Here is a 57,332-nt window from a genome sequence, read left to right as displayed (position 1 = left end):
CCGCACGCCCGGACACGGAACGTGCCGGTCGCGGCGGGCGGTCGCTCAACCGGCCCGCCGGTACCACCGGAGCGGCGGAAAAGCCCTCGGGCCGCGCGGCGGCGCGGCGTACCCTGGAGGCACCACATGTCGCAGCACAGAGAGGGACGAGCAGGCCCTGAGGCCGCCCATGACGCAGACAACCACCACCCAGGACACCGCCCGCTTCACCGTCCCGTCGAAGCATCCGATGGTGACGGTGCTGGGTTCCGGGGACTCCCTCCTCCGTGTGATCGAGAACGCCTTCCCGGAGACGGACATCCACGTCCGCGGGAACGAGATCACCGCCACCGGCCCGTCCGGGGAGGTCGCCCTGGTGCAGCGGCTCTTCGACGAGATGATGCTGGTCCTCCGGACCGGCCAGCCGATGACCGAGGACGCCGTGGAGCGCACGATCTCGATGCTCCGCAAGGCGGAGACCGGCGAGGGCGGCGGACACGAGGCCCCGGCCGAGGTGCTCACGCAGAACATCCTCTCCAACCGCGGCCGCACCATCCGCCCCAAGACGCTCAACCAGAAGCGCTATGTCGACGCGATCGACAAGCACACCGTCGTCTTCGGCATCGGGCCGGCCGGCACCGGCAAGACCTACCTGGCCATGGCCAAGGCCGTACAGGCCCTCCAGTCCAAGCAGGTCAACCGGATCATCCTGACCCGGCCCGCGGTGGAGGCCGGAGAGCGGCTCGGCTTCCTGCCGGGCACGCTCTACGAGAAGATCGATCCCTATCTGCGGCCGCTCTACGACGCGCTGCACGACATGCTCGACCCCGACTCCATCCCGCGGCTGATGGCCGCCGGGACGATCGAGGTCGCTCCGCTCGCCTACATGCGGGGCCGTACCCTCAATGACGCGTTCATCATCCTGGACGAGGCGCAGAACACGAACCCGGAGCAGATGAAGATGTTCCTGACCCGGCTCGGCTTCGACTCCAAGGTCGTGGTCACCGGTGACGTCACCCAGGTCGATCTGCCCGGCGGCACCAGGAGCGGGCTGCGCCAGGTGCAGGAGATCCTGGACGGCGTCGAGGACGTGCACTTCTCGTGGCTCACCAGCACCGACGTCGTACGGCACAAGCTGGTCGGCCGCATCGTCGACGCGTACGACCGCTACGACGACCAGAACGGCACCTCGAACGGCGTCCAGTCCGGTGGGTCCGGCGGAGGATCCTCCCGCCGGGGAAACGGAAAGCGCTGACCCAGGCATCATGTCCATCGACGTCAACAACGAGTCCGGGCGCCCCGTCGACGAGCAGGCGCTCCTCGACATCGCCCGCTACGCCCTCGGCCGGATGCGGATCCACCCGCTGGCCGAACTCTCCCTCATCGCGATCGACAGCGACGCCATGGAGCAGCTCCACCTCCAGTGGATGGACCTGCCCGGCCCCACGGACGTGATGTCCTTCCCCATGGACGAGCTGCGCCCGCCGCTCCGGGACGAGGAGGAGCCGCCCCAGGGGCTCCTGGGGGACATCGTCCTCTGCCCGGACGTGGCGGAGCGGCAGGGCGCCGAGGCGCCCACCCGGCACTCCATGGACGAGGAGCTGCAGCTGCTCACCGTGCACGGGGTGCTGCACCTGCTCGGATACGACCACGAGGAGCCGGGTGAACGGGCCGAGATGTTCGGTCTGCAGTCCGCGATCGTCGACGGCTGGCGCGCCGAGCGCGGCCTGACGGGGCCGTCCCCGGCCCCGACCACGACCTCGTGACCGCCCGGCTGATCGCCGCGGCGGTCGCGCTGGTGATCGTCGCGTGGCTGGCCGCCTGCGCGGAGGCGGGCCTGGCCCGTACCACCAGCTACCGGGCCGACGAGGCGGTGCGCTCGGGCCGGCGCGGTGCCGCCAAGCTGGCCGTCGTCGCGGCCGACCCGACCCGCTATCTGAACCTGGCCCTGCTGCTGCGGGTGACCAGCGAGATGGCCGCCGGGGTGCTGGTCACCTACGCCTCGCTGCGCTCCTTCGACGAGACCTGGCAGGCGCTGACCGTGGCGATGGGCGTGATGGTGCTGGTGTCGTACGTCGCCGTCGGCGTCTCGCCCCGCACCATCGGCCGCCAGCATCCGCTCAACACGGCCACCGCGGCGTCGTACGTGCTGCTGCCGCTCGCCCGGGTGCTCGGCCCGGTGCCGCAGCTCCTGATCCTCGTCGGCAACGCCATGACGCCCGGCCGGGGCTTCCGCAAGGGCCCGTTCGCCAGCGAGGCGGAGCTCCGGGCCATGGTGGACCTGGCCGAGCGGGAGTCGCTCATCGAGGCGGAGGAGCGGCGGATGGTGCACTCCGTCTTCCAGCTCGGCGACACCCTGGTGCGCGAGGTGATGGTGCCCCGCACCGACCTGATCACCATCGAGCGGTTCAAGAACCTGCGGCAGGCGCTGACGCTGGCGCTGCGCTCGGGCTTCTCCCGTATCCCGGTGGTCGGCGAGAACGAGGACGACGTGGTCGGGATCGTCTACCTCAAGGACCTGGCCCGCAAGGTGCACATCAGCCGGGAAGCGGAGACCGAGGCGGTCTCCACCGCGATGCGGCCCGCGGCCTTCGTGCCGGACACCAAGAACGCAGGCGACCTGCTGCGGGAGATGCAGCGGGACCGCATCCACGTGGCGGTGGTCATCGACGAGTACGGCGGCACCGCGGGCATCGTCACCATCGAGGACATCCTCGAGGAGATCGTCGGGGAGATCACCGACGAGTACGACCGCGAACTGCCGCCCGTGGAGGACCTGGGCGAGGGGCGCTACCGGGTCACCGCGCGGCTGGACCTGGGCGACCTGGGCGAGCTCTACGACCTGGTGGGCCTGGACGACGAGGACGTGGAGACCGTGGGCGGGCTGCTCGCCAAGTCGCTCGGCCGGGTGCCCATCGCCGGGGCCACCACCACCGTGGACGTCACGGAGGACCGTTCGGACCCGGCGCTCACCGCCCTGCGGCTGACCGCCGAGTCCCCGGTGGGCCGGCGGAACCGCATCACCACGGTGCTGGTGGAGCCCGTCCGTACGACCGCCCCGGTGGAGGGGGCGCCGGAGGGCGCCGCGAACCACGGCGAGGGCTGACCCGCCCACCGCACGGCCCGGCTGCGCGGATGCCGGGCGCCGCCGGTCCAGGCCGGCGCGCCCGGCGCCCGGGGCAGGCCTCAGGGGCGGCCCGCTGCGGCGGCCGGGGCCAGCGCCCGGGTCAGAGCCAGCAGGGCGTGGTCGCTGCCGGGCGGGCCGAGGACGGCCAGGCCCACGGGCAGGCCGTCGACGGTCAGGGAGGGGAGGACCGCACACGGGAGCCCGGCCAGCGAGGCACGGCAGGTCAGCCGGAAGGTCGCCTTCCGGTTCTCCGCCGTCGCCCCGCGCTCCGCGTTCCGCGGCGGTGCCGGGGAGCCGGTGGCGGGGAGCAGCAGCACGGTGCCGCCGGGCAGCGCCGCGCGCAGCGTGCGGGCCGCCTCGCGCAGCTCCTCCTCGGCCTCCGCGCGTTGCCGCGGGGTGACCGCGGAGGCCAGGCGGAAGCGTTCGGCGATGCCCGGCCCCAGCGCCCCGGGATGGGCCCGCACCCAGGCCCCGTTCTGCTGCCACGCCTGAGCGGCCTGGACGACGGTGAAGGCCTCGGCCCAGCCGCCGCCGGTCCCGCCGGCGAGCGTGTCGCCCACGGTCGGGACGCGTTCCCGCCGCAGCCCGGCCCGCGCGGCGGCCTCCGCCGCGGCGGTGCGGAACGCCGCGGCGACGGCCGGGCGGGCGAGCGCCACGAGGTCGTCCACGACGAGCGCGGTACGGAACGCCCCCGGGGACGCCGGACGCCCGGCTCCGGCGTGGCCCGGGGCCCCGGCCCCGGCCCCGGCGTGCCGGGGCCCGGACGCGCCCTCCGCGGGCCCGGTCTCCCCGGCCTCCCCCTCCGGGGTTCCGGGCTCTCCGGGGGGCGGCTGCGCGGAACCCGGGGCGGGGGGCGCGGGCTCCGGGGCGGCGAGCAGCACCTCGCCGGTGCGTGCGAGCGTCGCCGCGTCCCGGGCCAGCCAGCCGACGGTGTCGAACGCGGGCGCCAGCGGCAGCAACCCGCCGGCCGGTACCGCGCCGTGGGTGGGCCGGAAGCCGTACAGGCCGCAGTAGGAAGCGGGCACCCGGACCGACCCGGCGGTGTCGCTGCCCAGCCCGATGTCCGCCTCCCCCAGGGCGACGGCGGAGGCCGGGCCGCTGGACGAGCCGCCGGGGATCCGGCCGGGGGCCGCGGGGTTGGGCGGGGTGCCGTAGTGCGCGTTGGTGCCGTTCAGGCTGTAGGCGAACTCGTCGGTCTGTGCGATGCCCGCGATGTCGGCACCGGCGTCCAGCAGCGCCCGTACGGCCCAGGCGTGCCCGGGCTCCGGCGCGGCCCCGGCGAGCCGGGCCGGGTTGCCGGCGCCCAGCCGGTACCCCCGCACGGCGTACACGTCCTTGACCGCGCACCGCAGCCCGCGCAGCGGCCCCGTGCCGGCGCCGGCCACCAGGGGCGCGCCGCGCTCGCGCCACACCGGGCCCGGCGTCCCGGCCTCCTGGTGCCGTGTCATGGGTACTCCTCTCCGGTGCCCGGAACCCGACCCGGCTCATTGCACCAGACCCGTCCGCCGCGCGCCCGGGAGCGGGGCGGGTGATACTGCCGCAGAGGCGCCCGGTGCCCGGCACCGGCGCCGGACGGGTGGCCGACGGGGGCCGGAGGTCAGGCGATGGCGGACGGACGACAGCGGGGTGTGGCCCGGCTGGTCTGCGGCCGACGGACCAAGTGGCTCGTGCTGCTGCTGTGGCTGGTGCTGCTCGTGCTGCTGGCGCCGCTGTCGTCGAAGCTGATGGAGGCGCAGGACAACCAGGCCTCCTCCTGGCTGCCGGGCAGCGCCGAGTCCACCCGGGTGCTGGAGATCGCCGACGACTTCCGCCCGGAGACCATGCTGACCGTGGTGCTCTACGTCCGGGAGAGCGGCCTCACCCCCGCGGACCGGGAACGGATCGCGGCGGACGCCGCGGAGCTGCGGGACCTGGACGTGCACGGGATCGTCGGCGAGCGGACCCGGGGCCCGGAGTTCGACCGCCGGCAGGACCCGCGCGCCGCCCGGATCGCCGTGCCGGTGCTGATGGACGAGGAGGGCTTCGACCGGCTGGCCGACGCCGTCGGCGCCATCGAACGCGAGGTCGGGGACGGCGGCGGACTGCAGGTGTACGTCACCGGTCCGGGCGGCACCTCCGCGGACTTCTCGGAGGTCTTCGAGGGCATCGACTCCACGCTGCTGCTGGCGGCGCTGTCCGTGGTGGTGATCGCGCTGCTGATCACCTACCGCAGCCCGACGCTGCTGCTGGTGCCGGTCGCCTCGGCGATCTCCGCGCTGCTGGTCGGGCAGGCGATCGTCTACCTCCTCGCGGAGCATGCCGGGCTGACGGTCAACGGGCAGACCGCGGGCATCTTCCTGGTGCTGGTCTTCGGCGTGGGCACGGACTACGCGCTGCTCCTCGTGGCGCGCTACCGGGAGGAGCTGCGCCGTCACCACGACCGGCACGACGCGATGGCCCGCGCGCTGCACCGGGCCGGCCCGGCGGTGCTGGCCAGCGGCGCGACCGTGTGTGCGGCGATGCTGGTGCTGCTGGCCGCCGAGATGAACTCGACCAGCGGCCTCGGCCCGGTCGCCGCCATCGGCGTCGCGATCGCCGTGCTCGCCATGACCACGCTCTTCCCGGCGCTGCTGGTGATCGCCGGCCGGTGGATCTTCTGGCCGCTGATCCCGCACGAGGGATCGCCGGAGCCCACCGAACGCGGGGTGTGGGCCCGTATCGGCCGCGCCGTGGGCCGCCGGCCGCGGGCCGTCTGGGTCACCGCGGCCGTGGTGCTGGCGGCGCTCTCCTTCGGCATCCTCGGGTTGCGGGCCGAGGGCCTCAGCAACGAGGACGCGTTCACCGACACCCCGGCGTCGGTCACCGGCCAGCAGGTCTCCGCCCGCTACTTCCCGGCGGGTGCCGGCGACCCGCTGATCGTGGTCGCGGACGCGGACCGGGCCGAGCGGGTGCGTGCCGTGGTGGCCGGGACGCCGGGCGTGGTGCCGCAGTCGGTCGGCGTGCCGCCGGGCACCCCGCCGCAGGAGGACGGCCGGGTGCTGTTCGAGGCGACGCTGACCGCGCCCGCCGACAGCGAGGCGGCCAAGGACACCGTCGAGCGGGTACGTGACGCCGTGCACGCGGTGCCCGGGGCGGACGCCCTGGTGGGGGGCGGCACGGCGGCGCTGCTGGACACCCAGACCGCGTCGATGCGGGACAACCAGGTGGTGCTGCCGCTGGTTCTGCTGGTGGTGCTGCTCATCCTGGCGCTGCTGCTGCGGGCGGTGGTCGCGGCGCTGGTGCTGGTCGCCACCGTGGTGCTCTCCTTCGCCGCCGCACTGGGCATCAGCGCGCTCGCGTTCCGCCACCTGTTCGACTTCGCGGGTGAGGACGCCTCGTTCCCGCTGTTCGTCTTCGTCTTCCTGGTCTCGCTCGGGGTGGACTACAACATCTTCCTCTCCACCCGGGTGCGCGAGGAGGCCATGGTGCAGGGCACCCGGCCGGGCACGGTGACGGCGCTGGCGGCCACCGGCGCCGTGATCACCTCGGCGGGGCTGGTACTGGCGGGCACCTTCGCGGTCCTGGGCACCCTGCCCCTGGTGGCGTTCGCCGAGATCGGCTTCGCGGTCGCCCTGGGCGTGCTGCTGGACACCTTCGTCGTCCGCTCCGTGCTGGTCTCCGCGCTCTTCCTGGACGTCGGGAAGCCCATGTGGTGGCCCCGGCCGCTGCCCGGGGACCGCACCCCCGCCGAGCGGACGGGTGCCCCGTCCGGGCCTGCCGGCTGATCCGGCCGGGAGCCCGGGGCGTCGCCTCCGCACGCGGGGCGGGACGCATATGCTCGCCCGTATGAGTGACCAGGGACTGGACCCGGAAGACCGCAAGATCCTCACCCTCGCGCGCAGCACCCGCGCCCGCAACGGCGTGCCGGAGGGAGCGGCCGTCCGGGACGAGACGGGCCGCACCTATGTGGCCGGCTCCGTGGAGCTGCCGAGTCTGCGGCTGAGCGCCCTGCGCACGGCGGTGGCGATGGCGGTGGCCTCCGGCGCGACCTCCCTGGAGGCGGCCGCGGTGGTCGGCGAGGCGGAGACGGTCCCGGAGGAGGACCGGGCGGCCGTACGGGACCTGGGCGGGTCCGGGACGCCGGTGCTGCTGGCCGGCCCGGACGGCGTGCCGCACACCACGCTCACGGCCGGCTGACGGGCTCCGGTGCCGGGGCCTCCCGTCCGCACCCGGACGGGTCGCCCGGCGCCCGGGCGGGGCCACCGGGACGGGGCGACCGGGACGGGAGCGGCCGGAACCGGCCGCTCGGGCCGGCCCCGGCAGGAAGCCCTGCCTCCCCCGGGGGCCGCGGACCACCGGTCCGGGCCGCCTCCGCCATCGGGGACAATGGCCGTCATGAACGCTCCCTCGTCCCCGCCCCCGGACCCGGCCGCCCCGCACCGCTCGGGCTTCGCGTGCTTCGTCGGGCGCCCCAACGCGGGCAAGTCGACCCTGACCAACGCGCTGGTGGGCACGAAGGTGGCGATCACCTCCAACCGCCCGCAGACCACCCGGCACACGGTGCGTGGCGTGGTACACCGCCCGGACGCCCAGCTCGTGCTGGTGGACACTCCGGGCCTGCACAAGCCCCGGACGCTGCTGGGCGAACGGCTCAACGACGTGGTGCGCACCACCTGGGCGGAGGTCGACGTGATCGGCTTCTGTCTGCCCGCGGACCAGAAGTTCGGCCCCGGGGACCGCTTCATCGCCAAGGAGCTGGCCGGGCTCCGGCGCACCCCCAAGGTCGCCGTGGTCACCAAGACCGACCTGGCGGAGCCCGGCGCCCTGGCCGAGCAGCTGCTCGCCGTGGACCGGCTGGGGAAGGAGCTGGGCTTCGAGTGGGCGGAGATCGTCCCGGTCTCGGCCGTCTCCGGCACCCAGGTTTCCCTCCTCGCCGACCTGCTGGTCCCGCTGCTCCCCGAAGGGCCGCCGCTCTACCCGGACGGCGACCTCACCGACGAGCCGGAGCAGGTGATGGTGGCGGAGCTGATCCGGGAGGCCGCCCTGGAGGGCGTACGGGACGAGCTGCCGCACTCCATCGCGGTGGTCGTCGAGGAGATGGTGCCCCGGGAGGGCCGCCCCGCCGACCGGCCGCTGCTGGACGTGCACGCCAACGTCTACATCGAGCGGCCCAGCCAGAAGGGCATCGTCATCGGCCCCGGCGGAAAGCGGCTCAAGGAGGTCGGCACCCGGTCCCGCACGCACATCGAGGCGCTGCTGGGCACCCCGGTCTACCTGGACCTGCACGTCAAGGTCGCCAAGGACTGGCAGCGCGACCCCCGGCAGCTCCGCCGCCTCGGCTTCTGACGCCGGGCTCCCCCGGGCGCCGGCGGCCCGGAAGGAGTCACGGGCGGCGCTTCGGCACGGGGACGCGGGCGAGGTCCTCGGCGACGGTCAGCTCACCGGTGAAACCGGCCTCCCGGGCCTCCGCCGCGAACGGCGCGGGATCGGCGTAGCGCTGGCTGAAGTGGGTGAGCACCAGATGCCGTACGCCCGACTCGGCGGCGACACGCCCCGCCTGGCCCGCCGTCAGATGCCCGTACTCCTCCGCGAGCGCGGCCTCCGCGTCCAGGAAGGTGGACTCGGCGACCAGCAGGTCGCACCCCTCGGCCAGGGCGTACACGCCGTCGCAGAGCCGGGTGTCCATCACGAAGGCGAACCGCTGACCCGGCCGGGGCACGCTGACGTCCTCCAGGGTGACGCCGCGCAGCGCGCCCTGCCGCTGCAGCCGTCCGGCGTCGGGCCCGCGGATGCCGTGCTCGGCCAGCCGCTCGGGGAGCATCCGCCGGGCGTCCGGCTCGACCAGCCGGTAGCCGTAGGACTCCACGGGGTGCGAGAGCCGGTGGGCGGTGAGCGTGCCGGCCGGCCCCGTGTCGAGCACCACCGGCCCGTTCCCGGCGACCGGGGCGGTCCGGAGCGGCACGGTCTCGCGGTACGCGGTCGCGTACCGCAGCCGGTCGAAGAAGCGGCGGCCGCTCGCCGGGAAGTGCGCGGTGACCGGGTGCGGGACGCGGTCCAGATTGATCCGCTGGATCACCCCGGCCAGCCCGAGGGCGTGGTCGCCGTGGAAGTGGGTCACACAGAGCCGGGTGAGGTCGTGCGCGGCCACCCCGGCCCGCAGCATCTGCCGCTGGGTGCCCTCGCCGGGGTCGAAGAGGATGCCCTCGCCGTCCCAGCGCAGCAGGTAGCCGTTGTGGTTGCGGTGGCGTGTCGGCACCTGGCTGGCGGTGCCGAGGACGACCAGTTCACGGACGGACACGGGGCCGGCCCGCCCCGCTCAGCCGGGCGGCCAGTTGAGGCCGCGGCCGCCGAGCACGTGGGCGTGCGCGTGGAAGACGGTCTGGCCGGCGCCCGTGCCCGTGTTGAAGACGACGCGGTAGCCGGTGCCCGGCCCGCCGTCCCGCACGGCGATCTTCTCCTCGGCGGCCACCGTGCCCGCCTCGCGCAGCACGTCCGCGACGAGCTGCGGCGCCTCGGCGGCGAGCGTGGCGGCGTCGGCGTAGTGGCCCTTGGGGATCACCAGGATGTGGGTGGGGGCCTGCGGGTTGATGTCCCGGAAGGCGACGGTGGTCTCGGTCTCCCGGACGACGGTGGCGGGGACCTCACCCGCGACGATCTTGCAGAACAGGCAGTCGGCCTGCGGCTCTCCCGGCACGGTGGCGCCTCCGGCGTGACGTGATGGTCGGTACGCACGGATGCTACCGGCTGCGGGGCATCCGGGCGCTCCGCGCCCCGCTGCGGGCCGGGGCCGGTCCGGACAGGCCCTAGGACCAGCGGCCGGTGCGGGCCAGCAGCACGGCGGTGGCGGCGGTGCCGGCGGTGGAGGTGCGGAGCACCGTGGGGCCCAGCCGGTACGGCGCCGCACCGGCCTCCTCGAAGACGGCAAGCTCCTCCGGGGCGACGCCCCCCTCCGGCCCGACGACCAGCACGATCCCGCCCTCCGCCGGCAGCTCGGCGGTGGCCAGCGGTGCGCCGCCCGACTCGTGGAGCACGGCCGCGAACGCGGCGTCGCGGAGCAGCGGGACCAGCCCGCCGGTGGTCACCGGTTCGGCGATGTGCGGAAAGCGCAGCCGGCGCGCCTGCTTGCCCGCCTCGCGGGCCGCGGCCCGCCACTTGGCCAGCGCCTTGGCGCCGCGCTCCCCGCGCCACCGGGTGACGCACCGGGCGGCGGACCACGGCACCACGGCGTCCACGCCGGTCTCCGTCATGGTCTCCACGGCCAGCTCGCCGCGGTCCCCCTTGGGCAGCGCCTGCACCACGGTGATCCGCGGCCGCGGCTCCGGCTCGGTGTGCACCCGGGTGACGGCAACCTCCATGCGGTCCTTGCCCTCCACGGCGGCCACGGTGCCGTACGCGCCGGTGCCCCAGCCGTCCGTGAGGACGACCTCCTCGCCGGGGCGCATCCGGCGTACGGAGACGGCGTGCCGCCCCTCCGGGCCCGCCAGGACCACGGTGCCCGCGGCCGGCCGCAGGTCCTCGGCGAGGAAGACCGGAGCGGTCGTCACGAGGCTCCCCGCGGGCCGGCGCCCTCCCGGGCCACGGCCAGCTCCGCGGCCAGCACCTCCACCAGCTCCCCGGCGGGGAGCTGCCGGGCCAGCCGGTGCCCCTGCCCGGCCCAGAGCGCCATGGCCTGCGGGTCCCCGGCCTTCGCGGCGGCCTTGCGCAGCGGCGAGGTCAGATGGTGCACCTGGGGGTAGGCGGCGGGGGCATAGCGGCCGTGCTCCCGGATGAAGCGGTTGACCAGGCCCCGCGCCGGGCGGCCGGAGAAGGCGCGGGTCAGCTCGGTGCGGGTGAAGAGCGGGTGTGTCATCGACTGCTTGTGCAGCGCGTTGGCCCCGGACTCGGGGCAGACCAGGAAGGCCGTGCCGAGCTGGGCCGCGTCCGCGCCGGCCGCCAGCACGGCGGCGATCTGGGCGCCGCGCATCAGACCGCCGGAGGCGATCAGCGGCAGCCGGGTGGCCTCCCGGACCTGCGCGATCAGCGCGAGCAGGCCGAGCCCGGAGCGGGCGGCGTCGGTCTGCGGGTCGTCGTGGTGGGTGCCCTGGTGGCCGCCCGCCTCGATGCCCTGGACGCACAGGGCGTCCGCGCCGGCCTCCTGCGCGGCGAGGGCCTCCTCGGCGGCGGTGACGGTGACGACGGTGAACGTGCCCGCCTTGCGGAAGCGGTCGACCACCTGGCTCCGCGGGCAGCCGAAGGTGAAGGAGACCACCGGCACCGGGTCGTCCAGCAGGATGGCGGTCTTCGCCTCGAACGCGTCGTCGTTGCCCTGGTCCGGGTCGCCCAGCTCGGTCTCGTACCAGGCGGCCTCGTCGGCGAGCTGGCCGCGGTAGGTCTCCACGGCGGCCGGGTCGGCGACGGGCGGCTGCGGCAGGAAGAGATTCACCCCGAAGGGGCGGCCGGTCTGGCTCCGGAGCCGCTTGATCTCCTCGTACATCGCCTCCGGCGTCTTGTAGCCGGCGGCGAGGAAACCGAGGCCGCCGGCCTCGCAGACGGCGGCGGCCAGACCGGGACAGGACGCGCCGCCCGCCATGGGGGCCTGCACGATCGGGTACTCACTCAGGGCGGAGAGGGAGGTCGGCGCGGAGGACATGCCGTCATCCTGTCACGCGGCCCCGGGGCCCGCCGGGGCGGGCCCGCGCTGCCGCACGGCAGCAGGGGAACCGGAACCCGCCCCCGTACGGCGGCCGTGCCGCGCCCCGCCGGGCGGGCACAGGCTCCGGCCGCCCGGGTCAGCGGCCGTTGAACGCGTCCTTCAGGCGGGAGAAGAGCCCCTGCTGCCCCGGCTGGAACTGGCCCTGCGGCCGCTCCTCGCCGCGCAGCGTGGCGAGCCGGCGCAGCAGCTCCTCCTCCTCCGGCTCCAGCTTGGTCGGCGTCAACACCTCGACGTGCACGATGAGCTGGCCGCGGCCGCCGCCGCGCAGGTGGGTGACGCCGCGCTCGTGCAGCGGGATCGACTGGCCGGACTGGGTGCCGGGCCGGATGTCGACCTCCTCCATGCCGTCCAGCGTCTCCAGCGGCACCTTGGTGCCGAGGGCGGCCGCCGTCATCGGGATGGTGACCGTGCAGTGCAGGTCGTCCCCGCGGCGCTGGAAGACGGAGTGCGGGGTCTCGTGGATCTCGACGTAGAGGTCGCCGGCCGGGCCGCCGCCGGGGCCGACCTCGCCCTCGCCGGCGAGCTGGATGCGCGTGCCGTTGTCCACACCCGCCGGGATCTTCACGGTGAGGGTGCGCCGGGAGCGGATCCGCCCGTCGCCCGCGCACTCCGGGCAGGGCGTGGGCACGACGGTGCCGAAGCCCTGGCACTGCGGGCAGGGCCGGGAGGTCATGACCTGGCCGAGGAAGGAGCGGGTGACCTGGGAGACCTCACCGCGGCCGCGGCACATGTCGCAGGTCTGCGCGGAGGTGCCGGGGGCCGCACCCTCGCCGCTGCACGTGCCGCACACGATCGCGGTGTCGACCTGGATCTCCTTGGTGGTGCCGAAGGTGGCCTCCTCCAGGTCGATGTCCAGGCGGATCATGGCGTCCTGGCCCCGGCGGGTGCGGGACCGCGGCCCGCGCTGCGAGGCGGTGCCGAAGAAGGCGTCCATGATGTCGGAGAAGTTCCCGAAGCCGGCGCCGAAGCCGCCCGCGCCGCCGCCGGCCGCGCCGGCCGCCGGGTCCCCGCCGAGGTCGTAGACCTGCTTCTTCTGCGGGTCGGAGAGCACCTCGTAGGCGGTGTTGATCTCCTTGAAGCGCTCCTGCGTCTTCGGGTCCGGATTGACGTCCGGGTGCAGCTCCCGGGCCAGCCGCCGGAAGGCCTTCTTGATCTCGTCCTGCGAAGCGTCACGCTGCACGCCGAGGACCGCGTAGTAGTCCGTCGCCACTTACGACTCCGCGAGAATCTGTCCGACGTAACGTGCCACTGCGCGTACCGCTCCCATCGTTCCGGGGTAATCCATGCGGGTCGGTCCGACCACGCCGAGTTTGGCGACCGCCTCGTCGCCCGAACCGTAACCGACGGATACGACCGATGTGGAACTCAGGCCCTCGTGGGCGTTCTCATGCCCGATACGTACGGTCATGCCGGAGTCCGTGGCCTCGCCCAGCAGCTTGAGCAGCACGACCTGCTCCTCCAGCGCCTCCAGCACCGGCCGGATGGTGAGCGGGAAGTCGTGGCCGAAGCGGGTGAGATTGGCGGTGCCGCCGATCATCAGCCGTTCCTCGGTCTCCTCGACCAGCGTCTCCAGCAGCGTCGCCAGGACGGCGGAGATCGCACCGCGGTCCTCCGCGTCGAAGGCCTCCGGCAGGTCCTGGACCAGCCGCGGCACCGCGGTGAAGCGCTCGCCCGTCACCGCGCTGTTCAGCCGGGCGCGCAGATCCGCGACGGTGGCCTCGCCGAGCGGCGCGGGGGTGTCCACCATGCGCTGCTCGACCCGGCCGGTGTCGGTGATGAGCACCAGCATCAGCCGCGCGGGCGCCAGCGACAGCAGTTCGACGTGGCGCACCGTGGAACGGGTCAGCGAGGGGTACTGGACGACGGCGACCTGCCGGGTGAGCTGCGCCAGCAGCCGCACCGTCCGGCCGACCACGTCGTCCAGGTCCACGGCGCCCTCCAGGAAGTTCTGGATGGCGCGGCGCTCGGGCGAGGACAGCGGCTTGACGCCGGCCAGCTTGTCCACGAAGAGGCGGTATCCCTTGTCGGTGGGGATGCGGCCCGCGCTGGTGTGCGGCTGGGCGATGTAGCCCTCGTCCTCCAGCGCGGCCATGTCGTTGCGCACGGTCGCCGGCGAGACCTGCAGGTTGTGCCGCTCGGTGAGCGCCTTCGACCCGACGGGCTCCTCCGTGCCGACGTAGTCCTGCACGATGGCGCGGAGCACCTCGAGTCTGCGTTCGCTGAGCATGCCGCACCTCCCGTTACGGGCGTGATCTCCCGAAAGTACCGACCGCTTGGCACTCTCCGTAGGTGAGTGCCAGTATCCCCGGCGCCCAGTGTACGGCCGGGTGCCAGCCCCCGGGCAAGGGCGGACCCGCCGGGGTGACGCGCGACGCACACTCCGCGCCGGGGCGCGGGCGGGCCGGTGCCGCTAGCGTCGTCGTATGGACGCCGCTTGGGAAGAGCTCGCACCGGGGGTCCTGCGCCGCCGGCTGCCCGGCTGGGACGCCACCACCGGGGCCGTGGCCGGTCCGGACGGGGTGCTGGTGGTGGACACCGGCGCCACCCTCGCCGAAGGCGCGGCGGTACGGGCCGGGGCGCGCGAGCGCCTGGGGCACCCGGTGACGCATGTCGCTCTCACCCATCCGCACTTCGACCACGTGCTGGGAACCCCGGCCTTCACCGGCGCGGAGGTGTACGGCGCGGTGGGCCTCGGCACCGTGCTGACCGGCCGCGGCCGGGAGGAGCTGCGGCGGGACGCCGTACGGCACGGGGTGGACCCGGAGGAGGCGGCCCGGGCGGCGGAGGCGCTGGAGCCGCCGGGGCACCCGGTGAGCGGGGAACTCACCCTCTCGCTCGGCGGCACCCGGCAGGTGCTGCTGGCCAACGTGGGTCCCGGGCACACCTGCCACGACCTGGCCGTGCTGGTCCCGGGCGCGGGCCCCGGCGACCCCGAGGTGGTGTTCTGCGGCGACCTGGTGGAGGAGTCCGGGGAGCCGCAGGCGGGCCCGGACGCGCGCCCCGCCCGGTGGCCGGCGGCCCTGGACCGGCTGCTGGCGCTCGGCGGCGAGGACGCGGTGTACGTGCCGGGGCACGGCGCCGTGGTCGACGCCGCCTTCGTCCGCGCCCAGCGGGACGCGCTGGCCCGGCGCTTCGGCGCCGGCTGACCGGCGCGGGCGCCCGGCACGGGCACGCCGGTGCGGGAGGGCGGGGACAATACCCCCCATGCGAAGTCGCTCGTACGACCCCGATCTGACCCCGCCGTGGAAGCGCCGACGGCCCGTGCCCGAGGTGCCGGCGGACACCGGCCTGGTGGTGGAGGAGGTGACCACCGGGTTCTGCGGTGCGGTGATCCGCTGCGAGAAGACGGCCGGGGGCCCGGCGGTCACGCTGGAGGACCGCTTCGGCGCGCACCGGGTCTTCCCCCTGGAGCCGCGCGGCTTCCTGCTGGACGGCCGCACCGTCACGCTCGTCCGCCCCCGCTCGGCGGCCCCGGCGGCGCCCGCCCCGCCGCAGCGCACCGCCTCCGGCTCCGTGGCCGTTCCGGACGCCCCGCCCCGGGTGGCCCGCGCCGGCCGGATCTACGTGGAGGGCCGGCACGACGCCGAGCTGGTGGAGCAGGTGTGGGGCGACGACCTGCGCGTCGAGGGCGTCGTGGTGGAGTACCTGGAGGGCGTGGACGACCTCCCCGCGCTGGTGGAGGCCTTCGGCCCGGGCCCCGACGCCCGGCTCGGGGTGCTGGTGGACCACCTGGTGCCGGGCTCCAAGGAGTCCCGCATCGCGGCTGCGGTCACCGGACCGGACGTCCTGGTGGTGGGACACCCGTACGTGGACGTCTGGGAGGCGGTGAAGCCCTCCTCCCTGGGCATCGAGGCCTGGCCGCGGGTGCCGCGCGGGCAGGACTGGAAGACGGGCGTGTGCGAGGCGCTGGGCTGGCCGGCGCAGACCGGCACGGCGTGGCGGCGGATCCTGGGCGCCGTGCACTCGTTCCGGGATCTGGAGCCGGCGCTGCTGGGGCGGGTCGAGGAGCTGATCGACTTCGTCACCGCGCCGGGCACGGAGGAGCCGCGCCCCTGACGGCCGGCCGGTGCGGCAGCGCGCAGCGGGCAACGGCGCGCCGTACCGGCGGGCCGTACCTGCGGGCCGGTCACCGAGAGAGCCGGGAAGGGGCGGCACGCACCCGGCAACCGTGCCGCCGGGTGGGGCCCGCCCCGGCGCGCGGCGCCGGCCGGGCGGCTCCGGGCACGCGCCGTGGGCCGCCCGGAGCCGGAGCCCCAGCGCGGCCTGCACCGCGCCGTGCGAGGGGCAGCGTGGGCGGGGCCGTGCTCAGTCCACCAGGTCGCGGACCACCGCGTCGGCCAGCAGCCGCCCGCGCAGCGTGAGCACGGCGCTGCCGCGCTCGTACGGCTCGGGGTCCAGCAGCCCCTCGGCCAGGGCCCGCTCCGCGGCCCGGGCGCCGTCGGGGGCCAGCAGCGACAGCGGGCAGCCGCGGGAGAGCCGCAGCTCCAGCAGGATCCGCTCCACCCGGCGGTCCTCCTCCCCGAGCAGCTCCCGGCCCGCGCCGGGCGAGCGGCCCCCGGTCAGCGCCTGTGCGTACGCCCCGGGGTGCTTGACGTTCCACCAGCGCACACCGCCGACGTGGCTGTGCGCGCCGGGCCCGGCGCCCCACCAGTCGGCGCCGGTCCAGTACAGCTCGTTGTGCCGGCAGCGCCCGGCCGGGGTGCGCGCCCAGTTGGAGACCTCGTACCAGCGGAAGCCGGCGTCCGCGAGCATCTCCTCCGCGATCAGATAGCGGTCCGCCTGGACGTCGTCCTGCGTCGGCGGCACCTCGCCGCGGCGGATCCGGCGGGCCAGCCGGGTGCCCTCCTCCACGATCAGCGCGTACGCGGAGACGTGGTCGGGCCCCGCCCCGATCGCGGCCGCCAGCGAGTCCCGCCAGTCCTGGTCGGACTCGCCGGGGGTGCCGTAGATCAGGTCGAGGTTGACGTGCGAGAAGCCCGCCGCGCGCGCCTCGGCCACGCACTCCTCGGGGCGGCCGGGCGTGTGGGTGCGCTCCAGGACCTCCAGCACGTGCGGGCGGGCGCTCTGCATGCCGAACGAGATGCGGTTGAAGCCCGCCTCGCGCAGCGCGGCGAGCGAGCGGGGGCCGACCGAGTCGGGATTGGCCTCGGTGGTGATCTCGGCGTGCTCCGCCAGCCCGAACTCCTCCCGCACGGCCGCGAGCATCCGGCCCAGGTCGGCGGGGGGCAGCAGGGTGGGCGTGCCGCCGCCGACGAAGACCGTCTCCACCGGACGCGGGTCGTCGCCGAGCACCTTGCGGGCGAGGCGGATCTCCTCGGTCACCAGGGCCGCGTAGCCGTCGCGGGTGCTCGCCGCGCCGCCGGAACCGCGCAGTTCGTCCGCGGTGTAGGTGTTGAAGTCGCAGTAGCCGCAGCGGGTGGTGCAGTACGGGACGTGCAGGTAGAAGCCGAGCGGACGGCCGGCCGACCCGGCCGTCGCGGACGGGGGCAGGGAACCGTCCGGCGGCACGGGGTCGCCGTCGGGGAGTGCGGAGGGCATGGCCCCCATTGTCCCTCACGCGGGGCGGACGGCGCCCGGCACGGGGACGACCGCGGCGCCGGGCTCCCGGCCGCCCCGCCGCCGGGAGCCCGGCGGAGGCGGCCCGGGGCGGCGGGGACGGCGCCCGGCTCAGGCCTCGCGGGCCCCGTCGTACATCTCCTCGATCAGGTGACCGAACTCGCGCTCCACGACCGGCCGCTTCAGCTTGAGGCTGGGAGTCAGCTCGCCGTGCTCGACGTCCAGGTCCCGCGGCAGCACCCGGAACTTCTTGATCGTCTGCCAGCGCTGCAGGCCGCCGTTGAGCTCCTCGACATAGCCCTCGATCAGCCTCCGGACCTCCTCGGAGACGACGATCTCGGAGTACGGCAGGCCCTTCAGGTTCTCCTGGTCGTTCGCCCACTCGGTGAGGGTGGGCTCGTCGAGGGCGATCAGGGCGGTGCAGTAGTTCCGGTCGGCGCCGTGCACCAGGATGTTGGAGACGTACGGGCAGATCGCCTTGAACTGGCCCTCCACCTCCGCGGGGGCGATGTACTTGCCGCCGGAGGTCTTGATCAGGTCCTTCTTGCGGTCCGTGATCCGCAGGTAGCCGTCCGCGGAGAGCTCGCCGATGTCGCCGGTGTGGAACCAGCCGTCGTCCTCCAGCACCTCGGCGGTCTTCTCCGGCAGCCCGTGGTAGCCCTCCATGATCCCCGGACCGCGGAGCAGGATCTCGCCGTCGTCCGCGATGCGCACCTCGGTGCCGGGCAGCGGCTTGCCGACGGTGCCGGTGCGGTACGCCTCGCCGGGGTTGACGAAGCTGGCGGCGCTGGACTCGGTGAGGCCGTAGCCCTCCAGGATGTGGATGCCGGCGCCGGAGAAGAAGTACCCGATGTCCGGCGCCAGCGCCGCGGAGCCGGAGATGCAGGCCCGGAGGTTGCCGCCGAAGGCCTCCCGCAGCTTGGCGTAGACGAGCCGGTCGGCGATGGCGTGCCGGGCCTTGAGCCCGGCCGGGGCGCTCGCGGTACCCGTGCGGCGGAAGTTCTCCTGGGTGACCCGGCCGTACTCGCGGGCGACTCCGGCCGCCCACTGGAAGATCTTGTACTTGGCCGCACCACCCGCCTTCGCCTTGGCGGCGACGCCGTTGTAGACCTTCTCGAAGATCCGCGGGACGGCGGCCATGTAGGTCGGCCGGACCACGGGCAAATTCTCGATGATCTTGTCCACGCGGCCGTCCACGGCCGTCACATGGCCGACCTCGACCTGTGCCGCGGTCAGCACCTTGCCGAAGACGTGCGCCAGCGGCAGCCACAGGTACTGCACGTCCTCGCCGGTGACCAGGCCGGTCTGGGCGATCGCCTTGGCCATGTACGCCCAGCAGTCGTGCGGAAGCCGCACGCCCTTGGGGCGGCCGGTGGTGCCGGAGGTGTAGATCAGGGTGGCCAACTGGTCCGAGCGGAGCGCGGCCACCGCGTCCCGGACCGCGTCCGGGTGCTTCTCCAGGTGGGCGTTGCCGCGGCGGATGAGGTCGGCGAGAGAGAGCACCCAGTCCTCGGGGTCGCCGGGCTCGGCGAGAGCGTCCGCCTCCTCGATCACCACCACGTGGGAGAGGCGGGGCAGCTCGGCCCGCTTCTCCCGCGCCTTGGCGAGCTGGGCGGCGTCCTCGGCGATCAGCACCCGGCTCTCGGAGTCGGCCAGGATGTAGGCCGTCTCCTCGGCGTTGGTGCTCGGGTAGACCGTGGTGGTCGCCGCACCCGAGCAGAGCACACCGAAGTCGCAGAGGATCCAGTCGACCCGGGTGCCGGAGGCGAGGGCGACCCGCTCCTCCGGCTGCACTCCGAGGGCCATCAGCCCCGCCGCGACGGCGAAGACCCGCTCGGCCGCCTGCCCCCAGGTGTAGGACCGCCACTCGTCCGTGCCCTCCCCCGAGGCGGACGGGACCGGGTAGCGGTAGGCCTCCGTCTCCGGGGTGGCGGCCACCCGCTCCAGGAACAACGTCGCCACGGAGGGCGGCCGGTTTTCGATCAGGGACTGTGTGTCGCTCACGACATCCTCCGGGCCGGCGTCTGGTACGTGCGTGGGAGGCTCCTTGTGACTGACGAGTAACTAGGGAGCCGCGCTCAGAGTAGAGCGCCCGGGCCGCGTACGTAAGGGGTCTGCCCGGTGGTCGATACCCGAGCGTGACCAGGCCACCGGGGCCTGCGGCCGGTCGCCACCGGATCGCCACAGGGCTCACACGAGCGGGCGGCGGCCGTGAGACCGCCGCCCGCAATTCGCCCGGACGGGCGAGCGCACCCGCTCCGGGGGCACGCGCCGGGCGCCCGCCCGTGCCGCGTCACTTCTTGGCGGTCTTGCCGTCGCCCTCGCCGTCGGAGGAGAGCGCGGCGATGAAGGCCTCCTGCGGGACCTCCACCCGGCCCACCACCTTCATGCGCTTCTTGCCCTCCTTCTGCTTCTCCAGCAGCTTCCGCTTCCGGGAGATGTCACCGCCGTAGCACTTGGCGAGCACGTCCTTGCGGATCGCGCGCACCGTCTCCCGGGCGATCACCCGGGAGCCGACGGCGGCCTGGATGGGCACCTCGAACTGCTGCCGCGGGATGAGCTCCCGCAGCCGGCCGGCCATCCGCACGCCGTAGCTGTACGCCTTGTCCTTGTGGACGATCGCGGAGAAGGCGTCCACCTTGTCCCCCTGCAGCAGGATGTCGACCTTCACCAGGTCGGAGGCCTGCTCGCCGGAGGGCTCGTAGTCGAGCGAGGCGTAGCCCCGGGTCTTGGACTTCAGCGCGTCGAAGAAGTCGAAGACGATCTCCGCCAGCGGCAGGGTGTAGCGCAGCTCCACCCGGTCCTCCGAGAGGTAGTCCATCCCCTGGAGGTTGCCGCGGCGCGCCTGGCACAGCTCCATGATCGCGCCGACGAACTCGCTGGGCGCCAGCAGGGTGGCCCGCACCATCGGCTCGTGGACCTTGTCGATCTTCCCGGTGGGGAACTCGGTGGGGTTGGTGACGGTGTGCTGGGTGCCGTCCTCCATGTCCACGCGGTAGACGACGTTCGGCGCGGTGGCGATCAGGTCGAGGCCGAACTCACGCTCCAGCCGCTCCCGGATGACCTCCAGATGCAGCAGCCCGAGGAAGCCGACCCGGAAGCCGAAACCCAGCGCGGCCGAGGTCTCCGGCTCGTAGACCAGCGCGGCGTCGTTCAGCCGCAGCTTGTCCAGGGCGTCGCGCAGCAGCGGGTAGTCGGAGCCGTCCAGCGGGTAGAGCCCGGAGAACACCATGGGCTTGGGGTCCTTGTAGCCGCTGAGCGGCTCGGCGGCGCCCTTGTTCTGCTGGGTGACGGTGTCGCCCACCTTGGACTGGCGCACGTCCTTCACGCCCGTGATCAGATAGCCGACCTCCCCGACGCCGAGACCGTCCGCGGGCGTCATCTCGGGAGAGTTGGTGCCGATCTCCAGCAGCTCGTGCGTCGCGTCGGTCGACATCATGCGGATGCGCTCGCGCCTGCTGAGCTGCCCGTCGACTACCTTCACATAGGTGACGACCCCGCGGTAGGCGTCGTAGACGGAGTCGAAGATCATGGCCCGGGCGGGCGAGTCGGCCACGCCGACGGGCGCCGGCACCTGCCGCACGACCTCGTCCAGCAGTTCCCCGACACCCTCGCCGGTCTTCGCCGAGACCCGGTGCACGTCCTCCGGCTCACAGCCGATGAGGTGGGCGAGCTCGGCGGCGAACTTCTCCGGCTGAGCGGCGGGCAGGTCGATCTTGTTGAGCACCGGGATGATGACGAGGTCGTGCTCCATCGCCAGATAGAGGTTGGCGAGCGTCTGCGCCTCGATGCCCTGGGCGGCGTCGACCAGCAGGATGCAGCCCTCGCAGGCCGCGAGCGAGCGGGAGACCTCGTAGGTGAAGTCGACGTGGCCCGGCGTGTCGATCATGTTCAGGATGTGCGTGGTGCCGTCGCCCCCGCCGTCCGAGGGCGCCCAGGGCATCCGCACCGCCTGGGACTTGATCGTGATGCCGCGCTCGCGCTCGATGTCCATGCGGTCCAGGTACTGCGCACGCATCTGGCGCTCCTCGACGATGCCCGTGATCTGGAGCATGCGGTCGGCGAGCGTCGACTTGCCGTGGTCGATGTGCGCGATGATGCAGAAGTTACGGATCTGCGCCGGGTCGGTACGGCTCGGCTCCGGCACGTTCGATGGGGTCGCGGGCACGCAGAGGTCCTGTCGGGTGGTGAGTGCGGGTGAGTCTCTCGTCGGTTGTCTCCCCCATCGTCCCATGAGCGCCCGGCGACGCCCGTACGCACCCGGTCACGGGTCCGATTCGGGGGTCGCGGGCCCGGCTGGTAGCCTGGTCCACTGTGCCTCGTGCCCGGTGGAACGGGCTCCGGGGCGCTTCGTGTGAGGCACTTCACAGCGGGCTCCACGCGGGAGGACATCCCGGGCGGACGCGCGTGACGCCGGCACGGGACATCACCGAGACAGTACTGACCCGCAAAGGCTCATTCGTGGCGAACATCAAGTCCCAGATCAAGCGGATCAAGACCAACGAGAAGGCGCGCCAGCGCAACAAGGCGGTCAAGTCCGAGCTGAAGACCGCGATCCGTCGCACCCGTGAGGCCGTGGCCGCCGGCGACGCCGAGAAGGCGAACACCGCCGCCCGCGAGGCCGCGCGCAAGCTCGACAAGGCCGTCAGCAAGGGCGTCCTGCACAAGAACAACGCCGCCAACAAGAAGTCGGCGCTCGCCAAGACGGTCTCCTCCCTCAAGGGCTGACCGCCGGGCGGCCGCGGACGCTCCGCGTCCGCGCGCCCCGGCAGCCGGAACGGCCCCGGCGGGCCCTCTCACTCCGCCTCCGTCCCGGCATCCGTGCACGACACCGCGCCGCACGCGGCCTGCGTTCGCCACGCGGGTGCGGCGCACCACAGCTCTCCACGGTGGCCCCGCCTCCGGCCCTTCCCCAGGCCGGGCGGGGCCACCGGTGCGTTCCGTCCGTCCGGGACGCGCCCCGGAACGCTCAGCGGGAGCGGGCCGCCCGGGCGACGGCGAGCACCGCCTGCTCCAGGGCGTACTCCGGGTCGTCCCCGCCGCCCTTGACGCCCGCGTCCGCCGCGGCCACCGCGCGCAACGCGGAGGCCACCCCGTCCGCGGACCAGCCGCGCATCTGCTGGCGGACCCGGTCCACCTTCCAGGGCGGCATGCCCAGCTCCCTGGCGAGGTCCGCGGGCCGCAGGCCGCGCGGGGCCGAGGCGAGCTTGCCGATGGCCCGCACGCCCTGCGCCAGAGCGCTGGTGACCAGCACCGGGGCCACGCCCGTCGCCAGCGACCAGCGCAGCGCCTCCAGGGCCTCCGCCGCCCGCCCCTCGACCGCCCGGTCCGCGACCGTGAAGCTGGAGGCCTCCGCCCGGCCGGTGTAGTACCGGGAGACCACCGCGTCGTCGATGGTGCCCTCGACGTCGGCCGTGAGCTGGGAGCACGCCGAGGCCAGCTCCCGCAGATCGCTGCCTATGGCGTCCACCAGGGCCTGGCACGCCTCGGGTGTCGCCGAACGCCCCGCCGCGCGGAACTCGCCGCGCACGAAGGCGAGACGGTCGGCAGGCCGGGTGAGTTTCGCGCACGCCACCTCCCGGGCCCCGGCCTTCCGGGCGGCGTCCAGCAGCCCCTTTCCCCGGGCACCGCCGGCGTGCAGCAGCACCAAAGTGATCTCCTCGGCCGGCGCCCCCAGATACGCCTTCACGTCCTTCACGCTGTCCGCCGCGAGCTCGTGGGCGGTGCGCACCACGACCACCTTCCGCTCCGCGAAGAGCGACGGGCTGGTCAGCTCGGCAAGGGTGCCCGGCTGGAGATCGGCGGAGGCGAGCTCCCGCACGTCGGTGTCCGGGTCGGCCGCGCGCGCGGCGGCCACCACCTGCTGCACGGCGCGGTCGAGCAGCAGTTCCTCCTGCCCCACCGCCAGGGTGACGGGGGCCAGCGGGTCGTCCGGGGTCGTGTTCCTGCGCGTACCAGCCATCGGGGACAGCATCCCACGCCCCGCCGACAGTCCCGCCCGCCGGAGCCGGGACAATGCCCGGGTGACCGACGTACGACACATTCTGGTGCTGCCCGAGCGGGACGCGGCCGAGGAGGTCGCGGAGGAGCTGCGGGACCGCTGCGGGCTGGCGGAGGAGCCGCCGGTGGTCCGGGAGGCGCTGGCCGGGGAGGACGACGCCGAGGACGCGCAGTGGCTCGTCGTCCTGGAGGGCCCGGCGGCACACGGCCTGGACCCCGCGGAACTGGACGCGCTGACCGCTGTGCACGACGGCTGGCGGGAGCGGGACTGATCCCGCGCACCGCCGCGTCACAGGGCTGCGTGCGCCAGGAGGCCCCCGGACGCCCGGGGACCGCGCTGCGAGCGGTCCGGCTTTCGGCAGGTCCGGGCCGCCGTCGGCGCCACCGCGCACGCTGCGCCGCGGAGCGCCCGGCTCCGGGGGCCCGGCGTGCGCGGCGCCCGGCCCTGCCGGCCCGGCCCGCGGAGGTGCGCACCCGGCCTCCGGCGGTGACGGCCAGCGCCCCGTCGGTGTCGGTACGCAGCACCGTCGCGCCCCGGCCCCCCAGGGTGGCCAGGGTGCGGGGCGAGGGATGTCCGTAGGGGTTCTCCTCTCCGCAACTGATCAGGGCGATCCGGGGCCGCAGCCGGGCCAGCAGCGCCGGGTCCTGGAAGGCGGAGCCGTGGTGCGCCACCTTCAGCACGTCCACCGGCGGCAGGTCCGGATGGGCCGTCAGCAGGCGCCGCTGGGCCGGGGGTTCGAGGTCGCCGGGGAGCAGCGCCGTGAGCCGCCCGGTATGCACGAGCAGGGTCACGCTGGCGTCGTTCGCCTCGTCCTCGCCGCCGGGCGCGGCGGCCGCTCCGCCTGCCGGGAATCGGCCCGGCGGCCACAGCACCCGCCAGCGGAGCGGCCCGAGGCGGCGCCGTTCTCCGGGGACGGACCGCACCACCGGGACACCGGCCGCCCGTGCCGTCCGGCGCACGAACTCCGCCTGCTCGCGCGGTTCCTCGAGCCCGGTGACCTGGACGGCGCCGACCGCCCGGCCGCGCAGGGCGCCCGGCAGCCCGGCGACATGGTCCGCGTGGAAGTGGGTGAGGACCAGCAGCGGCAGCGCGGTGACGCCCAGCGTGCGCAGACACCGGTCGACGGCCTCCGGATCCGGGCCGGCGTCCACCAGCACGGCCGAACCGTCGCCCGCGTTCAGCACCAGCGCGTCTCCCTGGCCGACGTCGCAGGCGACCAGCCGCCAGCCGGCGGGCGGCCAGCCGGTGAGCACCCGGGTGAGCGGGGGCGGGCGGACCAGGGCGAGCAGCAGCAGGGCGGCGGCCGCGGCGCTGAGCCAGAGCCGGGCGCGCGGGCGGAGCCGGCGGGCGGCCGGCGGCAGCGCCGCGATCAGCCCAGCGAGCAGCGCCGCCAGCAGCAGCGCGCCGCCGGAGCCGTCCGGCCAGGCCAGGGTGGCGCCCGGGACCGCCGCGCCCGTCCTCGCGATCACCGCGATCGTGCCTGCCGGCCAGGCCGCGAGGCCGGCCAGCGCCTCGGCCACGGGGAGCGCGAGCGGCGCGGCGCCGAGCGCCGCGAAGCCCAGTACGGTGGCGGGCGCCACGGCGAACTCGGCCAGCAGGTTGCACGGCACCGCGACGAGGCTGACGTGCCCCGCGAGCAGCGCGACCACCGGGGCGCAGGCGGCCTGGGCCGCGGCCGCGGCGGCCAGCGCCTCGGCGAGCCGCCCCGGCACCCCGCGGCGGCGCAGCGCCCGGCTCCAGCGCGGGGCCAGGGTGAGGAGGGAACCGGTGGCGAGCACGGAGAGGAGGAAACCCGCGTCCCGGGCCAGCCAGGGGTCGTACAGCACCAGCAGCAGCACGGCGGCGGCCAGGGCGGGAAGCAGCGCCCGCCGGCGGCCGGTACCGATCGCCGCGATGGTGATCAGCCCGCAGGCGGCGGCGCGCAGGACGCTGGGCTCGGGGCGGCACACCAGGACGAAGCCGAGCACCAGCAGCGCCGCCAGCACGGCCGTGACCCGCAGGGACAGGCCCAGCCGGGGTGCCAGGCCGCGCCGCTCCGCCCGCGCGGCGGTGCCGGGCGGGCCGATGAGCAGCACCAGCAGCACCGTCAGATTGCCCCCGCTGACCGCGAGCAAGTGCAGCATGTCCGTGGTGCGGAAGGCGTCGTGCAGCCGGTCCGGGATGCGGGAGGTGTCACCGACCACCAGCCCGGGGAGCAGCGCGCGGGCGTCGGGCGGCAGCCCGTCGGTGGCCTGCCGCAGCCCGGCCCGGAGCCGTCCGGCCACCCGCTGGGCGGTGCTCGGGGGCCGCACGACCACCGGGTGGGCGGCCTCCCGCACCCGCAGCAGGGCGGCCGGGGGACGGCCGCCGCGGCGGCCCTCGCCGGGCGGGGCGAACCGCGCCTCGACCCGGAGCCCGGTGGACGGCAGCAGCCGCAGCCATGCCGCGGCGGGGTCCTCCGGCAGGCTGCCGCGGGCGGCGGGCGCTGCGGGGGAGCCCCCGCCTGCCGGCGCCCTGGCGGTCTCCGGCAGGCGCACCAGGAGCAGCACCGGGGTGCGTACGGACCGCGTGCCGGCGCCCGGCACCGTCACCCGGCGCGCCTCAGCCGGGACGACGATCAGTCCCGGGGTGCGGCGGGACCCGCGCACGCCGGGCCCGGTGCGGCGGGGGTCTCCGGTGACCGTGACCTCGGCGGTGGCTTCGCCGTAGCCGGCGGCGAGCCCGGGGACCGGGCCGCGGTGCAGGTCCGCCGCGTGCAGGGCGGCGGAGGCGGCGGCCGCGGCCGCGCACAGCACCGTGCAGGCGGCGGTGACGGCGGCCGTGCGTCGGGGCCGCGGCCGGCGCGGCGCCGGGGGCCGTGCGGGCTCCGGACTGGGTGCGGGCTCCCGTTTCCGGGCGGGCTGCAGGCTCCGTGCGGGCTGGTCGCCGGCCGGTGCGGGGGCGCGCGCGGCCGGGCGCGGACCGGACGAGCCGGCATCCGCACCTCCCGGCCGGGCAGCAGACGACGCCCCCGGACCGCGCGGCCCGGGGGTGCGCCCGGGACCCGGACGGCGGGCCCGGAGCAGCAGCACCGCGGCCAGTACGCAGCCCACCGCCACCCCGGTGGCCGCCGTGCGGCCGGAGACACCCAGGGCCAGCGCGGCCCCGCCCCAGGCTCCGAGAGCCGGGGGCAGCAGTCGCAGGTCCGCGGGGCCCGCCCGGCGGGGTGCCGCGGCACCGAGCGGATGTGTGGCCGCCGCGTGCACCGCGGCGCGGCCCTGCCGCTCCCCTTGCGGGGTCGGCTCCCCGGCGGGCAGGGCCCTCGGCCGTGCCACGGCAGTCCCGGCCCGGGGCGGCGTCATGGTCCGACCCGGGACCGGAGCTCGGCGAACCGGGCGTCACCGATCCCGTGGACGTCGCGGAGCTCCCCGATCGAGCGGAAGCCGCCGTGTGCGGTGCGGTAGTCGATGATGTGGCGGGCCAGCACGGGCCCCACCCCGGGCAGCGTCTCCAGCTCCGCGGCGGTGGCGGAGCTGAGGCTGATCCGGTCGCCGGGCTCCGCGGCGCCCGCGGAGGGAACACCTGCCGGGCCGGCAGCCGGCGGCGGGGTCGCGCCGACGACGATCTGTTCGCCGTCCACCAGCCGGCGGGCCCGGTTGAGCCGGGCGAGCGCCTCCGGGTCCGTCCCGGGACGCACTCCGCCCGCCGCCTCCAGGGCATCCCCGACCCGGGCCCCCGCGGGCAGCCGGTGCACGCCGGGCTCCCGGACGTCCCCGGCGATGTCCACCAGGAGCCGGGCCCCGGACCCGCCCTGCGAGGCGTCCGGACGGTGCACGCCCGGGTGGGGCAGCGCCTCCGCCGTCGCGGGGGCGCCGGCCTCCGGCACCGGCACGGAGTCCGGGCGTCCCGTCGCGTAGTGGTGCACCGCGAAGCCCACCGCGGCCAGCAGCACCAGGGCGAGCGCGGCGACCGTCCGGGGCTCGACACCGCAGCGCAGCCGCCACCACAGCGGGAGCCGCTCCCGGACGACCGTGCGGAACCGGGCCCACGGACGCCGCCCGGGGCCGTCGCCGGGCTCCGGGGCGGGCGCGGTCGCCGGGCCGGGGGCCCCAGCGGGCGGAGCCGGGGGCGTGGCGGGCGGAGCCGGGTGCGCCGCGGGGGCCACGGCGGCGGGTCCGGTGGGTCGTCCCGGCTCGTCGGGACGACCCACCGCTGCCGCGTGGTGTGCACCGGGCCGAGGGCGGTGGCGAGTCGCGGGCCGGGTGCGCGCGCCGCCCGTGCCTCCGGGGCGCCGGGCGGCGTCCTTCCGGACACCGTCCCCCTCGCCGTCCCCGGGTGTCCGCTGCCGGGCGGGCCGCACCACGCGGGCCGCGGGGGGCCACCGTCCCTCCGCCGTGCGGCTCTCCCGCACTGCGCGACGTGCGGCGGCCACGGCCACCGGCCGGGGCAGCGGCCCCCGGAGGAGGTCGCTGCGCCGCAGCACCCGGCACCCCCGCCCGGCGGGCACCGGTGTGGGGCGTGGTCCGGGACCGCCCGGGCGCGGGGGGCCCGCGCCCCGGCCCGGGGCCGCGACGGAACCGGGCTCCGTCCGGGCATGCGTCCCGGCCGGCGTCGGCCGGGTGCCCCGCCCCGTGGGCGAGGGCTCCCACCCGGCGTCCCGGGAAGGCACCGGGGACGCTGGTCCGGCGGCGGCGCCCGCAGGCGGCGGGGCGGCAGCCGGGAGACGCACCGGCGGGGCCGCCCCCGGGCGTCGGGGCGGTGGTGGCGCCGCGGCACGGGAGAGCCGCCCGGGAGACGACGGGCCGCCGCCGGCACCCCGCACCGGCGGCGGTGGCCCCGCGGCACGGAGGCGCGCCTCCGGGGACACGCCAGGAGCCCGGCCGACCGGGGCCTGCCCGGACAGCGGCCCGGCGCTCCCGGCGGGCGACTCCGGGGACACGCTGGGGGTCGTGCCCGCCGCCACCGGCCCGGCAGCGGGCGAAAACCGCCCCGGGGACGACAACCCCGCGCCAGCCCCCCGCACCGACGGTGGGAGAGCGCCACGGGCGGACGGCTCCGGGGACAAGCCCGGGGCGGGTTCCCCCGGGTCCGGCCCCGGGGCGCGGGAGGGCCGCCCGGTCGCCGGGTCCGTCGCCGGGGGAAGGAGCGTGACGGCGCGGGTGCGGGGGCCCGGAGGCGGAGGCGGGGCGCCCGGGGTGTGGCGGCCGCGAAGAGCACGTCGGCCCGGGCCCCGGGTGTCGTGGCGTGAGCGACTGGTCATGGCGCACGACCGTAGGCGCCCGGCGAGCGCCGCGGTGATCATGACCGGATTCGGTGGACAACTCGCCGGTTGTGGACAACTCGGTCCCCCGGCGGGGTGGTTCAGCGCGGTGAGACGACGACCCCGAGCAGCCCCGGTCCGGTGTGCGCCCCGATCACCGCGCCGACCTCGCTCACATGGAGCCCGGCCAGCCCCGGCACCCGCTCGCGGAGCCGCTCGGCGAGCTGGTCCGCGCGGTCCGCGGCGGCCAGATGGTGCACCGCGATGTCCACCCGCGCCTCCCCGGCGCGTTCCACGGCGATCTCCTCCAGCCGGGCCACGGCCCGGGAGGCCGTGCGGACCTTCTCGAGCATGCCGATCCGGCCCTCCGTCAGCTCCAGCAGCGGCTTCACCGCCAGCGCGGAGCCGAGCAGGGCCTGTGCGGCGCCGATGCGGCCGCCCCGGCGCAGATAGTCCAGGGTGTCGACGTAGAAGTAGGCCGAGGTGCCCTCCGCCCGCTTCTCGGCCGCCGCGACGACCTCGTCCAGGGTGCCGCCCGCGCCGGCCGTCTCCGCGGCCGCCAGCGCGCAGAAGCCGAGGGCCATGGCGACCATGCCGGTGTCCACCACCCGCACGGGCACCGGCGCGTCGCGGGCGGCCAGCAGGGCGGCGTCGTGGGTGCCGGAGAACTCCGCGGAAAGGTGAAGCGACACCACACCCTCCGCACCCGCCTCGGCGGCCGCCCGGTAGGTCTCGGCGAACATCTCCGGACCGGGCCGTGAGGTGGTGACCGGCCGCCGCTTCCGCAGCGCCTCGGCCAGGGAGCGGGCGGAGATCTCGGTCCCCTCCTCGAGCGCCGCGTCACCGAGCACCACGGTCAGCGGAACGCAGCGGATGCCGTGCTCCTCCCGGGCCGTCTGCGGCAGATAGGCCGTGGAATCAGTGACGATCGCGACATGGCGGGACATGAGCTGGAGGTTATCTCGCGAGGACCGTGCCGGGCACCGCAGGCCGCCGGGCGGTGCGGGGACCTGCACAGATGTGCGAGATCACGAGGCGCCCTGTGGGCGGCCCTTGCCGAGGTCGGGGAAGTTCCGCGGCCGCTCCCCGCGGCCGGGCTCCTCCGGCACCGGTTCGGCGGTCTCCCGCCCCGCCGTGCCGGGCAGCCCGGTGCCGGGCAGCCCCGGGCCCGGGTCCGCCCCCCTGCCCGGGAGCGCGCGCTCGCCGCCCGGGTCCGCCGCCTGCCCGCCGGAGCCGGAAGCCGCCTCCCGGGCCGTGGCGTCCCGGTGCGCCGGGTCCCCGGTCCGCCCGCCCGGCCGTCCGTCCGGCAGCCCGTCGACGCGGTCCCGGCCGCCGGGCAGCGGCGGCTCCTGCCAGCCGCGCAGCGCGCCGGACTCGATCTCGATCTGGTCCCGGAGGGAGGCGAGCCCGTCGGCGTCGTACTGCCGGGCCCGGTCCTGGGCGGCGAAGCGCAGGGAGTCGGCGGACTCCCGGATGGCCCGGGCTCGCTCGCGCGCGTCGGGCAGCCGCTCGGCGACCCGGGCGCGGTCCGGCTCCCGCTCCATCAGCAGCCGCAGCTCGCCGTCGAGCTGCCGGGCGTGCTCGTGCAGCCGGTCGAGCAGCCCCAGGGCCTCGCGCAGCGACGGGTCGTCGGGGGCGGCGGCCTGCAGCGCGGTGCGGGTGCTGTCGATCGACGAGCGCAGTTCCAGGCGCACCCGGGCGACCTCCCCCACCGGGCCGGGCTGGGCCGTCCTGGCCTTGAGCGAGGTGTCCTCCACCGTGCGCCGCACTTGGGCGGTCGTCCGCTCCACGCCGCGCCGGACGGCGCGCACCGTGCGGACGGTGGCGATCACGCCCAGCACCACGCAGAGCGCGAAGATCAGGGCCACGACACCGATGACGAATTCCACCCCGAGCTCCCTCGTCCGGTTCCGGACTGCCGTGCCGGTGCCACCGGTCTTCCGGTCCGCCGACCCTCCCAGCGTAAACGGACGGCGGCGGCCCCGGGTTCCGCCGGACCCGGAGCGGCCCCGCATCCGCCCCCTGAGGAGCCGGGCCGGCGGCGCTCCGGCCGGGAGCGCCGCCGGGAACGGTCACACCGTCACGCCGTCACGCGTCACGCCGGGACGATGTTGACCAGCTTGGGGGCGCGCACGATCACCTTGCGGACGTCCGCGCCGCCCAGGGCGTTCACCACGGCCGGCTCGGCCAGCGCGGCCTGTTCCAGCTCCGCCTCCGGGACGGACGGGGAGACCTCCAGCCGGGCCTTGACCTTGCCCTTGACCTGGACCACGCAGGTGACCGTCTCGTCCACCACGTAGGCCGGGTCGGCGACGGGGAAGTCCGCGTGCACCACGGAGGTGTCGTGGCCCAGCCGCCGCCACAGCTCCTCGGCGACGTGCGGGGCGAGCGGCGCGATGAGCAGCACCAGGCGCTCGGCGACGGAGCGGGAGACCCGGCCCTGCTTGGTGACGTGGTTGTTCAGCTCCGTCACCTTGGCGATGGCGGTGTTGAAGCGCAGCTCGGCCAGGTCCTGGCGGACGCCGTCGATCGCCTTGTGCAGGGCGCGCAGCGTCTCCTCGTCCGGTTCCTCCCCGGTGACCCGGACCTCGCCGGTGGTCTCGTCCACCACGTTCCGCCACAGCCGCTGGAGCAGCCGGTACTGGCCGACGACCGCGCGGGTGTCCCAGGGCCGGGAGACGTCCAGCGGGCCCATGGCCAGCTCGTACAGGCGCAGGGTGTCGGCGCCGTACTCCGCGCAGATCTCGTCGGGGGTGACCGCGTTCTTCAGGGACTTGCCCATCTTGCCCAGCAGCCGGGTGACCTTCTCGCCCCGGTACCAGTAGGCGCCGTCCCGCTCCTCGACCTCGGCTGCCGGCACGGCGATGCCACGGGCGTCGCGGTAGACGTACGCCTGGATCATGCCCTGGTTGAACAGCTTGTGGAAGGGCTCGGCCGAGGAGATGTGGCCCAGGTCGAAGAGGACCTTGGACCAGAAGCGGGCGTACAGCAGGTGCAGCACGGCGTGCTCGGCGCCGCCCACGTACAGGTCCACGCCGCCGGTGGGCATGCCCTCACGGGGGCCCATCCAGTAGCGCTCGACGGCGGGGTCGACCGGCCGGTCGGGGTTGTGCGGGTCCAGGTAGCGCAGCTCGTACCAGCAGGAGCCGGCCCAGTTGGGCATGGTGTTGGTCTCCCGGCGGTACGGCCGGGGGCCACGGCCGTCGCCCAGGTCCAGGGTGACGTTCACCCAGCCCTCGTTCCGGGAGAGCGGGGTCTCGGGCTGGGTGTCGGCGGCGTCCGCGTCGAAGGTGCGCGGCGCGTAGTCGTCCACCTCCGGCAGTTCCAGCGGCAGCATCGACTCGGGCAGGGCGTGCGCGATGCCGTCCTCGTCGTAGACGATGGGGAAGGGCTCGCCCCAGTACCGCTGACGGCTGAAGAGCCAGTCGCGCAGCCGGTAGTTGACGGTGCCCTCGCCGATGCCCTGCTCCTCCAGCCAGGCGGTGATCCGCTCCTTGGCGGCGGTGACGTCCAGCCCGTCCAGGGTGACCCGCTGCCCGGCCGAGTTGACCAGCTTCGCGTCGTACGCGACGAAGGCGTCGTCCCAGGCGGCGGGGTCGGTGCCGCGGTCGTCCGTCGGCTGGACGACGCACCGCATGGGCAGCTCGAACGCGCGGGCGAAGGCGAAGTCCCGGTGGTCGTGGGCGGGGACGGCCATGATGGCGCCGGTGCCGTACCCCATCAGCACGTAGTCGGCGATGAACACCGGCACCCGCTCGCCGCTGACCGGGTTGGTGGCGTAGGCGCCGGTGAAGACGCCGGTCTTGTCCTTGGCCTCGGCCTGGCGCTCCACGTCGGACTTGGCCGCGGCCTGGGCGCGGTAGGCGGCGACGGCCTCCGCCGGGGTGGCGTACCCGCCGGTCCAGGCCTCGCGGGTGCCCTCGGGCCAGGCGTCGGGGACGACGGAGGCCGCGTGCCCCTCACCGGAGACCAGGTCGTGCTCGGGCGCCAGCACCATGTAGGTGGCGCCGAACAGGGTGTCCTGACGGGTCGTGAACACCGTGATCGCGGACTGCTCCTCGCCGTGCGCGGTGGCCACGGGGAAGTCCACCCGGGCGCCCTCGCTGCGGCCGATCCAGTTCCGCTGCTGCAGCTTGATGGCCTCGGGCCAGTCCAGGCCCTCCAGGTCGTCCAGCAGGCGCTCGGCGTAGGCGGTGATGCGCATGTTCCACTGCCGCAGCTTGGCCTTGAAGACCGGGTAGTTGCCGCGCTCGGAGCGGCCCTCGGCGGTGACCTCCTCGTTGGCCAGCACGGTGCCCAGGCCGGGGCACCAGTTCACCGGCGCGTCGGAGGCGTACGCCAGCCGGTACTCGCCCAGCAGGTCGGCGCGTTCGGCGGCGTTCAGCTCCGCCCAGGGGCCCCAGGCGCCGGGGGTGGCGCGGCGGCCGCTCTCGAACTCCGCGACCAGCTCGTCGATCGGGCGGGCCCGCCGGGCCTCGGGGTCGTACCAGGAGTTGAAGATCTGCAGGAAGATCCACTGGGTCCACTTGTAGTAGTCCGGGTCGATCGTCGCGAAGGACCGGCGCTGGTCGTGGCCCAGGCCCAGCCGGCGGAGCTGCGCCTTCATGGTGACGATGTTCGCCTCGGTGGACTCCCGCGGGTGCGTGCCGGTCTGTACCGCGTACTGCTCGGCGGGCAGGCCGAAGGCGTCGAAGCCCAGGGTGTGCAGGACGTTGTGCCCGGTCATGCGCTGGAAGCGGGCGAAGACATCGGTGGCGATGTACCCCAGCGGGTGCCCCACGTGCAGGCCGGACCCGGACGGATAGGGGAACATGTCCATGATGAACTTCTTGGGCCGGGCGGCGGTCCCCTCGTCCCCGCCCAGCTCGCCGCCGCCCGGGTTGGGAGCCTCGTAGGTGCCGTTCTTCTCCCAGAAGTCCTGCCAGCGCGCCTCGATGTCGGCGGCCAGCGCCGCCGTGTAGCGATGGGGGGCCGCGGTCTGAGCCGCTGCGGGGGTCGTCTCGCTCATCGTCCTCAAAGCTCCATCGGTCGTCTCTGCACAGCACATGAAAAAACCCCTCGCACAGGAGGGGACGCCGCGCCGATTCCGGCCTGTCGCACAGGCTCGGGACTGATCAGCGCGGCCCGCTAAGCAGAAGGCGTACGGCACGCATGCGCTCAGGGTACCGCAAGCGGCCCGCGGCCCGGGACGGCGGAGCGGGAGACGGCGGGAAGAGCCGGAAGGGGCAGCAGGAGGCCGGAGCCGGCCACCGGACGGCGCACCGAGACCTGCGGAAGGACACACGCACGAGGCGTGAGAGGCGCCCGGACCGGGCACGTCTCACGCCTCGACGAACGCTGAGCCAAGTGGAGCTAAGGAGAATCGAACTCCTGACCTCTTGCATGCCATGCAAGCGCTCTACCAACTGAGCTATAGCCCCGGAAGTGGTCCGACGCGAAAGACTCAGCAGCGCCACCCGGGTGACTGGGCGGCTCCGCTGCGGTGTCCCCGCGACGGCGGTGCCTACTGTACACGGCAGGCGCCGTGATCCGCCAAATCGTTTCCCGCTCCCCGCCTCCCCCACCCACTCCCGCCCGTCGACGTCCACTTCCCCGTCGCCCCCGGCCGGTAGCGTCGGCGCCCGTCCCCGGGCCCGAGGGAGCCCGCGCCGAGAGACACCGGAGCCGTCCCGCCGTGAGCACGCTGCACGAGACCGCCGCCACCCGTCCCCGCGCCACGGCCCGGTCGTTGGTCCTCCGCCGCCCCACCCTGCCGGCCGCCGGGGCGTGCCTGCTCTCCTTCGCCGCCTTCGTGCTGGCCCAGCGCGCAGCCGACGTGTCGGTGATCGACCTGATGGTCTACCGGGCGGAGGGCTGGGCGGTGCGCAACGGGGAGGACCTCTACGCCCTCCGCGTCACCCATGCGGACCTGCCCGCCACCTACCCGCCGTTCGCGGCCCTGCTGTTCCTGCCGCTGACCCTGCTCGACGTGCCGGAGCTGCGCACCCTGGCCGCGGTGACCAACCTGGTGCTGCTGGTGGTGCTCGTCCAGCTCTCCCTGCGGCTGCTCGGCCGTCCGGCGCGCCTCCCCCGGCCCGCCGCCGCCCTCGGCCTGGCCGCGGTCGCCGTCTGGTGCGAGCCGGTGTGGACGACCCTGCGCTACGGGCAGGTGAACCTGCTGCTCGCCGCGCTGGTCCTGTGGGACCTGACCCGGCGCCCCGGTCACCGGTGGGCGGGGGTGGGCATCGGCGTGGCGGCCGGGATCAAGCTCACCCCCGCGCTGTTCGCGGTCTTCCTCGCGCTCTGCGGGCTCGCGGAGGCGGGGCGCCGCCGGCGCCGCGGAGGCCGGCCCGGCGGGCTGTGGAACGCCCGGCTGCGGCAGGCGGCCGTCGCCACCGGCGCCTTCCTCGGGACCGCCCTGCTCTCCGCGGTGGTGCTCCCCCGCGACTCGCACCGCTTCTGGACCGAGGTGCTCTTCGCCGCCGACCGGGCCGGGGCCACCGAGGGCACCGCCAACCAGTCCCTGCACGGGGTCGCCGCCCGGCTGCTGCACACCGGCGACCCGGGCGCCTTCGCAGTGGCGCTGTGCGCGGTCGCCGCGGCGGCCGGGCTGGGCACCGCGGTGGCCGCGTTCCTCGCCACCCCGCGGCGGCTGCCGTACGCGCCCGCCTGGGCGGTGCTGGCCTGCGCGGTGACCGCGCTGCTGATCAGCCCGGTCTCCTGGTCGCACCACTGGGTGTGGGCGGTGCCGATAGTGCTGCTGCTGGGGGCCGAGGCGCTGCGCCGCGGCGACGTGCGCTGGTGGGCGGGCGCGGGGATCGCGGGCGCGCTCTTCTGCTCCTACGCGCTGTGGTGGGTGCCGAACGGGCGGGACGGCGGCGCCGGGCCGCTGCCCGAACTCGACCAGCACGGGGGCGAGATGCTGCTCTCGGCGGTCTATCCGGTGACGGGCACGGCATTCCTCGCGGTGGCGGCGGCGGTCTCCGTACGGGCGCTGCGCCGGCCGCTGCCGTACGAAGCGGCTCGGCCCGCGGCTCCGGCAGAGGCCCCGGTGCCGGCTGAAACCGCGGCGGCCGGTCCCGCGACGCCGGCTCAGGCCGTGGCGAAGGAGTAGAAGCGCTTCAGGCTGCAGTGCTCGTCCAGCAGCCGCCCGTAGATGGGCTCACCGTCCAGTTCGCGGTAGGTCTCGATCGGGTCGCCCTTTATGATCAGCGCCCGCGCGCAGTCCTCGCACCAGTACTGGAACTCGGGGTTCACCGGCTCCATGTCGCGGACGATCGGCGTACCGCTGCCGCACCAGTCGCACTTCCGGCTGTGTGCGCCCATCAGTCAGCTCCAGAGGTGGCCGCAGGCCGTGCACACGTAGGAAACTCCTCCATTGTCGCCGAGGACCTGGGCGACGTTCGACGATCCACAGGCAGGGCACCGGAAGTCGGCCGACATGGCACCGTCCCTCCCCTCGGCCCCGTCCCCCTTTCCGGTCGTCACGATTCTGCCACGTTCTTCCGCCGGGCAGGAGCCCTGACGGAAAGCCCCCGGAAGGAACCGGGCGACCGGGCGCCCCCGGGAAGCGAAAATCCCGCCCCCGGACGGGGACGGGATCTGCGGGGCCGACGGTGCCGGCACTCTTCTGTGGAGCTAAGGAGAATCGAACTCCTGACCTCTTGCATGCCATGCAAGCGCTCTACCAACTGAGCTATAGCCCCGCGTCCGCCGGCCGCTGCGTGCCGTGAACGAGTAGCAGCTTAGCGGGTGACCTGGCAGATCACGAAATCGGTCCCGGCCGGGGCCGCGGCGGGCACCCGCACGGCACCCGTTCGGGTCAGTCGTCGTCGCCCAGCACGGGCTCCGGGAGCGTCCCCGCGTTGTGCTCCAGCAGCCGCCAGCCGCGCAGGCTCTCGCCCAGCACGGACCAGCAGCAGTTCGACAGGCCGCCCAGCGCCTCCCAGGTGCCGGGGTGCAACCCCAGCAGCCGGCCGAGGGTGGTCCGTATGGTGCCGCCGTGGCTGACCACCACCAGTACACCGCCGTCCGGCAGCTTCTCGGCGCTGCGCTCCACCACCGGCGCGGCCCGTTCGGCCACCTCCGTCTCCAGCTCGCCACCACCGCGGCGCACCGGCTCCCCGCGCTTCCAGGCCGCGTACTGCTCCGCGTACCGCTCGGTGATCTCGTCGTGGGTCAGCCCCTGCCAGGCACCGGCGTACGTCTCCCGCAGCGCCTCGTCGTGCGTGACCTCCAGGCCCGTCACGGCGGCCAGCTCGGCGGCGGTCGCACGGGTCCGTTGCAGGTCGGAGGAGATGATCGCGTCGGGGCGCAGCCCCGCGAGCAGCCGGGCCGCGCGCCGCGCCTGGGCGACGCCGTCCTCGGTCAGCGCGATGTCCGTGGAGCCCTGGAAGCGGCGCTCCAGGTTCCACGCCGTCTGGCCGTGGCGCCAGAGGACGATGCGGCGGTCGCGGGTCACCGGGCGTCCTCCGCGGCCGCCTCCTCACCGCGACCGCGGGTGGCCCGGGCGTCCGGGGGCAGCTCCAGCTCCGGGCAGTCCTTCCAGAGCCGCTCCAGCGCGTAGTAGACCCGCTCCTCGCTGTGCTGGACGTGCACCACGATGTCCACGTAGTCCAGCAGCACCCAGCGTCCCTCGCGCTCGCCCTCGCGCCGCTGGGGCTTGGCGCCGTGCTCCTTGAGCAGCTTCTCCTCGATGCCCTCCACGATGGCCTTGACCTGCCGGTCGTTGGGTGCGGAGGCGAGCAGGAAGGCGTCGGTGAGGGCGAGGACGTCGCTGACGTCGTACCCGACGACATCGTGCGCGAGCTTGTCGGCCGCGGCCTGGGCGGCGGCGTTGATCAGCTCGACGGAACGGTCAGTAGCGGTCACAAGCAGTGCTTTCGTCGCGGTCGGTCACTCGGACGCTCCCAGGATCTCACGCCGGGCGGCGAAGCCTCAGCCGTCGTAGTCCTGTCCGAGGACCACGGTCACGTCCGCGTTCCCGGCGCCCTCGCCCTCGGTCACGGCCTTCTCCGGCAGCCCGAGCGTCCGGGCGACCTCCTCGGCCTGGCCCTTCTGTGCCTTGGCCGCGTAGAGCACCCGGGACTTCTCCTCCGTGCCGTCCGCGGTGCCGGTGCCGACCACCGTCCAGCCGCCGTTGACCAGGGCCGCGCGGGCGGTCAGCCCGGCGCCCTTCTCGCCGGTGGCGTCGCGCACGCTCACCCGCGGGGCCGCATCCGGGTCGGAGTTCCGCACGGTCCCGCCGAGCACGTCCTTGACCAGGCCGTCGCTGGTCTTCTCGCTCAGCGTGCCGTCCGGCTCCGCGGGCAGCATACGGGTGCGGTGACCGCCGTTCTTGGCCCGCTCGGCGAGGTGCGCCAGGGTGGCGCCCAGGGACTCCTCGGAGAGCGACGGGTCGAGGATCTGGCCGAGCGACTTCACCGTGCCGGTGGCCGCCGCCTCGTCGCTGGACATCTTCCGCAGCACACCGTGCATCACCTGCCCGAAGCGGGCGAGCTGCTCGGCCTCCTGCTCGGTGGCCCCGCGGTGGGTGGCGTAGGCGACGGCGGCGCGGCCGTCCAGGGCGCGGTCCTCGCCGGCCTGCACCAGCGGGTCCTCGCCCTTCTTCGCGGCCGGCACCTCGGTGTCGGCGTCCACGGTGATCCCGCCGACGGAGTCCACCAGGATCTCCAGATACGGGGTGTCCAGCCGCCAGGTTCCCTTGATCTCCGCGCCGAAGAGCCGGTCCAGCGCGTCCCGGGTGGGGGTCGCGCCCTCGTCCTCGACCGACTTGCCCAGCGTGGTGGTGGCGCCGTCGGACGTGGCGACGGCGAGGGAGTCGGGCAGCAGCAGGGTGGTCGCCTGCTCGGTGGTGGCGTTGTCCACCAGCAGGGCGGTGGAGCTGTCCTTGCTGTCGGGCGACATCAGGTGCACGGCGAGCACGTCCCGCTGCTGCCCGGCGGCCGGTCCGCCGCCGTCCGTCCCGCCGCCCAGGCCGGGCAGCCTGCCCGCGTGCCAGAGCCAGCCGGTGCCGCCGAGCACGGCGAGCACCAGGAACAGCACCAGCGCCCGCTTGCGGTTCCGGCCGCGGCGCTTGGCCTCCTCCCGGCGTTCCGTGCGGCTCTCGGTGAACTTGAGCCAGTCGATGACGTCCTCGGAGTCGTCGGTGCGCTCCTCGACGAAGGAGAACTCCTCCGTCCGGTACGCGTCCCCGGCTTCCCCGGTCGCGGCACCGGACCGGTCGCGGGCGCCCTCGTCCCGGCCGCCGGGCCCGCCGGGCTCCGGTCCCGCCGCCGGGTCCCGGCGCTGCTCGGTGGCGGGAGGCGGCGCCTGGGCGGGGACCCGCCCGCCGGTCTCCGCGGCCGGGCCGTAGGGGTCGTGGGCCGGCGGGCCGCCGTAGGCGTCGTCGCCGGTGACGCCCGTGCCCGGCTGCTGCGGGACGGTGTACGCCCCGGAGACGGGCGGCTGCTGCCCGGTGCCGGCGGCCGGGCCGTACGGGTCGTACGGGTCGTAGCCCTGCCCGCCGCCGTAGGGGTCGTACCCGGCGGCCGGCGCGGGCGCGCCCGTCACCTGGTGACCGCCGTGGTCGTACCCGCCGGCCCCGGCGTACGGGGCGTACCCCCCGGGTCCGCCGTAGCCCTGCGAGGGGTCCTGCGGGGGGCTCTGCGCCGCGCCCTGCTGCCGCCCGTCGTGACCGTAGGCCCCGTACCCGTCGTAGCCGCCCTGGCCGCCGTAGCCGCCCTGGCCCCCGTATCCGTCGTACGGGGGGCCCTGCCCGCCGGACTCCGGGCCGGGGGCCTGCTCGTACACCGGGCGGCCGTACTCGTCGTACCCGAGGAGCTGCGGTTGCCGCCCGTACGGGTCGTAGCCGTAACCGTCGTTCACGTCCGGTCCGCCTCCTCTCCCCCGTCCCGGTACAGGCGGCGCTTGCTGATGTAGCGCACCACCCCGTCCGGCACCAGATACCAGACCGGATCGCCGCGTTCCACCCTCGCGCGGCAGTCCGTGGAGGAGATGGCCAGGGCGGGGACCTCGATCAGCGAGACGCCGCCGTCCGGGAGTCCGGGGTCGGCCAGCGCGTGCCCGGGGCGGGTGACGCCGATGAAGTGGGCCAGCGAGAAGAGTTCCTCCGCGTCCCGCCAGGTGAGGATCTGGGCGAGCGCGTCGGCGCCGGTGATGAAGAAGAGCTCGGCATCGGGGTGTTCGGCGTGCAGGTCGCGGAGGGTGTCGATGGTGTACGTCCGGCCGCCGCGGTCGATGTCGATGCGGCTGACCGAGAACTGGGGGTTGGAGGCGGTCGCGATGACCGTCATCAGATAACGGTCCTCGGCGGGTGACACCCTCTGGTGGCTCTTCTGCCAGGGCTGGCCGGTCGGCACGAAGACGACCTCGTCCAGGGCGAAGCGCGCCGCCACCTCGCTGGCCGCGACCAGGTGGCCGTGGTGGATGGGGTCGAAGGTGCCGCCCATCACGCCCAGCCGCCGTTCGGCGGTTCCGGGCACTATGTGCTCTCCCATGCGTGCCGACCCTAGCCCCTCTTCCCGCCGCCGCCCACGCGGCGCGGCTTAACGGTCCCGGTTGAAGCGGGTGGTGACCCACAGCAGGAGGAGCAGCGCGAGCAGCGCGCCACCGCCGGTGAGGTACGGCAGGGTGTTGCTTCCGCCGCCGTGGCCACCGCCCTCGCCCTCGGACGAGGCGAGCAGGGCCAGGGTGTCGTGCGCGGTGCTGAGCAGAGTCATCGTCGCTGGTTCCATCCCGGTGGGTACGTGCAGTGGCTTCGCTGTCGGGCCACATCGTAAGCGGGCGCCCCCGGCGGGCTCACGCCGAGGCGGCCCGGCGGCGGGCAGGCGGCGGCGGGCGCCCCGCCGCGGAGTCGCCCGGGGCCGTGAGCGCTGCCGGGAACGTCCCGGGGAGCGTTCGTTCCGGGGTCAGGGCGACGGCGACCGGGTGCGCCGGGCGTAGGCGCGGGCGGCGCGGGCCCGGTCGCCGCAGCGGGTGGAGCACCAGTGACGGCGCCCGTGGCGCAGCAGATAGCGGTTGCAGGGGGCGGAACCGCAGCCGGTGAGGCGGTCGGCGTCGGGGCCGGTGAGGAGGTCGGCCGCGTCGGCAGCGAGGGTGGCGAGCGCGCGGTCGAGGATCTCGTTGGTGGGGCACGGCGCCGCACGGTAGGGGCCGTTCTTCTCGTCCCAGTACAGCAGCGAGGCCGTGGGGGCCCGGCTCAGCGCGTCGTTGACGGCGGTCAGTGCCGCCGGCAGGGCGGGCAGCCCGGCGACGCGGGCGGCGAACAGCACCCTGAGGTGCTCGCGCAGCGAGCGCAGTTGCGCCGCACACATCTCCTGCACTCCGGCGTCGGCAGGCGCGAGGCCGTGTTCGGTGAGCCACCGGTTGGTGGCGTCGGGGGTGCCGAGGAGGTCGACGAAGTGCCCTCCGGGCAGGGCGACGGCGCTGTTGACGAAGTCGAGGGCGAGGTGATCCCGCGCCCCCGGTGCGGGCGGTGGCACGGAGCTGCCGACCGGGGACTCGCTCATGGTCCTCATGGTACGGCTTGCGCTCAGCCGTGAGACAGGGCTAGCTTCCTCACGGATACTTTCCCCTGCATCCGTGAGGTTCTGGAGGTTCTCCCATGGCCGGCACCAGTGAGCAGTTCCCCGTCCGGGTCCTCGGCGGCCCGACCGCCCTCTTCGCGTACGGCGGCCTGCGCTTCCTGACCGACCCGGTCTTCGACCCGCCCCGCGACTACCACGTGCCGGGCGGCCGGCTGACCAAGACGGCCGCCTCCTCCGCCGCGCCGGCCACGCTCGGGCCCGTGGACGTGGTCCTGCTCTCCCACGACGAGCACCCGGACAACCTCGACGACTCCGGCCGGGCCCTGCTCGCCGACGTCCCGCTGACCCTGACCACGCCCGGGGGCGCGAAGCGCCTGGGGCCGGGGGCCACCGGGCTGGCCGACTGGGAGGCGGTCGAACTGGCTCGCCCCGGAGGCGGAACGATCACCGTCACCGGGGTGCCCGCCCTCCACGGCCCCGGTGCGCGCGAGGACGTCGAACCGGTCACCGGCGAGGTCGTCGGATTCGTCCTGACCGGGGAGGAGCTGCCCACGGTCTACGTCAGCGGCGACAACGCCTCGCTCGGCCTGGTCGAGGAGATCGCGGGGCGTTTCGGCCCGGTGGACACCGCCGTGCTGTTCGCCGGAGCTCCCCGCTTCCCCCAGCTCTTCGACGGCGCGCTGATCGTCCTGGACAGCGCCCAGGCCGCCGACGCCGCCCGGATCCTCGGCGCCCGCCGGGTGGTCCCGGTCCACTACGACGGCTGGGCGCACTTCACCGAGGGCCGCGACGACCTGATCGCCGCCTTCGCCGGCGCCGGGCTGCTCGACCGCCTGGATCTGGGCGAGCGGGTCTGAGTGCCCGCCGGCCCGGTCCCGCCCGGCGGGAGCCCTCCCCGATGACGACCACCGTGTCCGCCCGGACCGAGGACCGTGCGCGGTCCCGGGCACAGCGCCGCGTCCTGACCGTCCTGACCGCTGCGCAGGTCCTCAGCGGCGCCGGACTCGCGGGGGGTGTCACCGTCGGTGCCCTGCTCGCCCGGGACATGCTCGGCTCCACCGGCCTGGCCGGCCTGCTCGGCGCCCTGTCCACCGCCGGTGCCGCGTCGGCGGCCGTCGCGATCGGCCGTATCTCTCAGGCGGTCGGCCGGCGCCCCGGCCTCGCCGCCGGGTACGCGGCCGGTGCCCTCGGCAGCGCGGGCGTCGTCGCCGCCGCCGTCACCGGCAGCGCCGTGCTGCTGCTGGTCGCGATGTTCGTCTACGGCGCCGGTACGGCCACGAACCTGCTGGCCCGGTACGCCGGTGCCGACCTGGCGGCTCCCGGGCACCGCGCCCGTGCCGTGTCCACCGTGCTGGTCGCCACGACGCTGGGGGGCGTGGCCGGGCCCGTTCTCGCGGCGCCCGGCGGCGACCTCGCCCACGCCCTCGGGATTCCCCGCCTGAGCGGGCTGTTCGTGCTCTCCGGCTCCGCCTACGCGGCGGCCGCCCTGGTACTGGCCGCCTGGCTGCGTCCGGACCCGCTGCTGCTGGCCCGCACGCTGGAGACGGAGCGTGCGGCCTCCGGTGCCCCGGGCGCGAGCGGCGCCCGGGTGCGGCGGGCGGCCGCGGGACGGCGTTCCCACGTACGGGCGGGAGCCCTGGTCATGATGGTCGCCCAGCTCGTCATGGTGGCGATCATGACGATGACGCCGGTCCACATGCACGACCGGGGCCACGGCGCCGCCGCCTCCGGCCTGGTCATCGCGGTCCACATCGGGGCGATGTATCTGCCCGCGCCCCTGTCCGGCTGGCTCGTCGACCGGTACGGCGGGCTCCGGGTGGCCACCGCCTCCGCGCTGACCCTGCTGGCCGCCGGTGTCCTGGCCGCCCACGCCCCCGGTGCTTCCACCGCCGCGTTCGCCGCGGCCCTCACGCTGCTGGGGCTGGGCTGGAGCCTCGGGCTCGTCAGCGGCACCGCGCTCCTCACCGACGCCGTACCGGCGGCCACCCGTGCCAGGACCCAGGGCGTGGCCGACGTCTTCGTCGCCGTCGCGGCCGCCACGGGCGGCCTGGCCTCCGGCCTGGTCGTCGCGACCGCCGGCTACCCGGTCCTCGCCGCCGGCGGCGGTCTCCTGGCACTGGCCGTCGTGCCCGCGGTCACCGTCGCGGCACGCAGCCGGTGAGCGGCGCGTCGTCCCGACCCGGCAGACACAACCCGCCGCGCTTCCGCGGCGTCTACGCTGGGGAATCCAGCCGACGAGGGGGAGCGACCCGAACATGACCCACGGAACGGACGACAGCGCGCGGCTCCCGGGCCGGGACCGGCGACGCTTCCCGGGAATCTCCTCCCGGGCCTACGAGCACCCGGCCGACCGCTCGGCGCTGGTCGCGCTGCGCAAGCTGAGTGGCTTCGACACCGTCTTCAAGGCGCTCAGCGGCCTGCTGCCGGAGCGCAGCCTGCGGCTGCTCTTCCTCTCCGACTCGGTGCGGGTGAGCGACGAGCAGTTCCCCCATCTGAACGCGATGCTGCGGGACGCCTGCTACATCCTGGACCTGGAGAAGGTTCCCCCGATGTACGTCTCCCAGGACCCGAAGCCGAACGCCATGTGCATCGGCCTGGACGAGCCGATCATCGTGGTGACCACCGGGCTCGTCGAGCTGCTCGACGAGGAGGAGATGCGGGCGGTCGTGGGGCACGAGACCGGGCACGCCCTGTCCGGGCACGCCGTCTACCGCACGATCCTGCTCTTCCTCACCAACCTCGCCCTCAAGGTCGCCTGGATCCCGCTCGGCAACGTCGCCATCATGGCCATCGTCACGGCGCTCCGCGAGTGGTTCCGCAAGTCGGAGCTGTCGGCGGACCGGGCGGGGCTGCTCGTCGGGCAGGACCTCCAGGCCTCGATGCGCGGGCTGATGAAGCTGGCGGGCGGCAACCACCTGCACGAGATGAACGTCGACGCCTTCCTCAAGCAGGCCGACGAGTACGAGGCCGGCGGCGACCTGCGGGACTCGGTGCTGAAGATCATGAACGTGCTGCCCCGGAGCCACCCGTTCACCACGGTGCGTGCGGCCGAGCTGCGCAAGTGGGCCGCCAGCCGTGACTACCAGCGGATCATGGACGGCCACTACGACCGGCGGGAGGACGACGGGGACACCTCCGTCTCGGACTCCTTCCGGCAGTCGGCGAACCACTACGCGGAGAGCGTCCGGACCAGCAAGGACCCGCTGATGAACCTGATGCGGGACCTGGCGGGCGGCGCCGGCGACCTGGGCGGACGGCTCCGGGACACCTTCACCGGCCGTGGCGGGGCCGCGGGGTCCCGCGGTCCCGACGACGACTCCGGCACGGACGGCCCCACGAGGAACGGCCGGCCCTGACAAGCCGTCCGGCGGCCGCGCGGCCGGTCCCGCAGGGCGTCCCGGGCGCTACGGCGCAGGCTGTGCGGTGTCCGCCAGGACGCCGCACAGCGCCGCCCGGGAACGGCTCTCCTCGTACGGGTCGGTCCCGGCCGGCGCGTCGCCGCGCGCCCGCTCGCCGGCCAGCAGCGGCTGGAAGGCGCCGGCGGAGGGGGCGGAGCAGGACAGCGGCCCGGCCCGCACCGAGACGGTCTCCACCCGGAGCTGCTGGTCACGCAGGTCCGCACGCTCGAAGCGGAAGTGCACCTCGCGGCGCACGGTGAAGAGCGAGGCGCCGCGGGCCCGGGCGTCCTCCTCGGCGGAGTGCAGCGCGTAGGTGAAGACGTGGTCCGCGGTGACCTCCAGGGTGTCCGCCCCGGTCTCCCGGACGGCCAGGGTCCCCTGAACCCGGACGTCCGGGTCGGCGAGGGCGACCTCCGCCGGGTCGAAGCGCACCATCCAGCCGGTCGCCGCGTGCCGGCCGTCGGGGCGGGGTCGTTCGACGCTGCGGTCGAACTGGGCGTGCTGCGCCGGGTCCAGCAGCAGGCGTACGGAGCGTACGGTGCCGCCCATCAGCACCTCCGGGTCCACCGAGCTCGCCACCACGTACTCCTTGGCGGCGGTGAGCGCGGCCAGCGTCTGGTTCTCGCTGAAGTGGTCGGTGCGGCGGGGCGGGGGGAGGTTGACGCCCTCGGCGCCCACCCGGAGGTCCGCCGCCGGGCTGGAGGCGAACAGGTCGCCCGGCGTCCCGCCGGGGACGGTGTCACGGGGTGCCAGGGGCAGCATCGTGACCCGCATGGCCTCCGCGGGCGGCGACGGCGGGGCCTGATAGGGGGTGCGTATCCCCAGGTAGATCGCCGTGCCGAAGGCGACCGCGATGAGCAGGACCAGGATGACCGCCTGCCGGGACGCACCGCCGGAGGCCGGTGCCGGCCGGGGACGCCGGCGCACGGCGGCGTGCTCCTCGTCCTCCAGCCGCTCCCGCGCGGAGTACTCCTGCAGCCGCGCGGCCTCCACGAACGACTCGTCGAAGACGATGGAGCGGTACTCGTCGTCGCCGCCGCCGGGAGATCCGTCACCGGGCCTCCGGGGAGGGTGTCCACGACCGGCCATAGGGACAGAGTAGGTCGCGGGAAGGGGTCGTAAACGCCCCGCTCCCGGTCACGTTGCGCCGGGGCGGCGCTTTCGCGACACCCCGTGCCGTCAGCCCTGGCGGGCCTCCGTGGCGGCCGTCGGGACGGCCGCCCCGGGCGACCGGCCGGGCAGCGAACCGGGGGCCGGCTGCCGGTCCGTCGGCGGCTCCTCGACGCCCGTCGTGGTGGTCGGCGGCGGCGCCGGTTCGTCCCGCTGGCCGGAGGCGCCGCGGTAGACGGCGGTGAAGGCGAGCGCGACCATGCCGACGCCCATCACCACCGCCAGCACCCAGGCGATGGGACGCTGCCACCGGGCGTGGCCGCGATAGGGGCGGGCCGGGTCGTCGTCGTCCAGGCCGTCCGGGAGGCCGGGATCGTAGGCGTACGGACCATAGGCATGTCCGGGGCCGTATCCGTAACCGTGTGTGGTGCCCCAGCCCTCGTCGTATCCCCCGAACGGCGGACCGCCGAAGCGGCCGTCGCCGGGCTCGCCGCCCTGTTCGCCGCCCGGTCCGTAGCCGTGCCCCTCCTCGTACGGGTGGGGAGGCTCGCCGTCGGGGTGGGACTGGGCGGCGGCCAGGATCCGCTCGGCCGCCGTGGGCTCGTGCACCTCGGCGGCCCGCACGAAGTCCTCGTCAAAGACCACGGCCGCGAACGCGTCCTCCGCGTCGCCGTGGTGACCGTCGTCGGGCTCCTCGCCGTCCGGGAACGGCTGGCCCCCCACATCCTCCGGCACCCCTCCAGCCTAGTGCGAACCGGGCGAGGAGGGCAGGGAGAGCGCCAATCGGAGGAAAGGATCAGCCTCTGGTATGACCGTCACCGGTCACGACGAACTTCGTCGAGGTGAGTTCCGGAAGTCCCATGGGGCCGCGGGCGTGCAGCTTCTGCGTCGAGATCCCGATCTCCGCACCGAAGCCGAACTGCCCGCCGTCGGTGAACCGGGTGGAGGCGTTCACCATCACCGCCGTCGAGTCCACCAGCGCGGTGAAGCGGCGGGCCGCCGCGGTGTCCCGGGTGACGATGGCCTCCGTGTGCCCCGAGGACCAGCGGCGGATGTGCGCCACCGCCGCGTCCAGCGAGTCCACCACCGCGGCGGCGATGTCGTACGACAGGTACTCGGTGCCCCAGTCCTCCTCGGTCGCCGGCACCACCGCCGGGTCGGCCTGCTGCCAGGCCGCGTCCCCGTGCACGGTCACCCCGGCGTCCCTCAGGGCGGCCGCCGCCGGCGGCAGGAAGGTGTCCGCGATCCCCGCGTGCACCAGCACGGTCTCCGCGGCGTTGCAGACGCTGGGGCGCTGGGCCTTGCTGTTGACCAGGAGCTCGATCGCCATCGCCGGGTCGGCGTGCTCGTCGACGTAGACGTGGCAGTTGCCGGTGCCGGTCTCGATCACCGGCACCGTGGACTCCTCGACGACCGTCCTGATCAGCGAGGCGCCGCCGCGCGGGATCAGCACGTCGACCAGGCCGCGGGCCCGCATCAGCTCCTTGACGGAGTCCCGGCCCTCCCCCGGCACCAGCTGCACGGCGTCCGCCGGGAGGCCGGCCGTGGCGACGGCGTCCCGCAACACGCCGACCAGCGCGGTGTTCGAGGCGTAGGCGGAGGAGGAGCCGCGCAGCAGCACGGCGTTCCCGGACTTCAGGCAGAGCGCGGCGGCGTCCACGGTGACGTTCGGCCGGGCCTCGTAGACGATCCCGACCACGCCGAGCGGAACCCGCACCTGCCGCAGCTCCAGGCCGTTCGGCAGGGTGGAGCCGCGCACCACCTCGCCGACCGGGTCGGGCAGCGCCACCACGTCGCGCACGTCCGCGGCGATGGCCGCGATCCGCTCCGGAGTGAGGGTGAGCCGGTCCACGATGGCGTCGGGCGTGTCCGCGGCCCGGGCCTTGGCGATGTCCTCGGCGTTCGCCGCGACGATCTCCTCGCCGCGGGCGACCAGCGCGTCGGCGATCGCCAGCAGCGCGGTGTCCCGGGCGGTCCGCGGCAGCGGGGCGAGCTCGGCCGCCGCGGTCCGCGCGCGGCGCGCGGTCGCGGTGACGGGGGACGTGTCCGGCGAGAGGTCGGATGCGGTGCTGGTCATGCCTGAAGCTTACGGGCTACGGGGCCCGCCGTGGGCCGGAACCCGGGCTCCCCCGGCACCTCAGAAGGGGTGCACGCCGACCGGGGTGGCCGGCGCGGGCCCGAAGCCCTCGGCGACCCGCTGGTGGTAGGTCCCGCGGTCGATCACCTCCAGCCCGACGATCTCCCAGGGCGGGAGCTGGGCCGTGGAGCGGTGCTCGCCCCAGAGCCGGAGGGCCACCGCCGCCGCGTCATGCAGGTCGCGGGCCTCCTCCCAGTACCGGATCTCCGCGTGGTCGTTGGCGTACCGGCTGGTGAGCAGGAACGGATGGTCGTGCGCGAGCTGCTCCAGGCCGCGCCGGACCTCCGCCAGCGGCGCCTCCTCGCCCGCCACGCTGAGCGTGACATGCCACAGCCGCGAGGTCTCGCGTTCCTCCCCGCCGGGGCCGGGCTCCGCACCGCGTTCCTCGCCCTGCTCGGCGCGTTCCCTCCCCGCGCGCGGCTCGGGATACCCCATGCCGACGCTGGCCAGTCGTCTCACCGGGGGCCTCCTGTGGTGCCGAAGGGGTGCTCTGCCCCTGCTGGTGCGTCTCCGCCCGGGCCCGGTCCCGTCCGGTCCCACGACAAAGTTGACCAGTCCGCGCGCGGCCGCGTGGCGTTTTTGCCGAAGGTGTCCGCCGAAAGACCGGACTTTTTCCGACCGGTCACAAGGCTGACGCCTGCCGGGGGCGCGGGAGCGCTCCTGTGGCGCCGTCTCACGAACGCAGCAGCACCAGGTCGTCCCTGTGTACGATCTCCCGCTCGTACGACGGGCCCAGTTCCCGGGCGAGCTCACGGGTGGAGCGGCCGATCAGCCGGGGGATCTCCCGGGCGTCGAAGTTGACCAGTCCACGGGCGACGGCACGGCCCTCCTCGTCCCGCAGCTCCACGGGGTCGCCCGCGGCGAAGTCGCCCTCGACCCGGAGCACGCCCGCGGGCAGCAGCGAGGTGCGCCGCTGCACCACCGCCCGTACCGCCCCCTCGTCCAGCACCAGCGCCCCGGTCGGCGTGCTGGCGTGCGCGAGCCAGAGCAGCCGGCCGGCGGTGCGGCGCCCGGTGGGGTGGAACCAGGTGCCCGTCGGGGCGCCGGCCAGCGCGTCCGAGGCGTGTATGGCGGAGGTGAGCACCACGGACACCCCGGCGGCCGCCGCGATGCGTGCCGCCTCGACCTTGGTCACCATGCCGCCGGTGCCGACCCCGGCCCGGCCCGCGCTGCCGATGTCGACACCCGCCAGGTCCTCCGGCCCCGCGACCTCGGCGATCCGGGAGGTGCCCGGGGTGTGCGGGTCGCCGTCGTAGAGACCGTCCACGTCGGAGAGGAGCACCAGCAGGTCGGCCCGCACCAGGTGGGCGACGAGCGCGGCCAGCCGGTCGTTGTCGCCGAACCGGATCTCGTCGGTGGCGACCGTGTCGTTCTCGTTGACCACCGGCACGGTCCGCATGGCCAGGAGCTGGTCCAGGGTGCGGTAGGCGTTCCGGTAGTGGGCACGGCGGCTGGTGTCGTCCGAGGTGAGCAGTACCTGGCCCACCCGGCGCCCGTAACGGGCGAAGGACGCGGTGTAGCGGGCCACCAGCAGGCCCTGGCCCACGCTGGCGGCGGCCTGCTGCCGGGCGAGGTCCCGGGGACGCCGCTCCAGCCCCAGCGGGGCCAGCCCGGCCGCGATGGCGCCGGAGGAGACCAGCACGATCTCCTTCTCCTCGTACTTGGCCAGCACGTCCACCAGGGCGTCCACCCGGTCCGCGTCCAGCCCGCCCGCCGCGGTGGTCAGCGACGACGAGCCGACCTTCACCACGATCCGCCGTGCCTCGGCCACGTCCCGTCGCGCCACGTGCTGCCGCAGCCCCGCTTCCCCTGACACCCTCGCCGTCCCTCTGCTGAATCGCCCCTGACACCGCTGGCAAATCTACGGCAGCCCCGCGGGGTGTGACGCATTCGTCCCACCCAGTGGACCCACAGCCATCGTCACGTTTGGGCACATTTGGAATGCTGTTGGTCACGGAAAATTGTCTTACGGGCGGCCACCGGCATACCGTCGGTGGCCTCTCATCCTCTGTACGACCCCTTGTACGGCCCCTGTACGGCGCCTGCGCGGCCCCGGTACGCCGCCACACGCCGCACAGAGGCGACCCACGATCACTTCGCGCCAGGAGCTCACCGACGTGCCCCCTGCCGGACTCTTCCCCCGACGCGCCGTCCAGTTGACGGCGCTGCTCCTGCTGCTGGTCCTGTACTCGGGCCAGCTCGCGGGCGCCCTGCTGCCGAACGTCCCCGTCTTTGTGGCGGCCTCCGCCGCCGGAGTCGCACTCGACCTCTACCTCCAGCACCGGCAGCCCGGTCTGCTGGCCGTCCTGGGCAGAGTCCGCTTCGACGTGGTGCCCCGGCAGCTCCTGCGGGACATGCTGATCGTGGTCGGCCTGGTGCGGCTCCCCAAGGTGAACGCGGTGGAGGAACGCTGGCTCGTCGTGCTTCTGCTGGGCTGCTACGCCGCGCACTTCGCGAGCCAGGCGGTCGCCGTGCTGGTCCGGCGCAGCCGCACCCTGCCGATCCTCACCCGGAACATCGACACCAGCGGGCTCCGGCTCTCCCCCGCGCCGCCCCGGCTGCTGGCCCGGCAGTCCAGCCGCCGGCTGCTCCGCTTCATGTTCCCGGCCACCGCCGGGCTGCTGCTCACCTCGGTGACCGCGGTGAACGCCTGGGCGCTGGCCGGGCTCGCCACCACCCTGCTGCTCACCCTCGGCAGCGCCGCCTACCTGGGCACCTGGCTGCTGCCGAAGAAGCGCGTCGCCGGCGAGCAGCAGGTCCTCGACTGGCTGGACGGCTGGCTCGCCGAGTACCGGCCGACCGTGGGCATGTACTTCTCCGGGGGAGCCACCTCGGCCTACCAGGCGAACATGTGGCTGAGCACCCTCGCCGCGCTGGACGGCAACCCGCTGATCGTGCTCCGCGAGCGCTTCATGGTGCAGAAGATCGACGCCACCGACGTCCCGATCGTGTGCATCCCCAAGGTCGCCCACCTGATGCACCTGGAGCACTCCACCCTGAAGCTGCTGCTGCACCCGGCGAACTCCGGCAAGACCTCCCAGGTGCTGCGCATCCCCACCATCAAGCACGCCTTCACCAACCACGGTGAGAGCGACAAGCTCTCCTCCTGCAACCCGTACGCCAAGGCGTACGACGAGGTCTGGGTGGCCGGCCCCGCCGCCCGCGAGCGCTACCGGCTCGCCGACATCGGCGTCGACGACGGAGACGTGGTGGAGGTCGGCCGGCCCCAGCTCGCGCCCATCCGTCCGTACGCCGGGCCGCCCGCCCCGGACGGCCGCACCTCGGTCCTCTACGCCCCCACCTGGGAGGGCTGGACCGACGACCCGGGCAACACCTCGATCATCCTGGCCGGCGAGAACATCGTCCGCGAGCTGCTCGCCGACCCGAAGGTGCGGCTGCTCTACAAGCCGCACCCGATGACCGGCTCCGTCGACCCGCGCGCGGGCGAGGCCGACCGGCGGATCCGCGCCCTGATCGCCGAGGCGAACGCGGCCCGCTCCGGCCCCCGCCCGGGCCCGGAGGCCGCCGCGGAGCTGGAGCGCCGCACCGCCGAGCTGGACCGGCTCACCACCACCGCCTCCCGGCCCAGCGCCGACGAGGTGGAGCGGATGCTGCTCCAGTCGCGCCCGGACGGCGAGCGCGCCGCCGCCGTGGAGGCGGCCACCGCGGCGTGGGAGGAGGCGTACTGGGCCTCGTTCCCGGAGTGGGAGCACCTGATCGTCACGGGTGCCCGGCCCGGCATCTACTCCTGCTTCAACCAGGCGGACCTGCTGATCAGCGACGTGTCCAGCGTCGTGTCGGACTACCTGAGCAGCGAGAAGCCGTACGCGGTGGCCAACACCAGCGGCCTGCCCGAGGCCGACTTCAAGGCCGGCTTCCCGACCGTGCGGGCGGCGACCATCCTCACCCCGGACGCGGCGGGCGTTCCCGCGCTGCTGGAGAGCGTCCGGGAGCCGTCGCGGGACGGGCTCGCCCGGGCCCGTGCCGAGCTGAAGGTGCAGTTGCTGGGCCCCTCGGACCCGCCCTCGCTGGTGCGCTTCGACCAGGCGGCGCGGGAGCTGTGCGCCGCGGCGGAGGCCCGGAACGCCCGGGTGGCCGCCCGGACGGCCACGGGACTGCCCGAGCAGCGCGAGCAGCGCGCACAGCGCGCGGCGGAGGCGGCCGCCGAGGACGCCGAGAGCCCGCGGAGCGCGGTCTCGCCGGCCCCCTAGCACGCGACCGGCACACCGGAAATTCAGCGGCTTTTCACCCTCCACGGGGCGGTGAAAAGCCGCTGAATTGTTTCTGACATTCCAGAGGTCGGCCCAATGTCGGCGACGCACGCCGGGCTCCCCGGCGCCCCTCCCGCAATCCGCCGCAGCTGTTTCTCCGCAGGTCGGGCCGTGTCCGCCAACGGGCCTTCTTGACACCGGAATTATTCCTTCTACGGTACTGGAGCACCTGGCCGGGTGTGCACGTGGAATCAGCTCCAACCCCACATGGAGGAAAAGTGGCACACCATCGCATACGGGGCCTGCTCGCCGCGGTGATGCTGGCGGCCGCCGGTCTCACCGCGAACGTGGCGACGGCCGCGCCCGCGGCGGCGGACACCTGCTACACCTGGAACCGGAACCTGAGCAGAGGCGCCAGCGGCAGCGATGTCGCCCAGCTCCAGGAGCGCATCGCCGGCTGGGCGGCCCGCGGTCAGAACATCGCCATCGACGGGCAGTTCGGCCCGGCCACGGAGTCGGCGCTGCGCCGCTTCCAGGCCGGCTACGGGCTCTCCGTGGACGGCGTCGCGGGACCGCAGACCTACAGCAAGATCTACGCGCTGCAGGACGCCGACTGCACCCCCGCGCACTTCTCCTACGGCGAGTTCAACGACAGCTGCGGCGAGAACGACTTCACCGGCGGCCGGGTCTCGGCCGCCACCGCCAAGCGCAACATCCGCCGGGTGATGTGGCAGCTCGAGGCGCTGCGGCACAAGCTCGGCGACCGGCCCATCGTCATCACCTCGGGCTTCCGCAGCATCTCCTGCAACAGCAGCGTCGGCGGCTCCTCCAGCAGCCTCCACATGTACGGCCAGGCCGCCGACCTCGGCCTGGCCAGCGGGCCCTCGCAGTGCGCGATGTGGAGCGAGGGCCGGGACTCCGGCTTCGAGGAGATCCTCGGCCCCGGCTACCCCGGTCACAACGACCACGTCCACGTGGGCAACAAGTCCAGCCAGTTCTGGAGCGCGCCCAACTGCTGACCCCGCGCGCGGGACGCGCACGGTCCTCCCCTGCCCGGGCGCGTCCGCCCGCGACCGCGCGCCGTCCGCCGTACCGGCCGTCCCACGGCCGGTACGGCGGACGGCCGATACCCATATGGGCCGGTCGCCGTATCAGTCCACAATTGCTCTCTTCGGGTGCTGTCCCCGGCACCGCAATTTCCTGACGTGGTGACGCCCGTTGAATCCGGCATGGACCCGAGGGAGTTGTGGAACCGGCACACGGTTCTCGCCGAGGCCTTCTGCCTCAGTGACGAGCATGTCCGGTCGGCGCAGAGCGCGCTGGACGAGCGCCAGGCACACCGGGCCCGGCTGCTCGCCGCCTTCGCCGTGACCGTCGGGAACGACAGGTCCGTCGCGGATCTCCTCGGCCTCAGCGAACGGGCCGTGCGGGTCGCCCGGCGCACCGTGGGCAAGGACACCGCCCGGCGCACGGCCGAGGACGTGCTCACGAGCCCGGAGGCGGCGGAGGGCGGGCCGGAGCCGGCGACCACCGAGCCGGCGGCGGGCGCCGCACGGCCGCCCTCCCCGGCCCCGCACCCGCAGGGGCAGCACCAGGAGACCGCGCACGGGCCCGGCCACCCCACACCGCAGGGAACCGCGCACCACGCCCCGCAGGGGGCCCACCACGCCCCGCAGGGCACGACGCACCACGCCCCGCACCAGCCGGGGCACCCCGCACAGCCCGGCTACACACCGCACTCCACACCGGAGCCGGCCGCCTCCCACCCCGTCCCCGAGAGCTGTACGCCGCCCCCGGAGGCGTACGTGCCCCAGGGACCGGAGACGTACCCGCCGGCGCCCGAGGCGCCCGGGCAGCAGGACACCGCGTGGACGACCGGCATGGACGTCGTACTGATCGACAGCTGGCGGTCCGGCGTGGACCTGCGCGTGCTCGCCGACGAGTTCGGCATCGACCTCGCCCGGCTGGTCTTCCGGGTCCAGCAGCTCGCCGCCGAGGGGCGGCTGCCCTCCCCGCACCACGGTTCCTACGGCGACGACCGCGCCGGGCGCCACCGCCGGGACACGGCGGGCGCCCCCTCGGGCTGGGAGGCCCCGGCGACCATCCCGGACGAGATGGTCGCCTCCTACCTCCCCCGGCAGCAGGCGCAGTACGGCTGGCCGCAGTACCACACGGCGGGCTCGCCGGGGGTGTAGGCAGCCGGCGCACGGGCGCCGCCGGGCGGCCTGCGGGGACCGCGGCCCGCTATCCCTCGAACGGGTTGAACTCCTCGTACGTCCCCAGCGCCTCGTCCCGCTGGGCCTGGCGGTCGCGGCGGCGCTGAGCGGCGGGGCGCGGGGTCTCCATGCGGTGGTCCTCGCCGCGCCGGCCGAGCATCTCCGCACCGCCGACCATGGACGGCTCCCAGTCGAAGACGACCGCGTCGTCCCCGGCGCCGATGGCGACCCCGTCGCCCTCGCGGGCGCCGGCCCGGAGCAGTTCCTCCTCGACGCCGAGGCGGTTCAGGCGGTCGGCGAGGTACCCCACCGCCTCGTCGTTGTGGAAGTCGGTCTGCCGGACCCAGCGCTCGGGCTTCTCGCCACGAACCCGGAACAGCCCGTCCGCCTCCCGGGTGACGGTGAACCCGGCGTCGTCCACCGCTCGCGGCCGGATGACGATCCGGGTCGCCTCCTGCGGCGGCCGCGCGGCCCGCGCCTCCTCCACGATCCCGGCGAGGGCGAACGACAGCTCCTTGAGACCCTGCCGGGAGACGGCCGAGACGTCGAAGACCCGGTAGCCGCGCTCCTCCAGGTCGGGCCGGATGATGTCGGCGAGGTCCTGGCCGTCGGGGATGTCGGTCTTGTTCAGGGCGACGAGGCGCGGCCGGTCCTCCAGGCCGCCGTACTGGGCGAGCTCCCGCTCGATGGTGTCCAGGTCGGAGACCGGGTCCCGGTCGGACTCCAGGGTGGCGCAGTCCAGGACGTGGACCAGGACCGCGCAGCGCTCGACGTGCCGCAGGAACTCCAGGCCGAGCCCGCGGCCCTCGCTGGCCCCCTCGATCAGCCCGGGGACGTCGGCGACGGTGTAGACGGTGGCGCCGGCGGTCACCACGCCCAGGTTCGGCACCAGGGTGGTGAAGGGGTAGTCCGCGATCTTCGGCCGGGCCGCGGAGAGCACGGAGATCAGGGAGGACTTGCCCGCCGACGGATAGCCGACGAGGGCGACGTCGGCGACGGTCTTCAGCTCCAGCACGATCTCCCGGACCTCGCCGGGCTCGCCCAGCAGCGCGAAGCCGGGGGCCTTCCGGCGGGGGGAGGCCAGCGCGGCGTTGCCGAGGCCGCCGCGGCCGCCGCGGGCGGCGACGAAGGTGGTGCCGTGCCCGACCAGGTCGGCCAGCACCTCGCCCCGCCCGTCCAGCACCACGGTGCCGTCGGGGACGGGGAGCACCAGGTCCGTGCCGTCCTTGCCGGAGCGGTGGCCGCCCTCGCCGGGCCGCCCGTTCACGGCCTTGCGGTGCGGGCCGTGGTGGTACTCCAGCAGCGTGGTCACGTCCTGGTCGACCACGAGCACGACATCACCGCCCCGCCCGCCGTTGCCGCCGTCGGGGCCGCCGAGCGGCTTGAACTTCTCCCGGTGCACGGAGGCGCAGCCGTGGCCTCCGGTACCCGCGGCGATGTGCAGTTCGACGCGGTCCACGAAGGTGGTCATGACGGTGCCTCCCGGCGAGCTGGGTCGGTGTGTGCGTACGTGTTGCCGGGCACCGGGCCCGTAACACGCCGAGGGCGGCGCCGCTCCCCGGTGGGGAGGCGGCGGTCCGCCCTCGGAAGGTGTCGGTGCTGCGCTGCCGGTGCCGTGCACCGGCCGCCGGGGAGTGTTACTCGCCGGCCGGGACGATGTTCACGACCCTGCGGCCCCGGTGGGTGCCGAACTGCACCGCGCCGGCGTTCAGCGCGAACAGGGTGTCGTCACCGCCGCGGCCGACGCCCGCACCCGGGTGGAAGTGGGTGCCGCGCTGGCGGATCAGGATCTCACCGGCGTTGACCACCTGGCCGCCGAACCGCTTGACGCCGAGGTGCTGCGGGTTGGAGTCGCGACCGTTCCGGGTGGACGATGCGCCCTTCTTGTGTGCCATGTCTTCTCAGTCCCTTACTTCGCGGCCGGGGCGGGGATGTTCGTGATCTTCAGGCCGGTGTGGAGCTGGCGGTGACCGATGCGCTTCTTGTAGCCGGTCTTGTTCTTGTACTTCTGGATCCGGATCTTGGAGCCCTTGTGGTGGTCCACGACCTCCGCCTGGACCTTCACGCCCGCCAGCACCCACGGGTCGCTGGTGACGGCCTCGCCGTCCACGACGAGCAGGGTGGAGAGCTCGACGCTGTCGCCGACCTTGCTCTCGGAAATCCGGTCAACCTCGATGACGTCGCCGACAGAGACCTTCTGCTGGCGCCCGCCGGTGCGCACGATCGCGTACACGCGGAACTCTCCTCACTCGATGCGGAGCCCCTGATGCCAGCCACTCGCACGGGACAGGGGCCCGCGACGGATCCGGGAGGATTGAGTGGCCTCTCCCGGCGCGGCGTCGCCGACGGCCGGGAGGGAGGTGCTCAGGAGCCGGGCGCGTCCGTCCAGACACGCCGACGGTCAAGGTTACGGAACCCGTGACCTGCCGGTCAAACCGGGCCCGTGGGCCGCCAGGCCCCGGGTCACGGCCCGCCCCGCAGCGGCGGGGCGGGCCGTGACCCGCCGGGCGGGTGCCCGCAGCTCAGTCCTCGGCCTGGGCCGAGACCGAGGGCGGGCTCTGCTGCTCGGCGGCCGCCGTCCGCTGCGCCGGCTGCTCGCCGGAGTCCGGGGCGGCGTCACCCGTCCCGCCGGGGCCGTCCGCCCCGGCGCTGTCCGCCGTCTTCCTGGCCGTCGTCTTCTTGGCGGCCGTCTTCTTGGTCGCCGTCTTCTTCGCGGCCGTCTTCCTGGCCGTCGTCTTCTTGGCCGCCGCCTTCTTCGTCGCGCCCGTCTTCGTGGCGGCCGCGGCCTTCTTCGCGGTGGCCTTCTTGGCGGTCTTGCGGGCCGCCTTCGTGGCCCCGGAGGGGCTCTCCGGCTCCTCCTCCGACGCGGCGGGCACCACCAGGGAGCCGGACGCCGCGTCCTCGGCGGGCGGACCCGCCGGAGCCGAGGCCCTACGGGTCACCCGGCGCCTCCGCACCGGGGCGGCGACCTCCTCCGGACCGCCGGCAGGCGCACCCTCCCCGGCGGACTCCGGAACCCCGGAAACCTCCGGCTCCTCGTGACCCGCCGCCGGCAGCACGATCGCACCCACGGCCTCACCACCGTCCTCGGCGGGCGGACCCGCCGGAGCCGAGACCTCACGGGTCACCCGGCGCCTCCGCACCGGGGCGGCGACCTCCTCCGGGCCCCCGGCAGGCGCACCCTCCCCGGCGGACTCCGGAACCCCGGAAACCTCCGGCTCCT

Annotated in this window: 47 protein-coding genes, 2 tRNA genes and 2 pseudogenes; 17 read left to right on the top strand and 34 right to left on the bottom strand. The window is 74.9% G+C overall.

All coding sequences use genetic code 11. The annotated features are described in order from the left end of the window. Nucleotides 1-169 precede the first annotated feature (169 nt). Genes HOY81_RS01150 through HOY81_RS01140 form a run of 3 tightly spaced genes read left to right on the top strand, consistent with a single transcriptional unit; the run spans nt 170 to nt 3,085 of the window. Nucleotides 170-1,234 carry a PhoH family protein gene (locus HOY81_RS01150; RefSeq protein WP_237317015.1) on the top strand — a complete coding sequence of 355 codons (1,065 nt, stop codon included), beginning with the start codon at nt 170-172 and terminating at the stop codon, nt 1,232-1,234. A gap of 10 nt (nt 1,235-1,244) precedes the next feature. Continuing rightward, nucleotides 1,245-1,745 carry an rRNA maturation RNase YbeY gene (ybeY, locus tag HOY81_RS01145; protein WP_237317013.1) on the top strand — a complete coding sequence of 167 codons (501 nt, stop codon included), beginning with the start codon at nt 1,245-1,247 and terminating at the stop codon, nt 1,743-1,745. Next, nucleotides 1,742-3,085, top strand: a complete 1,344-nt coding sequence (locus HOY81_RS01140; RefSeq protein ID WP_237317011.1) for a hemolysin family protein — start codon at nt 1,742-1,744, stop codon at nt 3,083-3,085. The genes ybeY and HOY81_RS01140 overlap by 4 nt, the downstream gene beginning before the upstream one ends. Before the next feature lie 80 nt (nt 3,086-3,165). Here the strand turns inward: HOY81_RS01140 and HOY81_RS01135 are convergent, their stop codons facing one another. Continuing rightward, nucleotides 3,166-4,554, bottom strand: coding sequence for an amidase family protein (locus HOY81_RS01135; protein ID WP_237317009.1), 1,389 nt, complete (start codon nt 4,552-4,554; stop codon nt 3,166-3,168). A 156-nt stretch (nt 4,555-4,710) separates the two neighbouring features. On the opposite strand from HOY81_RS01135, the gene HOY81_RS01130 reads away from it, so the two are divergent. From HOY81_RS01130 to era, 3 genes are all read left to right on the top strand, one after another. Further along, nucleotides 4,711-6,849 carry an MMPL family transporter gene (locus tag HOY81_RS01130; RefSeq protein WP_237317006.1) on the top strand — a complete coding sequence of 713 codons (2,139 nt, stop codon included), beginning with the start codon at nt 4,711-4,713 and terminating at the stop codon, nt 6,847-6,849. Nucleotides 6,850-6,910: 61 nt separating this feature from the next. Continuing rightward, nucleotides 6,911-7,261, top strand: a complete 351-nt coding sequence (locus HOY81_RS01125; RefSeq protein WP_237317004.1) for a cytidine deaminase — start codon at nt 6,911-6,913, stop codon at nt 7,259-7,261. 189 nt (nt 7,262-7,450) lie between these two features. Then, nucleotides 7,451-8,410 carry a GTPase Era gene (gene era / locus HOY81_RS01120; RefSeq protein ID WP_237317002.1) on the top strand — a complete coding sequence of 320 codons (960 nt, stop codon included), beginning with the start codon at nt 7,451-7,453 and terminating at the stop codon, nt 8,408-8,410. 37 nt (nt 8,411-8,447) lie between these two features. Here the strand turns inward: era and HOY81_RS01115 are convergent, their stop codons facing one another. The 6 genes from HOY81_RS01115 to hrcA form a co-directional block, all read right to left on the bottom strand. Beyond that, nucleotides 8,448-9,362, bottom strand: a complete 915-nt coding sequence (locus HOY81_RS01115; RefSeq protein ID WP_237317000.1) for a ribonuclease Z — start codon at nt 9,360-9,362, stop codon at nt 8,448-8,450. An 18-nt stretch (nt 9,363-9,380) separates the two neighbouring features. Then, nucleotides 9,381-9,758 carry a histidine triad nucleotide-binding protein gene (locus HOY81_RS01110; protein ID WP_237316999.1) on the bottom strand — a complete coding sequence of 126 codons (378 nt, stop codon included), beginning with the start codon at nt 9,756-9,758 and terminating at the stop codon, nt 9,381-9,383. 109 nt (nt 9,759-9,867) lie between these two features. Then, nucleotides 9,868-10,608, bottom strand: a complete 741-nt coding sequence (locus HOY81_RS01105) for a 16S rRNA (uracil(1498)-N(3))-methyltransferase (protein WP_237316997.1) — start codon at nt 10,606-10,608, stop codon at nt 9,868-9,870. Continuing rightward, entirely contained in the window at nt 10,605-11,693 is a 1,089-nt protein-coding gene (locus HOY81_RS01100; RefSeq protein WP_237316995.1) for a nitronate monooxygenase, read from the bottom strand. The genes HOY81_RS01105 and HOY81_RS01100 overlap by 4 nt, the downstream gene beginning before the upstream one ends. A 139-nt stretch (nt 11,694-11,832) precedes the next feature. Next, a complete protein-coding gene (gene dnaJ, locus HOY81_RS01095) occupies nt 11,833-12,966 on the bottom strand; it encodes a molecular chaperone DnaJ (protein WP_237316993.1) in 1,134 nt (377 codons plus the stop codon). Next, nucleotides 12,967-13,983, bottom strand: coding sequence for a heat-inducible transcriptional repressor HrcA (gene hrcA, locus HOY81_RS01090; protein WP_237316992.1), 1,017 nt, complete (start codon nt 13,981-13,983; stop codon nt 12,967-12,969). 196 nt (nt 13,984-14,179) lie between these two features. Between hrcA and HOY81_RS01085 the strand changes: the two genes are divergently transcribed. Further along, nucleotides 14,180-14,902: an MBL fold metallo-hydrolase gene (locus tag HOY81_RS01085; RefSeq protein WP_237316990.1), complete on the top strand. Its 723-nt coding sequence runs from the start codon at nt 14,180-14,182 to the stop codon at nt 14,900-14,902. 58 nt (nt 14,903-14,960) lie between these two features. Then, on the top strand, nt 14,961-15,812 hold the full coding sequence (locus HOY81_RS01080) for a DUF3097 domain-containing protein (protein ID WP_237316988.1): 852 nt from the start codon (nt 14,961-14,963) through the stop codon (nt 15,810-15,812). A gap of 249 nt (nt 15,813-16,061) precedes the next feature. On the opposite strand, the gene hemW is transcribed toward HOY81_RS01080, so the two are convergent. The 3 genes from hemW to lepA all read right to left on the bottom strand — a co-directional run bounded on the left by hemW (nt 16,062) and on the right by lepA (nt 21,480). Next, on the bottom strand, nt 16,062-17,294 hold the full coding sequence (gene hemW, locus HOY81_RS01075; RefSeq protein WP_237316986.1) for a radical SAM family heme chaperone HemW: 1,233 nt from the start codon (nt 17,292-17,294) through the stop codon (nt 16,062-16,064). Between the two features lie 129 nt (nt 17,295-17,423). Next, entirely contained in the window at nt 17,424-19,316 is a 1,893-nt protein-coding gene (locus tag HOY81_RS01070) for a long-chain fatty acid--CoA ligase (RefSeq protein WP_237316984.1), read from the bottom strand. A 289-nt stretch (nt 19,317-19,605) separates the two neighbouring features. Then, nucleotides 19,606-21,480, bottom strand: a complete 1,875-nt coding sequence (gene lepA / locus HOY81_RS01065) for a translation elongation factor 4 (RefSeq protein WP_237316982.1) — start codon at nt 21,478-21,480, stop codon at nt 19,606-19,608. 293 nt (nt 21,481-21,773) lie between these two features. Between lepA and rpsT the strand changes: the two genes are divergently transcribed. Continuing rightward, complete coding sequence (gene rpsT / locus HOY81_RS01060; protein WP_237316979.1) at nt 21,774-22,040, top strand: 30S ribosomal protein S20; 267 nt, start codon at nt 21,774-21,776, stop codon at nt 22,038-22,040. 241 nt (nt 22,041-22,281) lie between these two features. Here rpsT and holA read toward each other — a convergent pair whose 3' ends face one another. Continuing rightward, a complete protein-coding gene (holA, locus tag HOY81_RS01055) occupies nt 22,282-23,274 on the bottom strand; it encodes a DNA polymerase III subunit delta (protein ID WP_237316977.1) in 993 nt (330 codons plus the stop codon). 61 nt (nt 23,275-23,335) lie between these two features. Here holA and HOY81_RS01050 point away from each other — a divergent pair, with 61 nt between their 5' ends. After that, on the top strand, nt 23,336-23,584 hold the full coding sequence (locus HOY81_RS01050) for a hypothetical protein (protein WP_237317247.1): 249 nt from the start codon (nt 23,336-23,338) through the stop codon (nt 23,582-23,584). Nucleotides 23,585-23,798: 214 nt separating this feature from the next. On the opposite strand, the pseudogene HOY81_RS01045 reads toward HOY81_RS01050, so the two are convergent. The 6 genes and pseudogenes from HOY81_RS01045 to HOY81_RS01020 form a co-directional block, all read right to left on the bottom strand. Next, nucleotides 23,799-26,537: pseudogene (locus tag HOY81_RS01045) on the bottom strand (ComEC/Rec2 family competence protein); the annotation flags it as partial. Between the two features lie 92 nt (nt 26,538-26,629). After that, complete coding sequence (locus tag HOY81_RS27640; protein ID WP_237316975.1) at nt 26,630-27,481, bottom strand: ComEA family DNA-binding protein; 852 nt, start codon at nt 27,479-27,481, stop codon at nt 26,630-26,632. Nucleotides 27,482-28,632: 1,151 nt separating this feature from the next. Beyond that, nucleotides 28,633-29,478: a DegV family protein gene (locus HOY81_RS01035; RefSeq protein WP_237316973.1), complete on the bottom strand. Its 846-nt coding sequence runs from the start codon at nt 29,476-29,478 to the stop codon at nt 28,633-28,635. Between the two features lie 81 nt (nt 29,479-29,559). Then, nucleotides 29,560-30,420, bottom strand: coding sequence for a hypothetical protein (locus HOY81_RS01030; RefSeq protein ID WP_237316970.1), 861 nt, complete (start codon nt 30,418-30,420; stop codon nt 29,560-29,562). Nucleotides 30,421-30,626: 206 nt separating this feature from the next. Next, nucleotides 30,627-33,539 carry a leucine--tRNA ligase gene (locus HOY81_RS01025; protein ID WP_237316968.1) on the bottom strand — a complete coding sequence of 971 codons (2,913 nt, stop codon included), beginning with the start codon at nt 33,537-33,539 and terminating at the stop codon, nt 30,627-30,629. A gap of 339 nt (nt 33,540-33,878) precedes the next feature. After that, nucleotides 33,879-33,951: transfer RNA gene (locus HOY81_RS01020), tRNA-Ala, on the bottom strand. Nucleotides 33,952-34,259: 308 nt separating this feature from the next. Between HOY81_RS01020 and HOY81_RS01015 the strand changes: the two genes are divergently transcribed. Beyond that, nucleotides 34,260-35,624: a glycosyltransferase 87 family protein gene (locus HOY81_RS01015; RefSeq protein WP_237317244.1), complete on the top strand. Its 1,365-nt coding sequence runs from the start codon at nt 34,260-34,262 to the stop codon at nt 35,622-35,624. On the opposite strand, the gene HOY81_RS01010 is transcribed toward HOY81_RS01015, so the two are convergent. The 8 genes from HOY81_RS01010 to HOY81_RS00975 form a co-directional block, all read right to left on the bottom strand. After that, complete coding sequence (locus HOY81_RS01010) at nt 35,603-35,836, bottom strand: hypothetical protein (protein ID WP_237316966.1); 234 nt, start codon at nt 35,834-35,836, stop codon at nt 35,603-35,605. The genes HOY81_RS01015 and HOY81_RS01010 overlap by 22 nt on opposite strands. A gap of 307 nt (nt 35,837-36,143) precedes the next feature. Continuing rightward, a tRNA-Ala gene (locus HOY81_RS01005) sits at nt 36,144-36,216 on the bottom strand. Nucleotides 36,217-36,332: 116 nt separating this feature from the next. Further along, nucleotides 36,333-36,971, bottom strand: coding sequence for a histidine phosphatase family protein (locus HOY81_RS01000; RefSeq protein WP_237316964.1), 639 nt, complete (start codon nt 36,969-36,971; stop codon nt 36,333-36,335). Beyond that, nucleotides 36,968-37,381 (bottom strand): ribosome silencing factor, encoded by a 414-nt coding sequence (gene rsfS, locus HOY81_RS00995; RefSeq protein ID WP_237316962.1) that lies wholly within the window; start codon nt 37,379-37,381, stop codon nt 36,968-36,970. The genes HOY81_RS01000 and rsfS overlap by 4 nt, the downstream gene beginning before the upstream one ends. A gap of 66 nt (nt 37,382-37,447) precedes the next feature. Then, on the bottom strand, nt 37,448-39,376 hold the full coding sequence (locus tag HOY81_RS00990; protein ID WP_237316959.1) for an LCP family protein: 1,929 nt from the start codon (nt 39,374-39,376) through the stop codon (nt 37,448-37,450). Then, complete coding sequence (nadD, locus tag HOY81_RS00985; protein WP_237316958.1) at nt 39,373-40,008, bottom strand: nicotinate-nucleotide adenylyltransferase; 636 nt, start codon at nt 40,006-40,008, stop codon at nt 39,373-39,375. Before nadD ends, HOY81_RS00990 begins: the two co-directional genes overlap by 4 nt. 48 nt (nt 40,009-40,056) lie before the next feature. Next, entirely contained in the window at nt 40,057-40,230 is a 174-nt protein-coding gene (locus HOY81_RS00980) for a hypothetical protein (protein ID WP_237316956.1), read from the bottom strand. A gap of 189 nt (nt 40,231-40,419) precedes the next feature. Then, nucleotides 40,420-41,019, bottom strand: a complete 600-nt coding sequence (locus HOY81_RS00975; protein ID WP_237316953.1) for an ABATE domain-containing protein — start codon at nt 41,017-41,019, stop codon at nt 40,420-40,422. Nucleotides 41,020-41,114: 95 nt separating this feature from the next. Here HOY81_RS00975 and HOY81_RS00970 point away from each other — a divergent pair, with 95 nt between their 5' ends. The 3 genes from HOY81_RS00970 to HOY81_RS00960 all read left to right on the top strand — a co-directional run bounded on the left by HOY81_RS00970 (nt 41,115) and on the right by HOY81_RS00960 (nt 44,393). Then, nucleotides 41,115-41,894 carry an MBL fold metallo-hydrolase gene (locus HOY81_RS00970; protein ID WP_237316951.1) on the top strand — a complete coding sequence of 260 codons (780 nt, stop codon included), beginning with the start codon at nt 41,115-41,117 and terminating at the stop codon, nt 41,892-41,894. A gap of 41 nt (nt 41,895-41,935) precedes the next feature. Next, nucleotides 41,936-43,198, top strand: coding sequence for an MFS transporter (locus tag HOY81_RS00965; RefSeq protein WP_237316949.1), 1,263 nt, complete (start codon nt 41,936-41,938; stop codon nt 43,196-43,198). 94 nt (nt 43,199-43,292) lie between these two features. Then, nucleotides 43,293-44,393 carry a M48 family metallopeptidase gene (locus HOY81_RS00960; RefSeq protein ID WP_237316947.1) on the top strand — a complete coding sequence of 367 codons (1,101 nt, stop codon included), beginning with the start codon at nt 43,293-43,295 and terminating at the stop codon, nt 44,391-44,393. Between the two features lie 48 nt (nt 44,394-44,441). On the opposite strand, the gene HOY81_RS00955 is transcribed toward HOY81_RS00960, so the two are convergent. The 5 genes from HOY81_RS00955 to proB all read right to left on the bottom strand — a co-directional run bounded on the left by HOY81_RS00955 (nt 44,442) and on the right by proB (nt 49,453). Next, the gene (locus HOY81_RS00955; RefSeq protein ID WP_237316945.1) at nt 44,442-45,524 is read right to left on the bottom strand and encodes a hypothetical protein; all 1,083 of its coding nucleotides are present in this window, start codon (nt 45,522-45,524) and stop codon (nt 44,442-44,444) included. 90 nt (nt 45,525-45,614) lie between these two features. Next, nucleotides 45,615-46,280 carry a hypothetical protein gene (locus tag HOY81_RS00950; RefSeq protein WP_237316943.1) on the bottom strand — a complete coding sequence of 222 codons (666 nt, stop codon included), beginning with the start codon at nt 46,278-46,280 and terminating at the stop codon, nt 45,615-45,617. A gap of 61 nt (nt 46,281-46,341) precedes the next feature. Then, complete coding sequence (locus HOY81_RS00945) at nt 46,342-47,622, bottom strand: glutamate-5-semialdehyde dehydrogenase (protein WP_237316941.1); 1,281 nt, start codon at nt 47,620-47,622, stop codon at nt 46,342-46,344. A 60-nt stretch (nt 47,623-47,682) separates the two neighbouring features. Then, entirely contained in the window at nt 47,683-48,141 is a 459-nt protein-coding gene (locus HOY81_RS00940) for a hypothetical protein (protein ID WP_237316939.1), read from the bottom strand. A gap of 214 nt (nt 48,142-48,355) precedes the next feature. Beyond that, a complete protein-coding gene (gene proB / locus HOY81_RS00935; RefSeq protein WP_237317242.1) occupies nt 48,356-49,453 on the bottom strand; it encodes a glutamate 5-kinase in 1,098 nt (365 codons plus the stop codon). Nucleotides 49,454-49,799: 346 nt separating this feature from the next. On the opposite strand from proB, the gene HOY81_RS00930 reads away from it, so the two are divergent. From HOY81_RS00930 to HOY81_RS00920, 3 genes are all read left to right on the top strand, one after another. After that, nucleotides 49,800-51,893 (top strand): hypothetical protein, encoded by a 2,094-nt coding sequence (locus HOY81_RS00930; protein WP_237316937.1) that lies wholly within the window; start codon nt 49,800-49,802, stop codon nt 51,891-51,893. A gap of 317 nt (nt 51,894-52,210) precedes the next feature. Next, the gene (locus tag HOY81_RS00925; RefSeq protein WP_237317240.1) at nt 52,211-52,912 is read left to right on the top strand and encodes a M15 family metallopeptidase; all 702 of its coding nucleotides are present in this window, start codon (nt 52,211-52,213) and stop codon (nt 52,910-52,912) included. 189 nt (nt 52,913-53,101) lie between these two features. Beyond that, on the top strand, nt 53,102-54,088 hold the full coding sequence (locus HOY81_RS00920; RefSeq protein WP_237316935.1) for a hypothetical protein: 987 nt from the start codon (nt 53,102-53,104) through the stop codon (nt 54,086-54,088). Nucleotides 54,089-54,137: 49 nt separating this feature from the next. Here HOY81_RS00920 and obgE read toward each other — a convergent pair whose 3' ends face one another. The 4 genes and pseudogenes from obgE to HOY81_RS00900 form a co-directional block, all read right to left on the bottom strand. Continuing rightward, entirely contained in the window at nt 54,138-55,580 is a 1,443-nt protein-coding gene (gene obgE / locus HOY81_RS00915; protein WP_237316933.1) for a GTPase ObgE, read from the bottom strand. 166 nt (nt 55,581-55,746) lie between these two features. Further along, a complete protein-coding gene (rpmA, locus tag HOY81_RS00910) occupies nt 55,747-56,004 on the bottom strand; it encodes a 50S ribosomal protein L27 (protein ID WP_237316931.1) in 258 nt (85 codons plus the stop codon). 14 nt (nt 56,005-56,018) lie between these two features. Then, nucleotides 56,019-56,342 carry a 50S ribosomal protein L21 gene (gene rplU, locus HOY81_RS00905; protein ID WP_237316928.1) on the bottom strand — a complete coding sequence of 108 codons (324 nt, stop codon included), beginning with the start codon at nt 56,340-56,342 and terminating at the stop codon, nt 56,019-56,021. A gap of 289 nt (nt 56,343-56,631) precedes the next feature. After that, nucleotides 56,632-57,332 (bottom strand): annotated as a pseudogene (locus tag HOY81_RS00900) (hypothetical protein); the annotation flags it as partial.

This window comes from Streptomyces sp. JJ36 (genome assembly GCF_021696945.1).
Taxonomy (GTDB): domain Bacteria; phylum Actinomycetota; class Actinomycetes; order Streptomycetales; family Streptomycetaceae; genus Streptomyces.
Note: the sequence above shows the minus strand (reverse complement) of the source record. Positions and strands in the feature narration are given on the sequence as shown.

What these genes read in the sequence shown, in the direction of transcription:
- HOY81_RS01150 (WP_237317015.1), top strand. Translation starts at nt 170, where the DNA reads ATGACGCAGACAACCACCACCCAGGACACCGCCCGCTTCACCGTCCCG.
- HOY81_RS01085 (WP_237316990.1), top strand. Translation starts at nt 14,180, where the DNA reads ATGGACGCCGCTTGGGAAGAGCTCGCACCGGGGGTCCTGCGCCGCCGG.
- HOY81_RS00975 (WP_237316953.1), bottom strand. Translation starts at nt 41,019, where the DNA reads ATGAGCGAGTCCCCGGTCGGCAGCTCCGTGCCACCGCCCGCACCGGGG.
- HOY81_RS01080 (WP_237316988.1), top strand. Translation starts at nt 14,961, where the DNA reads ATGCGAAGTCGCTCGTACGACCCCGATCTGACCCCGCCGTGGAAGCGC.
- rpmA (WP_237316931.1), bottom strand. Translation starts at nt 56,004, where the DNA reads ATGGCACACAAGAAGGGCGCATCGTCCACCCGGAACGGTCGCGACTCC.
- obgE (WP_237316933.1), bottom strand. Translation starts at nt 55,580, where the DNA reads ATGACCACCTTCGTGGACCGCGTCGAACTGCACATCGCCGCGGGTACC.
- HOY81_RS00965 (WP_237316949.1), top strand. Translation starts at nt 41,936, where the DNA reads ATGACGACCACCGTGTCCGCCCGGACCGAGGACCGTGCGCGGTCCCGG.
- HOY81_RS01100 (WP_237316995.1), bottom strand. Translation starts at nt 11,693, where the DNA reads ATGTCCTCCGCGCCGACCTCCCTCTCCGCCCTGAGTGAGTACCCGATC.
- HOY81_RS00925 (WP_237317240.1), top strand. Translation starts at nt 52,211, where the DNA reads ATGCTGGCGGCCGCCGGTCTCACCGCGAACGTGGCGACGGCCGCGCCC.
- HOY81_RS00960 (WP_237316947.1), top strand. Translation starts at nt 43,293, where the DNA reads ATGACCCACGGAACGGACGACAGCGCGCGGCTCCCGGGCCGGGACCGG.
- era (WP_237317002.1), top strand. Translation starts at nt 7,451, where the DNA reads ATGGCCGTCATGAACGCTCCCTCGTCCCCGCCCCCGGACCCGGCCGCC.
- hrcA (WP_237316992.1), bottom strand. Translation starts at nt 13,983, where the DNA reads ATGCTCAGCGAACGCAGACTCGAGGTGCTCCGCGCCATCGTGCAGGAC.
- holA (WP_237316977.1), bottom strand. Translation starts at nt 23,274, where the DNA reads ATGGCTGGTACGCGCAGGAACACGACCCCGGACGACCCGCTGGCCCCC.
- HOY81_RS01125 (WP_237317004.1), top strand. Translation starts at nt 6,911, where the DNA reads ATGAGTGACCAGGGACTGGACCCGGAAGACCGCAAGATCCTCACCCTC.
- HOY81_RS00945 (WP_237316941.1), bottom strand. Translation starts at nt 47,622, where the DNA reads ATGACCAGCACCGCATCCGACCTCTCGCCGGACACGTCCCCCGTCACC.
- HOY81_RS01130 (WP_237317006.1), top strand. Translation starts at nt 4,711, where the DNA reads ATGGCGGACGGACGACAGCGGGGTGTGGCCCGGCTGGTCTGCGGCCGA.
- HOY81_RS00980 (WP_237316956.1), bottom strand. Translation starts at nt 40,230, where the DNA reads ATGACTCTGCTCAGCACCGCGCACGACACCCTGGCCCTGCTCGCCTCG.
- HOY81_RS01035 (WP_237316973.1), bottom strand. Translation starts at nt 29,478, where the DNA reads ATGTCCCGCCATGTCGCGATCGTCACTGATTCCACGGCCTATCTGCCG.
- HOY81_RS01025 (WP_237316968.1), bottom strand. Translation starts at nt 33,539, where the DNA reads ATGAGCGAGACGACCCCCGCAGCGGCTCAGACCGCGGCCCCCCATCGC.
- hemW (WP_237316986.1), bottom strand. Translation starts at nt 17,294, where the DNA reads ATGCCCTCCGCACTCCCCGACGGCGACCCCGTGCCGCCGGACGGTTCC.
- nadD (WP_237316958.1), bottom strand. Translation starts at nt 40,008, where the DNA reads ATGGGAGAGCACATAGTGCCCGGAACCGCCGAACGGCGGCTGGGCGTG.
- HOY81_RS01135 (WP_237317009.1), bottom strand. Translation starts at nt 4,554, where the DNA reads ATGACACGGCACCAGGAGGCCGGGACGCCGGGCCCGGTGTGGCGCGAG.
- ybeY (WP_237317013.1), top strand. Translation starts at nt 1,245, where the DNA reads ATGTCCATCGACGTCAACAACGAGTCCGGGCGCCCCGTCGACGAGCAG.
- HOY81_RS01010 (WP_237316966.1), bottom strand. Translation starts at nt 35,836, where the DNA reads ATGGGCGCACACAGCCGGAAGTGCGACTGGTGCGGCAGCGGTACGCCG.
- HOY81_RS00955 (WP_237316945.1), bottom strand. Translation starts at nt 45,524, where the DNA reads ATGGCCGGTCGTGGACACCCTCCCCGGAGGCCCGGTGACGGATCTCCC.
- HOY81_RS00970 (WP_237316951.1), top strand. Translation starts at nt 41,115, where the DNA reads ATGGCCGGCACCAGTGAGCAGTTCCCCGTCCGGGTCCTCGGCGGCCCG.